Source organism: Telluria sp. AZSoR62 (genome assembly GCF_058111565.1).
This window is the reverse complement of record NZ_JBYTST010000002.1, coordinates 398,114-454,455: the sequence shown is the minus strand read 5'-3', so window position 1 is coordinate 454,455 and position 56,342 is coordinate 398,114. Positions and strand designations below refer to the sequence as shown.

Below are 56,342 nucleotides of genomic sequence, written 5' to 3'. Positions count from 1 at the left end.
GTGGTCTTCGACGAAGGTCGAGATGAAGTAGTAGCCATGGTCGTAGCCGGTGTGGCGGCGCAGTTCGAGCGGCTGGCCGGTACGGGCGCAAGCCTCTTCGAAAGCTTCCGGATACAGCTGCTCGGCGAGGAATTTGTCGCCCAGGCCCTGGTCGACCAGGATGCCGCCCGGGAAGGGCGCCGCCTGCATATCGGCCATCAGCTCGGTCGCGTCGTACTGGCGCCAGAGGCGTTCGTCGGCGCCGAGATAGCCGGTAAAGGCTTTCTTGCCCCAGGGGCAGCGCATCGGCGCGGCGATCGGCGCAAAGGCCGACACCGAATGGAACAGGGCGGGATTGCGCAGCGCCAGCGTCAAGGCCCCGTGTCCGCCCATCGAATGGCCGAAGATGCCGACCCGCGCCGGATCCGCCGGCAGGTTCGCCACGACCTGCGCGCGCAGCTCCAGGATGTGGCTGTACATGCGGTAGTGGCGCGACCAGGGTTCCTGCACCGCATCGACGTAGAAGCCCGCGCCCGCGCCGAAGTCCCAGCTGTCGGTTTCGCCCGGCACGCCGGCGCCGCGCGGGCTGGTGTCGGGGGCGACCAGGACCAGGCCTTCCTGCGCCGCCACGCGCTGGGCGCCGGCCTTGGTCATGAAGGTCTCTTCGGTGCAGGTCAGGCCCGCGAGATAGAAGAGCACCGGCAGGCGCTTGCCCTCGGCGCCGGGCGGCAAATACAACGAAAAACGCATCGGGAGGCCGATGGCTTCGGACTCGAAGGAATAAAAGCGCTGGAGGCCGCCGAAGCAGGCGTGTTCGTTCAGGAGCGTGAGCATGGATTCGACTGGAATGGGCAATAGTGCCAGTATGCCTTCCGGCGTGCCGGCTTGCCAGTCAGACGAATCCGAGCGCGCCCAGCAGGGCGCCGGCAGCGAGCATCCACAGCAGGTGCAGGCGGGTGCGCCAGATCACCAGGCAGCTGGCGGCGGCCAGCAGCCAGAGCGGCCAGGCGCCCCCGTCGCGCCCGGCCGTGGCCAGCAGCCAGCTGGTGGCCAGCAGCATCGCGATCACCAAGGGCGCCATGCCCTGCTTGAAGGCGCGCACCGCGCGTAGCTCGCGGTTGCGGTGGCCCCATTGCGAGACCTGGTAGGTAAAGATGGTCGAAGGCAGCATGATGCCGAGCATGGTCAGCGCCACGCCGGCAAAGGCAGCAGGCAGGCTGCCGGTATTCAGGCCCACGTGCCAGCCCATCAGGGCCACGAACAGCACGTTGGGACCGGGCGCGGCCTGGGCGAGGGCGATCGAATCGGAGAACTGCGCCTGGCTCAGCCAGCCCTTGTCCTCGACCAGGTAGCGGTGCATGTCGGAGGTGGTCGAGATCGCGCCGCCGAGCGACATGAGGGAGAGCATCAGGTAGTGGGCGAACAGGCTGAGCCAGTCGTTCCAGCCCAGCACGAGCTGCGGGGCCAGCCCGGCGCCCAGTTGCGCAGCGCTCATGGCCGCAGCCTGTGCCAGGCCAGCACGCAGCCCAGGCCGCCCAGCCCCGGCAACACCCAGACGAGCGGCACCCGCAGCCAGGCCAGCAGCACGAAGCCGGCCGCCGTCATGGCGATGCACCAGGGCAGCGGCAGCGGGTTGTTCGCCAGTGCGCCGCCGAGCTTGAGGCCGACGGCGGCGATCATGCCGGCCGACACCGCCGCCATGCCGCGCAGCGCGCCCGCCACCGCGGGCAGCTCGGCATAGCGCGCGTGCAGCGCCGCCAGCAGCAGCACCACCACCAGCGGCAGCGCGATCATGCCGGCAATCGCCGTCAGGGCGCCGGCCAGGCCGAACCAGCGCGCGCCGATCATCATCGCGATGTTGACCACGTTCGGCCCGGGCATGATCTGGGCGACCGCCCAGTCTTCGATGAATTCTTCGTGCGTCAGCCAGCGCTTGCGCTCGACGATCTCGCGCTGCACGACCGGCAGCACGCCGCCGAAGCCTTGCAGCGCCAGCAGCGTGAACGACACGAACAGGTCGCCCAGCGAACGGGGGCGCGGCCGCTGCTGCGCCGGGTCGCCGGCGGCGGGGTCGAGAAGGGGAACGGTCATCCCGGTATTATCGCCGGGCGCCGCCGCGGCTGTCCACGCGCGGCCGGTTCAGCCTCCGCCGATGCCGCGCATGACCTTGCCGCTGCCGCCGCAGTTGGAGCAGGGCTTGCCGTCGGAAAGCTTGCCGCTGCCGGCGCAGGCTTCGCAGACGTCTTCGCCGGCGCCGGGCGTGCCGGGTTCGGCTTCGTCGCCGGGATTCAGGTCGGGGTCGGGATGCGTGCTCATGGGATCCTCGTGGAATGGTGGTTGGCGCGGCCATTGTAGGCGGCGGGTGGAAGCGGTGGCGCAACGCTGGGCTTGAATCAGGGGTCAAGCACAAAAATGAATAAGAGTGTTTGATTCAGATCTGATATTGACATTGTCCCGGCTTCGACCATACTCCGTGCAGCACACCTTCTTCAGCCAGAAAGGGCAGGCGCACGATGAACGCATACCGCAACCCACCCCTCACCGACGACGGGGCCGCCGGCGCCGTCGAAGCCCCTCATGGCCAGGGACGCACCAGCGAAGCCAGGCACGACCTGCGCCAGCGCGACATCGTGGACGACGCCTTGTGCCTGATGCACGCGGTCGGCACCCTGTCCGCACTCGAATACCTCAAATCGCATGCCGTCGAAGGACGCGTGATCGCCCGCGTACTGCTCGACCCGTCCAGGCGGCGCGGCCAGCCGGGACTTGCGGCCGCCTGAGCCGCACGGTGCGTGCCCCCGAGCGGGGCAGTCGCGGGTCAGCCAGACCCGGCTTATTCACATAACTTTCCGAAAATTATTTTTAGCCTGCGGCGTCTTGCACGTGCGGCATGTGCACGTAAGCCCTTGATTTCAGGGGCTATGGGGGATGCCTTCCCAATAGGCAAATTGTTGAAAGCCGCATCCTTGGCCGCTATCGGCGTGTCAAGCCCCCGCTTTTCCACATAGTTATTCACAGACTTTGTGGATATCCGGAAAACATTTGAAGAATCCGGCACTTAAGCGGGGTTCTGCATGTCTTGCATGACAGTCGTAGCGGGGCCCGGGTATTTCAGCGCTGCACTTGGCCAGCATTTCCGCTTGCGCATAAGAACTGGATAAATGTACAGTATGTCATTTCCACCTTGCCTGCCCGTATGTCCGCCGTCCTCGACCAGCCTGCCACCACCGGCGATCCCTTCGCCAGCCTCAATGCCGAGCAGCGCGCAGCGGTCGAGCACGACATCGGCGCCGACATCGTGCGTCCGCTGCTGGTCGTAGCCGGCGCCGGTTCCGGCAAGACCAATACGCTGGCGCACCGCGTCGCGCGGCTGATCCAGGCCGGCGCCGATCCCCAGCGCATCCTGCTGCTGACCTTCTCGCGCCGGGCCGCAGGCGAGATGGGCCAGCGCGCCAGCGGCGTGCTGCAACGCCTGCTGCGTAGCGGCGCCGCAGGCTATCACGCCGCATCCCAGGTCACGCTGCCATGGGCCGGCACCTTCCATGCGATCGGCGCGCGCCTGCTGCGCGACTATTCCGGCCGCATCGGCCTGGATGAGTCCTTCACCATCCACGACCGCGGCGACTCGGAAGACCTGATGGGACTGGTGCGCCACGAGATCGGCCTGACCCAGACCGAAAAACGCTTTCCGCTCAAGGGCACCTGCCTGTCGATCTATTCGCGCGTGGTGAACAGCCGCGAGCCCCTGGACAAGGTGCTGCAATCGACCTTCCCCTGGTGCAGCGAGTGGGAAGGCCAGCTCAAGACCCTGTTCGGCGCCTACGTCGACGCCAAGCAGGAGCAGAACGTGCTCGACTACGACGACCTGCTGCTGTTCTGGTCCGAGATGGCGGGCGACCCGGAACTGGGGCCCGAGCTGGGCGCCCTGTTCGACCACGTGCTGGTCGACGAATACCAGGACACCAACCGGCTGCAGGCCTCGATCATCACCGGCATGAAGCCCGGAGGCGAGGGCGTGATGGTGGTGGGCGACGACGCCCAGTCGATCTACGCCTTCCGCGGCGCCACGGTGCGCAACATCCTGGACTTCCCGAAGGAGTTCACGCGCCCGGCCGAAGTCATCACGCTGGAGCGCAACTACCGCTCGACCCAGCCCATCCTGGAGGCCTCGAACGCCATGATCGGCGGCGCCCTGGAGCGCCACGCCAAGACCCTGTGGACCGACAAGGTTTCCAGCATCAAGCCGCAGCTGGTCCTGATCCCGGACGAAGCCGAGCAGGCGCGCTGGGTCTGCAACCGCATCCTGGAGCACCGCGAGGCCGGCATCGCGCTCACGAGCCAGGCGGTGCTGTTCCGCGCCGCGAGCCATAGCGCCGCGCTGGAACTGGAGCTGATGCGCCGGAACATCCCCTTCGTGAAATTCGGCGGCCTGAAATTCCTGGAAGCGGCCCACATCAAGGACGTGCTGGCGGTGCTGCGCTTTGCCCAGAACCCGAACGGGCGCATGGCGGGCTTCCGGGTAGCCCAGCTCATTCCCGGCATCGGGCCGGCCACGGCCACCCGTTTGCTCGACGCGGTCGCCGAAGCGGCCGACCCGGTCACGGCCATCGAAGCGTTCGCGCCGCCCGCGAAAAGCGCGGCCGATTGGGAAGCCTTCAGCGCCCTGTACCGGCGCCTGCGCACCCCCGGGCTGCGCTGGCCGGCCGACATCGAGCTGGTCAAGGCCTGGTACCTGCCGCACCTGGAGCGCATGCACGACGACGCCCAGGTGCGCGCCGCCGACGTCGAGCAGCTGGCCCTGCTTGCAGGCGGTCACGCCACGCGCGAGAGCTTCCTGGCCGAGATCACGCTCGACCCGCCCGAGGCCACCAGCGACCGCGCCGGCCCGCCGCTGCTGGACGAAGACTATGTGATCCTGTCGACCATCCACTCCAGCAAGGGACAGGAATGGAAATCGGTGCATGTGCTGAACGTGGTGGACGGCTGCATACCGTCGGACATGAGCACCGGGAACCAGGACGATATCGAGGAAGAGCGCCGCCTGCTGTACGTGGCGATGACGCGTGCGAAGGAACACTTGCAGCTGGTGGTGCCGAACCGCTTCTTCATCAAGCAGCAGGCGCAGATGGGCGACCGCCACGTCTATGCGGCGCGCACCCGCTTCATCACGCCGGCCATGCTCAAGCACTTCGACGAGCACACCTGGCTTAGCGCCGATACCCAGCAAGTGCGCAAACCGGTACCGGAAACGGTGCGGATGATGGTGCGGGACCGCGCCAGGAACAGCTGGAAGTGAGACGGCCCGCCAGGCGCGAAAATACGCGCAGAAGAGCACCTGTTAGCGACCGAACTGCGCATGCGATCCCTAGTTATCCCCTGTTAGCAATTTTTGTAGGAATTTGCCCTATAAACCGATACTGCACGAAAGAGGTGCAGAGCTAAGTCATTGATTCGATGAGATTTTCATTTTGCCTTCAGAACGGGCATTTTGTTGAAACCCGCACGGATACTGGACTTGCGGCTTGTCAAGTGGGCCTTGTCCACATAGTTATCCACACATCTTGTGGATATTGGAAAATACTCAACTAAATCAGGGATTTAGTTTGAGCTATTGATCTGCGTCAAAATCGTGGAAGTGGAAACAGGGCAGGTCGATACTGTCGGGCTGGGCGACCTGCTGTTCAAGCGGCGTGCCCGGTGGCGGCCTTGAGGCGCTCGAGTTCGGCCAGGAAGCGTTCGGCCGCCAGGCCGGGCGCCCACGGCTCCCAGGGCGTGCACGTGTAATACGCCGCCAGTGGATCCTGTTCCAGCACATGCGCACGGATCTTGAGCGTGCGCCGCACTTCCTCGCGCGTCCAGCCGGTCACGTGCACGGCTTCGGTGGCGGCAGCTAGGCGGTCCGCCTGCTTGTGCAGCTTGTGGTCCTTCTCGGTCCAGGGCGGCAAGCCGTAGCGCACGAACACCACCTGTTCCAGCCGGCGGGTCAGGGCGCGGAAGCCCTCGCCAAGGAAGGGTTTGATCACCGACACCGCATCGAAGCCGAGCAGGCCTTCCTCGGCATCGTGCAGCAGCTCGCGCAGTTCTTCCAGCGGGGTCGGGCGCGGGGCCAGGGCGCGGCGCAGCAGCATCACGGCGATCGAGTGCTGGGCCACCGACAGCGGCAGCGGCCAGGCCGAATGCCCGCCCCAGCGGTAGGTGCGCGCCAGGCCCAGCGCCAGGTCGGCGTCGTCCCAGTCGAAGGGCGTGGGGTTGAGCAGGTCCAGCCGTTTGCCGGACGGCATGCGCACCCAGGCGCGCACATCCTCCACCATTGCATTGTCCTGTGTCGTGGTCGAACCCCGATTCTACACATCTGCCCGCCGCTCACGGATGGCGCGGGCGTCCCTTGCCATGCCTGCGGCTGGAGGATTGCTGTGGCAATTTCGCACATGGCGCCCGGATTCTGCGGATAATTGATAAAAGCAAAGACTGCTTGCCGCTGGGCTTCTACACTGTACCGGTTGGGGGCGGGCACTCCGCGCACAGGAGGCGACGTGGACAAGGGCGACAGGAACGAACTCACGCAGCTGGACTGCGACCTGCTGGTCGTGGGCGGCGGCATCAACGGCGCGGGCATCGCGCGCGACGCGGCCGGGCGCGGCCTGAAGGTGATCCTGTGCGACAAGGACGACCTCGGTGCCCATACCTCGTCCTCGTCCAGCAAGCTGATCCACGGCGGCCTGCGCTACCTCGAGCACCGCGAGTTCGGCCTGGTGCGCAAGGCCCTGGCCGAGCGCGAGCTGCTGTTGCGTAGCGCGCCGCACATCATGCATCCGCTGCGCTTCGTCATGCCCCACGACACCGGCCAGCGCCCGGCTTGGCTGATCCGCGCCGGCCTGTTCCTCTACGACCGCCTGGCGCCGCGCGAATTCCTGCCCGGGTCGAGAGCGGTCGACCTGGCCGGCCACCGCGCCGGCGGTCCGCTCAAACCCGCCTTCACGCGCGGCTTCGTCTACTCCGACGGCTGGGTCGACGATGCGCGGCTGGTCGTGCTCAATGCGCTCGACGCCCGCGAACGCGGCGCGACCGTGCTGACCCACACCCGCGCGACAAGCTTCGAGCGCCACCCGGGGCACTGGATGGCCAGCCTGGTGCACGGCGAATTCACTCGCCGGGTCAAGGCGCGCTGCCTGGTCAACGCCGCCGGGCCCTGGGCCGCGCGCATCGCCCAGGTCGCTTCCGGCGCCGCGCCCAAGCGCCGCCTGCGCCTGGTCAAGGGCAGCCACATCGTGGTCCCGCGCCTGTTCGACCATACCTATGCCTATATCTTCCAGCATCCGGACGGGCGCATCGTCTTCGCCATGCCCTACGAGGGCGCCTTCACCCTGATCGGCACCACCGACGTCGAGTTCCAGGGCGACCCGGACGACGTCGCCATTTCCGCCCCGGAAACCGGCTACCTGTGCGAGCTGGCCAACCGCTATTTCCGGCGCCAGGTCTGGCCCTCGGACGTGGTGTGGAGTTATTCGGGCGTGCGCCCGCTGCTCGAGGATGAAGCGGCCAGCGCCGCCGCCGCCACGCGCGACTACCTGCTGTCGCATGACACGGCCGGCGCGCCGCTGCTGTCTGTCATGGGCGGCAAGATCACCACCTACCGCAAGCTGGCCGAGCAGGCGGTCGACTGGATCGCGCCGACCCTCGGTAACGCCAGGCCGGGGTGGACCGCGACTGCGCTGCTGCCCGGCGGCGACCTGTACGGCAGCACGCCCGACAGCCGCGGCGTGCTCGAATTCGACCGCTGGGTCGCCGCCCTGCAGCGCCGCCACGACTGGCTGCCGCCGGCGCTGGCCTCGCGCTGGGCGCGCGCCTACGGCACCCGGGTCGAGGCCTTGCTGGCCGGCGCCGCCTGCCTGCCAGATCTCGGCGAAGAAGTCGCGCCCGGCCTGTACGCCGCCGAGCTGCGCTACCTGGTGACGCAGGAATGGGCAAGCTGCGCCGACGACATCCTGTGGCGGCGCAGCAAGCTCGGCCTGCACCTGCCGCCCGGCTGCGCCGACAGCATCGATGCCTGGATCGCGGGGCAGCGGCTGGCTGCCGGGCCGGTGGTGCTGGCCGAACCGGCCTGAGTTTCCGGCTACCGGGCGAGTTGCGAAAACCGCTATGATGGCCGCCTGTGCCATCTACTCCCAGGGAATTCCATGCGCCTCTACACCAGCCCCCGCGCGCCCAATCCGCGCCGCGTCACCCTGTTCATGGCGGCCAAGGGCATCGACGGCATCGAGCTGGTCGACGTCGACCTCAATGGCGGCGCGCAGCGCACGGAAGAATTCCTGGCCCTGAACCCGCTGGCGCGGGTGCCGGTGCTGGTGCTGGACGACGGCCGCGCGCTGAGCGAAACGCGCGCGATCTGCACTTATCTCGAGGGGCTGTATCCGGAGCCGAACCTGATGGGGACCGATGCGATCGAGCGCGCCTTCATCGAGATGGCGGACCGGCGCATGGAGCTGCATCTGATGCTGGAGATCGCGCTGTGCGTGCGCCATACGCATCCGGGGCTGGCGGTACTGGAGCAGCCGCAGTTTCCCGAGTTCGGCGCGGCGCAAGGGCAGAAGATGCGGGCGACGGCGCGCTGGCTCGATGGAGAACTGGGCAAGCAGCCGTTCGTGGCGGGGGATCGCTTCACGATTGCCGACATCACGGCGTTTTGCGCGCTGGAGTTCGCGCGGGGCCTGTTGCGGTTCAAGCCCGGCGCGGAGGGAATGGCGAATTTGCAGGCGTGGCGGGACAGGATGGTGGAGCGGTTTCCGGGGTAGTACCACCCTACGGCGTCAACGAATCCGCTTGTACCACCCACCACCCTCGACCAGCGGCAGGTAATCCCCTGCGATCGCATCCGTCTGCACCAGCGGCCGGTCCATCCCCAGCACGCCGAACAGCGACAGGCTGTCGTGGAACAGGCGCAGCACGCGCTGGCGCAGCACCGGCCCGAAGTCGGGCAGGGCGCGGCGGCAGATGATGGCATGGAACTCGTTGAACGAGGCGTCGGTCACAAGGCTGTATTGCGCCCAGGTGATGCGCTCGCGCAGGCGGCCGAGCAGGCGCGCCTGGCCACCGGATACCTCGAAATAATCCGCAAGACGCCCCGTGCCCCCGCTTTCCTCGTAGTCGCGCTGGGCGGCCTCGAGCTGCGCGGCCGGGATCGTGGCGTCGCGCACCTCGGCCAGCATCTCGTCGCTGGCAAGGGTGGCGAACACCTCGGTGCGGGCGTACAGCTTTTCCTCGGCCAGCAGGATCGCCAGGGTCCAGGCCTCGCACACGCCGCCCGGCTCGGCCAGCCATACCTTGGGCAGGGCGGTCGGGCGCAGGCTGTCGCCCAGCGCCATGCGCAGCCGGCGAATCTCGAGCGGCTGGTCGAACAGCGCCACGGGCGGCACCGCCAGCGCGCGCACCACGTCCATCGCCACGCCGGCCTGGTGCAGCACGCCTTCCTGCAGGCGCGAGATGGTCGCCAGCCCGCGGCGCTGCAGCAGGACCAGCAGCTTCTCGCGCAGCTTGGCGCGCCCATAGCCACGGAAATCGGCACCGAAGCGCTGGTACAAGGCTTCCAGCAGCAGCTCGATCTCGAGTTCCTCGGTGGCCTGGGCGGCGGCGAATCCGCTCCAGGCGCTCAGCTCGCCCATCAGTGCAACCAGACCCGCATCATCGACAGCAGCTGCGCCACATCGACCGGCTTGGTGATGTAGTCGGAAGCGCCGGCGGCGATGCACTTGTCGCGGTCACCCTTCATGGCCTTGGCGGTCAGCGTGATGATCGGCAGCGAACGGAATTTCGGGATGCGGCGGATGGCCCGCATCGTGTCGTAGCCGTCCATCTCCGGCATCATGATGTCCATCAGGACGATCTCGATGGTCGGATCCTTTTCCAGCACCTCGATGCCGTCGCGGCCGTTCTCGGCGAACAGCACCTGCATCTGCTGGCGCTCCAGCAGCGTGGACAGGGCGAAGATGTTGCGCAGGTCATCGTCGACGATCAGCACCTTGCGACCGGCCAGGCCGCCGTCGAGCGCGTGGATCTCTTCCAGCATGCGGCGCTGGTTCTCCGGCAGGCTGGCCTGCGAACGGTGCAGGAACAGTGCGGTTTCATCCAGCAGGCGTTCCGGGGACCTGGCGTCCTTCATGACGATGGTCTTGGCATAGCGCTTGAGCTTCGTGACTTCCTTGCGCGAGAGTTCCTTGGCCGTGTAGATCACCACCGGCAGGTCGCGCAGGCGTTCGTTGGCGCCGATGCGGTCGAGCAGGTCGAAGCCCGAGATGTCCGGCAGGGTCAGGTCCAGCACCATGCAGTCGAAGTGCGAGCTCTCCAGCGCTTCCAGCGCCGAGGCGCCGGTGTCCACGGTGATCATGTGGATGTCGGTGTTGCCGATCAGGGCCACGATCGACTCGCGCTGGGCCATGTCGTCCTCGACCACCAGCAGCGAGCGCTTGCCGCCCATCAGGAACTTCTGGATGCGCTTGAATTCTTCCTGCAGCGATTCACGGCTGACCGGCTTGTTCAGGTAGGAGATGGCGCCCTGGCGCAGCGCGCGCTCGCGCTCGCGCAGCGAGGACATCACGTGCACCGGGATGTGGCGGGTGCTCGGGTCGCGCTTGAGGCGGTCGAGCACCGTGAAGCCATCGATGTCCGGCAGGTCGATGTCCAGCAAAATCGCCGACGGCAGGTAGTCGCGCGCGAGCGACAGCGCCGAGTCGCCGCGCTGGGTGACGATGCCCTTGAAGTTCTTTTCGCGGGCGAAGTCGAGCAGCACCTTGGCGAAGCGCTCGTCGTCTTCCACGATCAGCACCGACGGGTCGCCCGGGGTCACCAGGCCGCGGTCGTCCAGCACCGAGGAGTATTCCACGACGGTGGCGTCCACGACCGACTCCACGGTCGCCACCTCCGCCTGCTGTTGCATGGATGGCTGGTAAGCCACTTGCTGCGGCGGCGGCGCCAGGCGGGCCGGCTGCGGCTGGCGCGCCTGCTCGTAGTTCACGAAGCCGGCGCGGTTGTACGGCAGGTAGAGGGTGAAGGTGGAACCGACGTTGACGATCGACTCCACGCGGATCTCGCCGCCAAGCAGTCGCGCCAGTTCGCGCGAAATCGACAGGCCAAGGCCGGTGCCGCCGTACTTGCGGGCGGTCGAGCCGTCGGCCTGCTGGAAGGCTTCGAAGATCAGCTGCAGCTTGTCGGACGGGATGCCCACGCCGGTGTCGCGCACCGAGAAGGCCAGCACGGCGTCGGCATGCACCAGGTTCGGGTGGTCGGCGGTCCAGCCGCTGTTGACCAGGCTGATGGTCAGTTCCACCTGGCCGTGGCTGGTGAACTTGAACGCGTTCGACAACAGGTTCTTCAGGACCTGCTGCAATCGCGTGGTGTCGGTCATCACGGCGGTCGGCAGGTTGTCCGCCAGGTCGACCTGGAAGCCGAGGTGCTTGGCTTCGGCCATGTGGCGGAAGGTGCGGTCCACGTAGTTGCGCAGGTTCAGGAAGCGGTATTCCGACACGTCCAGCGTGACGGTACCGGATTCGATCTTGGACAGGTCGAGAATGTCGTTAATCAGCGTCAGCAAGTCGGAACCCGAGCCGTGGATGGTCTTTGCAAACTCCACCTGGCGGCCGGACAGGTTGCCGTCCGGGTTATCCGACAACTGCTGCGCCAGGATCAGGAGCGAGTTCAGCGGCGTACGCAATTCGTGCGACATATTCGCCAGGAACTCGGACTTGTACTTGGACGACAGCGCCAGCTGGGTCGCCTTTTCTTCCAGCGCTAATTTTGCCTGCTCCACCTCGCGGTTCTTGCGTTCCACCTCGATGTTTTGCTCGGACAGCAAGCGGGCCTTTTCCGCCAGTTCCTGGTTGGTCTGCTGCAGCTCCTGCGCCAGCGACTGCGACTGGGTCAAGAGCGACTCGGTACGGCTGTTCGCCTCGATGGTGTTCAGCACGACGCCGATCGATTCCATCAGCTGGTCGAGGAAGGACAGGTGGGTTTCGGTGAAGCGGTCCAGCGAGGCGATCTCGATGACGGCCTTGACCTGCTGCTCGAACAGGATCGGCAGCACCACGATGTTGTTCGGCGGCGCCGCGCCCAGGCCCGAGGACACCACGATGTAGTCGCGCGGCACGTCGGTCAGCCAGATGCGGGTCTTCTCCAGCGCGCACTGGCCTACCAGGCCTTCGCCCGGCAGGAAGGAGGTCGGCAGCTTGCGGCTCGAACGGTAGCCGTAGGAAGCGATCATGCGCAGGCGTGCATCGGTCTCCTGCGAGTCCATCATGTAGAACACGCCGTGGTGGGCCGAGACCAGCGGCGCCAGCTCGGACAGGATCAGCTTGGTCACCGCCTGCAAGTCGCGCTGGCCCTGCAGGAGTCGCGTGAAGCGCGCCAGGTTGGTCTTGAGCCAATCCTGCTGCGCGTTTTTCTGCGTCGTCTCTTTCAGGTTACGGATCATCTCGTTGATGTTGTCCTTCAGGTAGGACACCTCGCCGCGCGCTTCCACCTGGATGGAACGCGACAAGTCACCACGGGTCACCGCAGTTGCGACTTCACCAATTGCGCGCATCTGGTTGGTCAGGTTTGCCGCCAGCTGGTTGACGTTCTCGGTCAAGTCTTTCCAGGTACCTGCCACACCCGACACGTTTGCCTGGCCGCCCAGCTTGCCTTCGGTACCCACCTCACGCGCCACGCGCGTCACCTCGGATGCGAACGAGGACAACTGGTCGACCATGACGTTGATCGTGTCTTTCAGTTCGAGAATCTCGCCCTTCACGTCCACGGTAATTTTCTTGGACAAGTCGCCGCGCGCCACCGCGGTCGTCACCGCCGCGATGTTACGCACCTGGCCCGTCAGGTTCGACGCCATGAAGTTCACGTTGTCGGTCAAGTCCTTCCAGGTGCCGCCCACGCCCGGCACGTAGGCCTGGCCGCCCAGCTTGCCCTCGGTACCCACCTCACGGGCGACTCGGGTCACCTCGGATGCGAACGAGGACAACTGGTCGACCATGACGTTAATCGTGTTCTTCAGCTCGAGAATCTCGCCCTTCACGTCCACGGTAATCTTCTTGGACAGGTCGCCGTTCGCCACGGCGGTGGTCACTTCCGCGATGTTACGCACCTGGCCGGTCAGGTTACCCGCCATGAAGTTCACGTTGTCGGTCAAGTCTTTCCAGGTACCCGCGACACCCGGCACGTTCGCCTGGCCGCCCAGGCGGCCTTCGGTACCGACTTCACGCGCCACGCGCGTGACCTCGGATGCGAAGGAGTTCAGCTGGTCGACCATGACGTTGATGGTGTTCTTCAGCTCGAGAATCTCGCCCTTGACGTCCACCGTGATCTTCTTGGACAAGTCGCCGTTTGCCACGGCGGTGGTCACGTCCGCGATGTTACGCACCTGGCCGGTCAGGTTACCCGCCATCGAGTTCACCGAGTCGGTCAAGTCTTTCCAGGTGCCGCCCACGCCCTTCACCTGCGCCTGGCCGCCCAGCTTGCCCTCGGTACCGACTTCGCGCGCCACGCGCGTCACTTCGGATGCGAACGAGGACAACTGGTCGACCATGACGTTAATGGTGTTCTTCAGCTCGAGAATCTCGCCCTTCACGTCCACGGTAATCTTCTTGGACAAGTCGCCGTTCGCCACCGCGGTGGTCACGGCCGCGATGTTACGCACCTGGCCCGTCAGGTTCGACGCCATGAAGTTCACGTTGTCGGTCAAGTCCTTCCAGGTACCGCCCACGCCCGGCACGTAGGCCTGGCCGCCCAGCTTGCCCTCGGTACCCACTTCGCGCGCCACGCGCGTGACTTCGGATGCGAAGGAGCGCAGCTGGTCCACCATGACGTTGATGGTGTCCTTCAGCTGCAGGATCTCGCCGCGCACGTCCACCGTAATCTTTTTCGACAAGTCGCCGTTCGCCACCGCGGTAGTCACTTCCGCGATGTTACGCACCTGGGACGTCAGGTTACCCGCCATCGAGTTGACCGAGTCGGTCAAGTCTTTCCAGGTACCCGCCACGCCCTTCACCTGCGCCTGGCCGCCCAATTTACCTTCGGTACCCACCTCGCGCGCCACGCGCGTGACTTCCGAGGAGAAGGAGGAGAGCTGTTCCACCATGGTGTTCGCGGTCATCGCCGCGCGCAGGTACTGGCCCTTGAGCGGGTGGCCGTCGACTTCCAGCGCCATGGTCTGGGACAGGTCGCCCTTCGCCACGGCGCCGATGACGCGCGCCATTTCGGTGGTCGGGCGCACAAGGTCGTCGATGAGGGTGTTGACCGAGCTGATGATGGTGCTCCAGCCGCCCACCACGCCCGGCAGGTCGGCGCGCTGGGTCAGGTGGCCTTCGCGGCCCACCACGCGCGACACGTCGGTCACCGTCTCGACCATCTTCTGCTTGGTCTCGATGATGTCGTTGAGCGTGTCGGCGATCTTGCCGGAGACGCCGGTCCAGTCCGAAGGCATGCGCACCGAGAAATCGCCTTTTTTCAGCGCCATCAGGGTGGCCAGCAACAGCTTGACGTCCAACTGTTCGCCCATGTCGGTCATGATGTTCATCGACTAAATCCTTGTTTCGCTAAGTTCGGTAAAAGAGAGGCGTCGAGGCGTGGGCCTGCGACTGTTACATATGAATTGCAGAGAAGATACTCTTGTGTCGATCCAAGTCAAGTGCATCAGCTATTTTTAGCTAGCTAATCTTGCAACAGGGAAAATTTCGGATGGCAATCCGGCGGAGCGTAGCGTAGCTGGCTGAGGTGCAGCGCACGATTGAGCGGGAATCGTTGTATTGCTACGACATTTATAACGGTATAAGTACGTGGTTGTTAAATTTGGTGAGTGTTGATCCTACCGGACTGAACTAGGATGCTGGATACGTTGTCCCGACATTGACCCATGATTGACACTGCACTACTCATCGAGCTGCTGGAAGCGCCGGACGACCAGGTATGGAGCGAGCGGCTCTTCGCGCTGGCGCGCGCCCAGGGCTTCGATCAGGTCTTGTATGGTGTCGTGCCGTCGCGACACGTGCGCTTCGAGAATGCTTTTCTTTGCAGTAATTACTCGTCTGAGTGGCGGGAGCGCTACGACAGCAATGGCTTCGCCTATGTCGACCCGACCGTGGGCCATTGCCTGTCGAGCACCCTGCCGCTGGTCTGGGCGCCGACCACCTTCGGCAGCGGCGCACCCGGGGCGCTCTATGAGGAAGCCAGCGCCCACGGCATCCGCAGCGGCGTCACCCTGCCGGTGCACGGGCCGCAGGGCGAGGTCGGCATCATCAGCTTCGCTTCCGACGCGCGTCCCGACGCACCCTTCGTGCGCTCGGTGGCCGAAGCCCTGCCGGCGCTGTCCCTGATCCGCGACTATGCCTTTGCCTCGTCGGCGCGCTTTCGCGAGGCCAAGGCCGAACCCGGGCTGCCGCGCCTGACCAGGCGCGAGCTCGAGGTGCTGCAGTGGGTCATGGCGGGCAAGTCATCCTGGGAAGTCGCCCGCATCACCGGCTGCTCCGAGGCCACCGTCAATTTTCACCTGGCGAATGTGCGCCAAAAATTCGGCGTCAACACCCGCCAGCAGGCGGTGGTCAAGGCCATCTCCTGCGGCCTGCTTACGCCTGAAGATCACCATCGCTGAGCCGGCCGTTGACGTACAGGCGCAGCAGGATGGCCACCGGGGCCGGCACGGCCAGGCCGGTCTCGAAACGGCTGCCGCTGGACTGGGTCACGCCGAACCGGCTCCAGAACCGCTCCTGGCTTTCGCGCTTGGCGATCCGCAGGCGCCGCAATTCATGCGGCGCCGACTGCCTCGTGCCTGACACTTGCGCAGCCTGCTGCGCTTCCAGTTCCGCCGCCAGTGCTTCGCACATCAACTCGTTTCCCATGTCGTCTCCTTTCCGTCGGTGTCTATGCAAAATGCAAGTATTCCACTCGCACGGGAAACATCCACCTAGCAGTGTTGCTAGTTCCACTTGTGCCCGCTTTGCATGAACCTTGTATGCGCAATGCATAAGGTTCAATCAACCATAAACAGGGGCTCATCATGACAATGCAGATCAAGATTGCTACACGCCGCGAATTCAAGTCGAAGGACTTGTGGGAGATGCACACGCTGCGCGCCAAGGTGTTCAGCGGGCGGCTGGGCTGGGAAGTGCCGGTGCTGTCCGGCATGGAGATCGACGGCTACGACGCGCTCGAGCCGGGCTACATGCTGATGCGCGAACCGGGCGGGGTGCTGCGCGGCTGCTGGCGCCTGCTGCCGACCGAAGGCCCGTACATGCTCAAGGATTCCTTCCCGCAGCTGCTCGAGGGCCGCGCCGCGCCTTGCGACCCGCATGTCTGGGAGCTGTCGCGCTTTGCGATCGAGACCGACGCGGCCAGCCGCTACGGGTTCTCGGAAATGACCCTGGAATCGTTCGAGGCCATCATCCGCTACGGCATCGAGAACGACCTGACCCACTACGTGACGGTGACGACCACGGCGATGGAACGCTTGACGCGCCGCGCCGGCGTGGTCGCCAGCCGCATCGGCGCGCCGCAGGTGATCGGCATCGAGACCGCGGTGGCCTTGACGATCGACGTGCAGGCGACCTGGGATGCGCTGTTCGCCAAGCGCATGGCGTCCTAAGGCACGCGGCGCAGCTTGAGCGCGAGGTAGGTCCAGGTCAGCGCCCACATGCGCGCAGTCTGCGCATTGTCGGCCGCGCCGGCATGGCCGCCCTCGGTGTTTTCCCAGTACAGCACGTCCTGGCCCAGCTCCAGCATGCGCGCGGCCATCTTGCGCGCATGGCCGGGGTGGACCCGGTCGTCGCGGGTCGAGCTGGTCAGCAGCACAGGTGGATAAGCGGTGCCGGGCTGCAGTCGGTGGTAGGGCGAGTAGCGGGCGATCCATTCCCATTCGGCGGGAATGTCCGGGTCGCCGTATTCGCCCATCCAGGAGGCGCCGGCCAGCAGCTGGTGGTAGCGCCGCATGTCCAGCAGCGGCACCTGGCAGACCACGGCGCCGAACAGGTGGGGGCGCTGGGTGAGGGCGGCGCCCACCAGCAGGCCGCCATTGCTGCCGCCCATGATGCCCAGCTTCGCGGGACTGGTGATGCGGCGCGCGACCAGGTCCTCGGCCACGGCGATAAAGTCGTCGAAGGCGCGCTGGCGGTGCTGCTTGAGCGCAGCCTGGTGCCAGCGCGGCCCGAACTCGCCGCCGCCGCGGATATTGGCCAGCACGTAGACGCCGCCCGTTTCCAGCCAGGCGGCGCCGCTGATGGCGCCATACGAGGGCTTGAGCGAGACCTCGAAGCCGCCATAGCCGTACAGGACGGTTGGATTGGCGCCGTCGAGCACCGTATCGGCGCGCATGACGGCGAAATACGGCACCCGGGTGCCGTCGGGCGAGCGCGCCTCGAACTGGCTGACGGCCAGGCCCGCGGCATCGAAGAAAGCCGGCATGGATTTGAGCGGCGCCTGCGAGGCCAGGCTGTGCTGTTTGCCCGCTTCGATCAGGTAAAGGGTGGTCGGCTCGGTGAAGCCGGTCACGGCCAGGAAGTAGAGGTTCGAATCGAATTCGTCATAGGCCCAGGCGTCGAGCGAACCGATCGCGGGCGGCTCCAGGTCACGCCTGCGCCACCGGCCATCGACCAGCTGCAGTTCGACGATGCGGTTCTTGACCTTGTCGAGCACGGTCAGGAGCAGGGCGTCGCGGGTGGCCGTGACGCCGTCGAGCGAGGTAGTGGGCGTGGGAGCGAACAGCACCTCGAACGCTGGCGCGCCATCGAGGAAGGCATCGAAGCCGGCGGCCAGCAAGGCGCCCTGGGGGTAGAGGCGGCCATCGACTTCCCAGTCCGAGCGCAGTTCGATGACGATCTGGCTGCGCACGGCATAGGCCTTGGCGTCGTCGGGCTTCGGGATCTTGCGCAAGCGCCCATCCTGGAGCAGGAACAGTTCGCTGCTGTAGAAGCCGATCTGGCGCTGCACGAAGTCGCGCTCGTAGCCGGGCGTGCGGTCGCGCCAGCCCGAGGCCGACATGTCGTCGGGCTGGGCCTCGAATACCGTGCTGGCCGCGGCGAGGGGTTCGCCGCGCCGCCACTGCTTGACGATGCGCGGGTAGCCGGACTCGGTCATCGAGCCGGGGCCGAAGTCGGTGGCGACGAACAGCAGGTCGCGGTCGATCCAGGCCACGTCGCTCTTCGCTTCGGGCAGCACGAAGCCGTCCTCCACGAAGCATTTGGCGACCGGGTCGAATTCGCGCAGCACGCGCGCGTCGCCCCCGCCGCGCGAGAGGGACACCATGCAGCGCTGCGCGCCCGGCTCGAGCCAGGTGGCGCCGCCCCAGACCCAATTCTCGTTTTCCAGGACGGCCAGCGCGTCCAGGTCGAGCACGGTTTCCCAGGCGGGTTCGGGCTGGCGGTATTGCTCCAGCGTGGTGCGGCGCCAGATGCCGCGCGCATGATGGGCGTCGCGCCAGAAGTTGTAGAGCAGGCCGCCGTGGCAGCCGGCATACGGGATCTTCCCGGTCGAGTCGAGGATCGCCTTCAAGCGGGTGCGCAGGGCGGCATACCCGGGCTGGGCTTCCAGCGCGGCTTCGGTGAGGGCATTGCGCTGGGCGACCCAGGCGCGGGCCGGCCCGCCGTCGATGTCTTCCAGCCAGCGGTAGGGGTCGATGGGATCATGCAGCATGGGCGTCGCAGTCTTGTTAATATGGATGAGCAGGAGCAGCCCCGGGGCGCGGTGGAATTGCGTGAATATGTCAGGGGCATGGCCACTTTATACTAGACCCCGCCATATCGAGCGCCCGCAGGCGCGCACTGGAGAACATGCCCGCCCCATCGACCCGCAATTTCACTTCCAGCCCGCGCCGGACCACCCTCGCCGCCACCTGGGCGGCCGGGGTCGCGCTCTCGCTTGCGGTCGGCATGCTGCTGCACCAGGTCGCGGCCAGCGCGGTCGAGGACGACGCGCGGCGCCGGTTCGATAGCGTCGCCCAACTGGCGCGCGAGCGCGTCTCGGCCGCCATCGCCTCGTATGCGCGGGTGGTGCGCGGGCTCACCGCCCTGCACACGGCCGGCGACGAGCCGCTGACCCGACTGCGCTTTCACCGCTACGTCGCCACGCTCGACCTGCCGCGCGAATTCCCGGCGCTCGAAGCGGTCTCCTTCATCGCCCACGTGCCCGACGCCCAGCGCCAGGCCTTCCTCGACGGCGTGCGCACCGACCGCAGCGTGGACCCGGCGGGCAGCCCCGGCTTCGACATCAGCCCGCCAGGCCGGCGCCCGCATTACGAAGTGATCACCTGGGTCGAGCCGCCCAACTTGCCGGTGACCCGGCTCGGGGTCGACATCGCCGCCAACCCGAAGGTGGCCGCGGCGGTGGCGCGGGCGCGCGACAGCGGCCGCATCAGCGCCAGCGGGCATCCGGTGCGCCTCGATCATCCGACCCCGCGCATCGTGCTGGGCATGCGCGAGCCGCTGTACCTGGGCGGCGCGCTGCCGGCCACGGTCGAGGAGCGGCGCGCGCGCTATTTCGGCAGCATCGGCATCGCCTTCTCGGTCGACAAGCTGCTGCGCAAGGCGCTCGGCCCGGAGGCCGGACGGCCGATCCAGCTCAGCGTATATAGCGAGGCCGGGCCGCGCCAGGCCGGGCCGCGCCAGGCCAATGCCGCGCTGGCCCTGCTGCCTGGCGACCGCCTGGTCAGCGGGCCGGAGGTGCGCGGCAAGGCCACGCCGGACAGCCGGTTCACGACCCTGCTCGAGATCGACTACGTCGGCACCCGCTGGAAGGCCTGGTTCTCGGCCGAGCGCGACGCGATGGTCGACGGCCACCAGCGCTACCTGCCGCTGCTGGCGCTGGCCTCGGGCTTCGTCGGCACGCTGCTGGCTTTCGCCCTGTTCCTGAACCTGTACCGTTCGCGCCGCGCCGCGCTCGACCAGCGCCTCCTGCTCGATTCGGTGCTGGACAACCTGGACGCCTTCGTCTACCTGAAGGATGGCGAGCGTCGCTTCCATTACGTGAACGCGAAGGCCGCCGCAATGGCTGGGCTGCCCGCCAGCGAGGTGATCGGCAGGCGCGACCTGGACCTGCTGCCGGCGGCGCGCGCCGACGAGATGTGGGAGCGCGACCGCGCGGTGCTCGACAGCGGGCAGCGCAGCGCCAGCCAGGTCGGGCAGGCCCTGCCCGACGGCAGCATCCGCCAGCTGTGGAGCGTGCGGGTGCCGCTGCAGCCCGAAGGCGCGGCGCCGGCGGTGCTGTGCATTTCGACCGACGTCACCGCCCTGCACGAACTCAAGGCGCGCGCCGATGCGGCCAACCAGGCCAAGAGCGACTTCCTGTCGAACATGAGCCACGAGATCCGCACCCCGATGAACAGCATCATCGGCATGAGCCACCTGGCGCTGCAGTCCTGCGCCGACCCGCGCCTGCGCGGCTACCTCGACAAGATCCACCACTCCGGCAAGCACCTGCTGGGCATCATCAACGACATCCTCGATTTTTCCAAGATCGAGGCCGGCAAGCTCGAACTCGACACCGTCGGCTTCAGCCTCGACGCGGTGCTGCACAATGTCGAACAGCAGCTGGGCCAGGCCGCCGCCGCCAAGGGCATCGATTTCGAGATCGCGATCGCGCCCGAACTCAAGCGCCCCCTGCGCGGCGACCCGCTGCGCCTGGAGCAGGTGCTGCTCAATTTTGCCGGCAATGCCGTCAAGTTTTCCGAGCGCGGGCGCATCGCGCTGCGCGCCTTCCAGCTGCGCGCCTTCGGGCAGCAACTGCTGGTGCGCTTCGAGGTGCAGGACCGGGGCATCGGCATCGCACCCGACAAGCTGGCCGGCCTGTTCACGCCTTTCCACCAGGCCGACCCCTCGGCCACCCGGCGCCACGGCGGCACCGGCCTGGGCCTGGTGATCAGCAAGCAGCTCGCCGAACTGATGGGCGGCGAAGTCGGCGCCGAGAGCACGCCGGGGCAGGGCAGCACCTTCTGGTTCACGGCCAGCCTGGCGCTGGACGACGCCGCGGCCGGCCCGGCCGGCGACCCGGCGGCTAGCGCGCCGGCCGCGCGCCTGGACGGCTGCGCGGTGCTGCTGGTCGAGGACAATCCCTTCAACCAGCAGGTCGGCAGCGAGCTGCTGGCCCGCGCCGGCGCCGAGGTGGTGCTGGCCGACAACGGCCAGGCGGCGCTGTCGGCGATGGCGCGCCAGCGCTTCGACTGCGTGCTGATGGACGTGCAGATGCCGGTGATGGACGGGCTGGAAGCGACCCGCCGCATCCGCGCCGACCCGGCCCTGCAGGGCACCCTGGTGATCGCCATGACCGCCAACGCCGGGGTCGGCGACCGCGCGCGCTGCCTGGAAGCGGGCATGAACGAATTCCTCACCAAGCCGGTGATGCCCGAGCTGCTCGCGGCCACCATCGCGCGCTGCCTGGGGCGCAGCACCGTGCCGGCGCCGCCGGCCGCGCCGCGCGAGACGCCGGGCCCGGGGCAGCTGGACCTGGGACAGCTGGCCGATACCTTCGAGGGCGACCGCGACAAGATGCGCAAATACGCCTTCATGTTCATCTCGACCGCGCGCGACGCGCTGTCCGAGATCGACGTTGCCTTGTCGAAGGCCGATGCGGCCGGCGCCGCCGCGGTGGCGCACCGGGTCAAGTCCTCGGCCCGGGTGGTGGGGGCGGCGGCCTTTGCCAGCGTGTGCGAGGAACTGGAGAGCCAGGCCGGCCGCCCGGCCCAGGCACGCGCGCTGGCGGCGCGCCTGCGGGCCAAGCTGGTGCGCATCGAGCGCAACATCACGGCCCAGCTGGGCCTGCGGGCGCAAGACCGCCCCTGAGCGCCGCCTACGGGGCGGTGTCGGCGTTGCGCCTGCGGTATTCGGCCGCCTTGTGCCGATTGCCGCAGACCGCCATGCTGCACCAGCGGCGCCGGTGCGACTTGGTGCGGTCGTAGAACCACAGCACGCAGTCCGGATGCTCGCACTGGCGCACCAGGTCGAAATTGCCTTCGGCCAGCAAGGAGGCGACCGATTCGGCCAGCGTGCCCAGGGCCGTCGACGGCGAGGGCGGGGCGGTCTCGCGCGTCAGGCGCGGGCCAGCCGCATCCCAGTGCAGCACCGGCGCCGAGCGCAGCACGCTCAAATACCCGTTCAAACGCGCCGGATCGCCATGCCGGCCCAGCTTGCGCAGGCCCACCAGCTCGCGCGCCAGCGCCCGCAGCGCGCGCGCGCGCTCGAGCAGGGGGGGCTTGCCCGGTTCGACCAAGCCATCGCCCAGGGCGATCCCGCAGCGTTCCATCCACCTTGCCACGTCGTCGTCCGATCGCCAGAAGTCGTGCGGGGCGGCGCCGTCCATCGCTTCGGTATTGAGCAGGTCGAGCGCCAGGTGGTCGCCGACCAGTAGCGGCTCGGCCGGGAGGGGCGCGGCCCCCATGCTGGTATTGCCCATCAAAGTAACTCCTAAAATACTACTTGAGCGGTTACGAAAATTATGCGATAGTGGATCCACTAACCGCCAAATAGACTAATTGCCGGTTATTCATATTAGCCGATTCCCAAGGAGATGTCATGTCCGTCCTCGTCGCCCCATCCGCCGCTTCCACTTCCCACCAGGCGCCCGTGGTGCGCCACGCCTCGATCCGGGTCGGAGACGTGGATCTGTTCTACCGCGAAGCCGGTCCCGCCGACGCCCCTGCCGTGTTGCTGCTGCACGGCTTCGGCGCCTCGTCCTTCATGTTCCGCGACCTGATTCCTGCGCTGGCCGGCAGCTACCGGGTGCTGGCGCCCGACCTGCCGGGCTTCGGCATGACCACGGCCGGGCCGGATTTCCGCTACAGCTTCGACAGCCTGGCCGACGCGATCGAGGCCTTCACCGTGGCCAAGGGCCTGGCGCGCTTTGCGATGTATGTGTTCGACTACGGCGCGCCGGTCGGCTGGCGCCTGGCGCTGCGCCATCCTGAAAAAATCGCGGCCATCGTCAGCCAGAACGGCAACGCCTATGAAGAAGGCCTGAGCGCGGCCTGGGCGCCGGCGCGCGCGGCCTGGGCCGACCCGAGCCCCGCGAACCGTGACGCGCTGCGCGAGTTCAATACACTGGAGATGACCAGGTGGCAGTACCTGGAGGGCGTCGCCGATCCGTCGCAGGTCGCCCCGGACGGCTATGTGCTGGCGCACGCCGCGACGCAGCGCATCGGCGTCGACGCGCAGGTCGACCTGCTGGCCGACTACGGCAACAATGTCCGTCAATATCCGCAGGTGCAGGCCTTCTTCCGCGAGTACCAGCCGCCGACCCTGGCGATCTGGGGCAGGAACGATCCCTTCTTCCTGCCGGCCGGCGCGGACGGCTTCGCGCGCGACAATCCACGGGCGGAAGTGCGCATGCTCGACACCGGCCATTTCGCGCTCGAGACCCATGGCGCCGAGATCGCCGCCGGCATGCGCGGCTTCCTCGACCGGCACCTGGGCGGCGCCCGCTGACAAACGGGAGCATCCAATGTCCTACGGTTTCATGGAGATTGCCGCCACGCCCAGCGTGCGGGCGGTGCAGGAGCGGATGGGCGTGGCCAGGGACTGGGCCAGGCTCGCGGGCCGGGAATTCGACCGCTTCGGCGACGACGAAGCCGCCTTCATCGCCGAGCGCGACAGTTTTTACATGGCGACGGTGTCCGAGACCGGCTGGCCCTATGTGCAGCACCGCGGCGGCCCGCGCGGCTTCCTCAAGCTGGTCGATGCGCAGACCCTCGCATTTGCCGACTACCGCGGCAACCGCCAGTACATCAGCACCGGCAACCTCGCCACGAACGAGCGCGCCTGCCTGTTCCTGATGGATTATGTGCGGCGTGCGCGCCTGAAGGTGTATGTGCGGGTCGAGATCCTGGCGCCGGGGGACGAGCCCGCGCTGACGGCAGCGGTGCTGGACCCCGCCTACGGCGCAAGAATCGAGCGCATCTATCGCCTGCGCCTGGCGAGCTTCGACTGGAACTGCCCGCAGCACATCATGCCGCGCTTTACGCAAGACCAGGTTGAGACGGCAATTGAACCGTTGAAGGAGCGCCTGGCCCGGGTCGAGGACGAGAACCGCGCCCTGCGCGCGCGCCTGGCTGCCGGGTCCGGCTGAGGAGGGCAGGCCAGGGCGGCGCCCTTCCGCCCGGGCCCCAAACGCGGTATCCTTGCCACCTGAGCAGCCCAACCATACCGATGTCTTCCGCGATCACCCCCGGCTTGTTAATTTTGCACGGCAACCAGATGGAGCTGCTGCGCAGCGCCATGTTCGACTGGCTGCGCCGCCACCCGCTGGGGCCGCTCGAGCAGGAGACCATCCTGGTGCAGTCCAACGGGGTGGCCGAGTGGCTGAAGATCGCCATGGCCGAGAGCATGGGCGTGTGCGCCGCCACCCGCGTGGCGCTGCCGGCGCGCTTCCTGTGGGAAGCCTACCGCGGCATGCTGGGGCGCGAGCGCGTGCCCACCCGCGCGCCCTTTGACAAGGACCCGCTCACCTGGCGCCTGATGCGCCTCCTGCCCGGGCTGATGACTGACCCGAGCTATACCCCGCTGGCCCAATTCCTGGGCGACGGCTGCCCCGAGCGGCGCCTGCAGCTGGCCGAACGCCTGGCCGACCTGTATGACGCCTACCAGGTCTACCGCGCCGACTGGCTCGAGGATTGGGAAGCCGGGCGCGACCTGCTGCGCCGCGCCGCCGGCGAGCCGCTGCCCCTTGGCCCAGAGCAGAAATGGCAGGCCTGCCTGTGGCGCGAGATCCACGCCAGCCTGCCCCAGGAAGACCGCGTCACCGGACGCGCCGCCATCCACGCGCAATTCCTGGCCGCCAGCGAAGCGGGCCGCGCCCCGGCATCGAAGCTGCCGCGCCGCGTGATCCTGTTCGGCATGTCGACCCTGCCTTACCAGACCCTGCAGGCGATCGCCGCGCTGTCGCGCCACACCCAGGTACTGTTCGCGGTGCCCAACCCTTGCCGCTTCTATTGGGGCGACATCATCGAAGGGCGCGAACTGCTCAAGGCCGCGCGCCGCCGCCAGCAGCCGAGATCAAGCATCGACCTGGCCGAGGTGCCGGTGGAAGAACTGCACGCCCACACCCACCCGCTGCTGGCAAGCTGGGGACGCCAGGGGCGCGACTTCGTGCGCATGCTCGACGAGTTCGACAACGGCGAAGGGGCGCGCTACGAGAACATGCGGGTCGATCTGTTCGACGACGGCGAAGGCCACACCCTGCTGGGCCAGGTGCAGGCGGCGGTGCGCGATTTGCTGCCGCTGTCCGAGCATCCGCATGTGCCTCCTTTCGAGGACCGCTCGATCGAATTCCACATCACCCACAGCGTCCAGCGCGAGGTCGAGGTGCTGCACGACCAGCTGCTGTCCTGGTTCGCGCAGGATCCCACGCTGCGCCCGCGCGACATCGTGGTAATGATGCCCGACATCGACAGCTTCTCGGCCGCGATCCACGCCGTCTTCGACCAGCACCGCCGGCTGGACCCGCGCCACATCCCGTTCGAGATCGGCGACGTGCGCGACCGCAGCCACAATCCGCTGCTGGTGGCGCTGGAATGGCTGCTGCGCCTGCCGCAGCAGCGCTGCCGCCAGAGCGAGGTGCGCGACCTGCTCGATGTGCCGGCCGTGGCCGCGCGCTTCGGCCTGGACAGCGGCGACCTGCCGATATTGGGACGCTGGATCGAAGGCTCGGGCGTGCGCTGGGGCCTGGACCGCGAACACCGCGCCGGCCTGGGCCTGGGTTCGGCGGGCGAGCAGAATGCCTGGATCTTCGGCGTGCGCCGCATGCTGCTGGGCTATGCCAGCGGCGCGGGCGCGAGCTTCGGCGACATCGAGCCCTATGCCGAAGTGGGCGGCCTGGACGCGGCGCTGGCCGGCTCGCTGGCCCAGTTCATCGAGACCCTGCTGAGCTGGCGCGCGGCGCTGGTGCAGGCGCGCACCCCGAACGAATGGGGCGAGGCGGCGCGGGCGCTGCTGGCCGGCTTCTTCCATGCCGGGATCGAGGCCGACCGCCTGACCCTGGCCCAGCTGAACGACGCGCTGCAATGCTGGCTCGAGACCTGCGACAGCGCAGCTTTCGACGAACCGGTGCCGCTCGCCGTGATGCGCGAAGCCTGGCTGGCCGAACTCGACCAGCCGACCCTGAACCACCAGTTCGTCTCGGGCGGCGTGACCTTCTGCACCCTGATGCCGATGCGCGCCGTGCCGTTCCGCGTAGTCTGCCTGCTGGGCATGAACGACGGCGACTTCCCGCGCCGCACCCAGCAGGCCGATTTCGATTTGCTGGCATTGCCCGGCATGGCGCGCCCGGGCGACCGCTCGCGCCGCGACGACGACCGCTACCTGATGCTCGAAGCCCTGCTGTCGGCGCGGGACAAGCTCTATGTGAGCTGGGTTGGCCGCAATGTGCGCGACAACAGCGAGCAGCCGGCCTCGGTGCTGGTGGCGCAGTTGCGCGACTATCTGGTCAACGGCTGGGACCTCGATTTGGCCGAGCGCACCACGGAACATGCGCTGCAGCCTTTCAGCCGCCGCTATTTCGAGCGCGGCGGCCTGCTCACCTATGCCGGCGAATGGCGTTCGGCCCACGGCCTGGACGACGACGCGGCCCTGGCCGAGGCGCTGCCGCCCTACGAGCTCGAACCGGGATTCGTCCTGAAGCTGGGCGAGCTGGCCGCGTTTTTACGCCAGCCGGCGCGCTATTTCTTCCGCCGCCGCCTGGGAGTCGTGTTCGGCGAAGCGGCCGTGGTGGGCGAGGACGAGGAACCCTTCGCGCTCGACGCGCTGGAGCGTTATTTCCTCGAAGACCACCTGCTGGACGACAGCGGCCCGGCCGAAGCCCCGCACGAAGTGCGCGCCGCGCTGAACGCGCGCGCCGAACGCCTGGCGCGCGAAGGCGTACTGCCGATCGGCCTGATGGGCCGCCAGTGGCAGCAGGAGCTGGTCGACGGCCTGGTGCCGGTGCGCAGCGCCTGGCTGGCGCTGGGCGCGCGCTTCCCGCAGCTCGCGCCCAAGCGCGCGGTCAGCCTGGCGCTGGACAACGGCCTGGTGCTGGACGACTGGATCGACCGCCTGCGCACCGATGGCCAGAACACCGCCTGGCTGATGCAGGTGTCCTCGAAAGTGCTGGACCGCGAAGGGCGCCCGCGCGGCGATAAATTGATCGGCCCCTGGCTGCGCCAGCTGGCGGCCGCAGCGGCCGGCGCGCCGACCGCCGGCTATCTGGTCGCGCGCGACGCGGTGCTCACGATGGCGCCCCTCGACCCGGTCGAAGCCGCTGCGACCTTGCACGACCTGGCCGCGCTCTGGCGCACCAACCTCGACCGCCCCCTGGGCGTGGCCTGCAAGACCGCGCTGGCGCTGCTGCAGGAAGGCGACGCCAGGGTCACCTACGACGGCAGCTACGAGATCTCGGGCGAAGTCGATGAACTGTGCCTGGCCCGCCTGTGGCCGGATTTCGCGGCCCTGATCGCGGCCGGCGACTGGCCGCACGTGGCGCGCGACCTGTATGGCCCGCTGGCCGACTGGCTGGCAGCGGGCGTGCAGGCTGCGCCGCTGAACGGGGAGGCGCCATGAGCCAGCATCTCGACCCCTTGCGCTTCCCGCTGCACGGCTCGCGCCTGATCGAGGCCTCGGCAGGCACCGGCAAGACCTGGACCATCGCCGCGCTCTACCTGCGCCTGGTGCTCGGGCATGGCGGCGACGCCGCCTTCGTGCGCCCGCTGCTGCCGAGCGAGATCCTGGTGATGACGTTTACGCGCGCCGCCACCCGCGAGCTGGCCAACCGGGTGCGCGAGCGCCTGGTCGAGGCAGCCGCGTATTTCCGCGGCCAGCTGGACATCATCGATCCTTACTTGCGCGACCTGGCCGGCGCCTACCCGAGCGACGCCGAACGCAATGTCGCCGCCCACCGCCTGGTGCTGGCGGCCGAGACGATGGACGAGGCGGCGATCTTCACCATCGACGCCTGGTGCCAGCGCATGCTGCGCGAGCACGCCTTCGATTCCGGCAGCCTGTTCGACGAAGAACTGGTCACCGACGAGCGCGCGCTGTTCGAGGACGCAGCCCACGACTACTGGCGCCAGCACGTGTATCCGCTGGGCGCCAACCTGCTGGGCTCTGTGCTGGGCTGCTGGAAAGACGTCGATGCGCTGAAAGGCAGCGTGCGCGAGCTCATTGGCCGCACCCATTTGCTCGGCGACTGCGCGCCCGAGCCGCTGGGCAGCCTGGTGGCGCGCATCGAACGTGCGCTGCGCGCGGAACTGGTGCAGCTCAAGGAAGGCTGGGCCGCGCGCGCCGACGAGATGGAGCGCTGGATCGCGGGCCAGCGCGAGCGCCAGCCCAAGTGCTTCAACGGCAACAAGATGCGCGCCGAGTCGCTGGTCAAGTGGTTCGAGGCGCTGCGCGCCTGGGCCAACGACCCGGCCATGGTGCTGCCGGCACTGAACGACACGGCATGGCGCCGATTGTGCCCGGACGGCATCGTCGACGCCTTCAGCAAGGACTTCGTGGCCGAGGTGCCGGAATGCTTCGGCTTTACCGCGCCGTTGAAAGACGCATTGGAGGCGCTGGATCCGCTGTCGCATGCCTTGCTGCGCCACGCCGCCAGCCATATCGGCACGCGCATGCGCGAACTGAAGGCGCGCAACCGCCAGTTCGGCTTTGCCGACATGCTCGAGCGCCTCAAGGCCGCGCTCGAAGGGCCGAACGGCGAAGCACTGCGCATGCGCATCGTGCTGCAGTTCCCGGTGGCGATGGTCGACGAATTCCAGGATACCTCGCCCGACCAGTACCGCATCTTCGACCTGCTGTACCGGGTGGCCGCGAACGATGCGGTGCAAGGCCTGTTCCTGATCGGCGACCCGAAGCAGTCGATCTACGGTTTCCGCGGCGCCGACATCCACAGTTACCTGGCGGCGCGCCGCGCCACCGAAGGACGGCATTACCAGCTCGGCACCAATTACCGTTCCACGGGCGCGCTGGTGGAAGCGGTGAACCAGCTGTTCCGCCACGCCGAAGGAGAAAGCGGGCAGGGCGGCTATCCGGGCGGCGCCTTCCGCTTCCGGCGCGGCCAGGACAACCCGCTGCCGTTCGAGGCGGTCAAGGCCCAGGGCCACCGCGAGCGCCTGGTCGGCGCCGATGGCCCATCGCATGCCATGACCCTGTGCTGCGCCGGGCAGATGAACCAGGACGAATACCGCGAATTCTTCGCCCACCACTGCGCCGAACACATCGTCGGCCTGCTGGGCGACGAGCGCGTGGGCTTTTCCGACGGCAGCCGCTTCCGGCGCCTGGTGCCGGCCGACGTCGCCATCCTGGTGCGCGACCGGCGCGAAGCCGCGGCGGTGCGCCGGGCGCTGGTGCAGCGCAAGGTGGCCAGCGTCTACCTGTCCGACAAGGACTCGGTGGTCGAAAGCGAAGAAGCGGCCGACGTGCTGCGCTGGCTGCATGCGGTGGCCAATCCGCTGGACGGCGTGCTCGCGCGCGCGGCCTTTGCCACCCGCACCGCGGGCCTGGCGCTGGGCGAGCTGGCGCGCTTCTCGAACGACGAGATGGCCTGGGAAGAGCGGGTCGAGCAGCTCAAGGCCCTGCACGGCGCCTGGCAGCGCCAGGGCGTGCTGGCCATGCTGCGCCGCTTCGTGCACGAGCTGGGGCTGCCGGCGCGCCTGCTGCGCGAACCCGGCGGCGAGCGCCGCCTGACCAATTTGCTGCACCTGGCCGAACTGCTGCAGGAAGCCAGCACCCAGTTGGAGGGCGAGCAGGCCCTGATCCGCTGGCTGGCCGAACAGCTCGAAGGCGTGGGCGAGGGCGGGGACGAACGCGTGCTGCGCCTGGAAAGCGATGCCGAATTGGTCAAGGTGGTCACGGTCCACAAGTCCAAGGGCCTGGAGTACCCGCTGGTGTACTTGCCGTTCGCGGTCACCGCGCGCCGGACCGACCGCCGCAACCGCGCCTTCTTCGAGTTCGTCGGCGAGGACGGGGCGCGCCGGCTCGATTTGTCGATGGGCGACGAAGCGCTGGAGGCGGTCGACCGCGCGCGCCTGGAAGAAGACCTGCGCCTGCTCTACGTGGCCTTGACGCGCGCCCGTCACTTCCTGTGGCTGGGCGCGGCGCCGATCAGCGGCCGCAGCAAGAGCGAGAACCGCCTGCACGAATCGGCGCTGGGCTACCTGCTCGGGGGCGGCGACAAGATCGACGGCGAACTGCTGCGCGAGCGGCTGGAGCGCCTGCGCGGCGGCCTGGATGCCATCGTGCTGCACGACCTGGGCGAGCCGCAGGGCCGCACGCCCTTGGTGCGCGAGGACGTGCGCCCGGACCTCTTGGGGGCGCCGCGCTACGAGGCGCGCTTCGAGCGCGACTGGGCGATCGGGTCGTTTACCTCGCTGGTGCGCCACGCGGTCGCGACGCCCGTGCCCACGCCCATGCGCGCCCAGGAAGAGACCCTGCGCGAGGAAGACCCCTCGGCGCCGACCCCGCCGCGCATCGAGGACGCGCCCTGGCACCGCTTCCCGCGCGGTTCGGTGCCCGGCAACTTCATGCACGAGCAGCTGGAGTGGATGGCGCAGGAAGGCTTCGAGCAGGTCGACCAACCCGAGTTCATGCAGCGCCTGGCCCAGCGCATCGAGCGCGCCGGCTGGGGCCATCGCCTGGACGATGCATTGGCCTGGCTGCATGCGGTGGTGAGCACCCCGCTGCCGCCGGTGGGCGCGGCCTTGTGCGAACTTGCCGAGCCGGTGCCGGAGCTGGAATTCTGGTTCCCGAGCGACCGGCTGGACGTCGGCCAGCTCGACCGCCTGTGCCGCGCGCGCATCATGAAGGGCGTCGAGCGCCCGACGCTGCCCGAGCGCACCCTGCACGGGATGCTCAAGGGCTTCGCCGACCTCGTGTTCGAGCACGACGGCCGCTTCTGGGTGCTCGACTACAAGACCAATGCGCTGGGGCCGGGCGACGCGGCCTATACCCAGGCCGCGATGGAACTGGGCATGGCGGGCCACCGCTACGACATCCAGGCCACCATCTACATGCTGGCGCTGCACCGCCTGCTGCGCAGCCGGCTGGGCGAGGCCTACGAGCCGCGCCGGCAACTGGGCGGCGCCGTCTTCCTGTTCCTGCGCGGGATCGCCAATCCGGACACGCGCGGCTGCTGCGTGCTCGCGCCCGACCTGGAACTGCTCGACGGGCTCGAAGCCTTGCTGGACGAGGGAAATCATGGCCAAGCTTGAAGCCAACATCGACGCGCTGTGGCACGAACTGGCCCAGCTGGGCGAAACCGGGGAATTGCGCCGCCTGTCCTGCGCCTTTGCCCGCTTCGTCGCGTCGCTGGGCGCGGCGCCGCCGGCGCTGGTGCTGGCCTCGAGCGTGCTGTCCGAGCTCGAGGGCCACGGCCACAGCTGCCTGCTGCTGGCCGACCTGGCCGCCGGCCCGGCCGAGCTGCTGGGCTGGAGCGAGGAACAATGGAAGGACCTGGCGCGCCATGCCGGCCCGCTGCCGAAGAACGCGCAGGCCTGGGCCCAGCTGCTGGGCGGCTGCGAGCAGGTGTGGGAAATCGGCGCCTTCGATTACGACCAGCCGCTGGTGCTCGATGGCGAGCGGCTCTACCTGCGCCGCTACTGGCGCGACGAGATGCTGGTGGCCGACGCGGTGCGCAGCCGTGCCCGGTCAACGCGCGAGGTCGACGCGGCCGCGGTGCGCGGCTGGCTCGACCTGCTGTTCGCCTCCCAGCGCAAGACCGAGGCCGAGGGGCCGGACTGGCAGAAGCTGGCCTGCGCCATCGCGCTGCGCGGCTCGGTCGCCATCATCACGGGCGGCCCGGGCACGGGCAAGACCTATACCGTGGCGCGCCTGCTGGCGCTGCTGTTCGCCACCGCGCCGCAAGCCGCCAGCCAGCGCATCGCGCTCGCGGCCCCCACCGGCAAGGCCGCGGCGCGCCTGAAGCAGTCGATCGACAAGGCGCTGAACGAACTGGCCGAGAAGGTCGGCTCCACCCTGCCGCTGCGCGAGCTGACCCTGCGCATGGGCGCGGCGCGCACCCTGCACAGCCTGCTTGGCGCGCGGCCCGACACCCGCGCCTTTGCCCACCACCGCGGCAACCCGCTCGACGTCGACGTCCTGATCGTCGACGAAGCCTCGATGGTGCACCTGGAGATGATGGCCTCGCTGCTGGACGCGCTGCCGCCCACCGCGACCCTGATCCTGCTGGGCGACAAGGACCAGCTGGCCTCGGTCGAGGCGGGCGCCGTGCTGGGCGACCTGTGCCATAACGCCCAGGCCGGCGGCTATTCCCGGGCCACCCTCGACTATGTGCGCGCCGCCAGCGGGGAAGCCTTGCCGGAAGGGTTCGTCGGCGAGGGCGGCAGTCTGGCCCAGCAGACCGTGATGCTGCGCCACAGCCGCCGCTTCGGCGGACCGATCGGCCAGCTGGCGCTGGCGGTCAATGCCGGCGACGCGGTGAAAGCCGAAGCCGTGCTGCGTGCAGGGGAGGAGGGAGTGCGCTGGATCGAGAACGCCCAGCAGCAGCAGGTCTTGCTGCTGGCGCAGTCCGGCTATGGCCCCTACCTGGACGTGCTCAATACGGGCTTGACAGAGGCGTCGATCACCCGGCATGAAGATTGGGTGCGCCAGATCCTGCAGCGCTTCGAGTCCTTCCGCATCCTGTGCGCGGTGCGCGACGGCGAGTGGGGCGTGTCGGGCCTGAACGAGGCGATCACCGCGCGCCTGGCCCAGGCCGGCCTGCTGCGCCCGGGCGGCGAATGGTATGTGGGCCGTCCCGTGATGGTCACCCGCAATGACTACGGTACCGGCGTGTTCAACGGCGACATCGGCCTGACCCTGGCGGACCCGGCCCGCCCGGGCGCCCTGCGCGTGTATTTCCTCGAGGGCGAAAAGGTGCGCAGCGTGCTGGCGACCCGCCTGCGCAATGTCGAGACGGCATTCGCCATGACCGTGCACAAGTCTCAGGGCTCGGAATTCCGCCATACGGTGCTGGCGCTGCCGCGCGAGCGCGGCGCCATCCTCACGCGCGAGCTGGTCTACACCGGCATCACCCGCGCCAGCGAGCAGTTCACCCTGGTGTCCCCGCCCGGCGCCGTGCTGGCCGAGGCGGTCAGCCTGCGTACCCACCGCACCAGCGGCCTGCGCGGCATGATCGCCCACGCGCCGCGCTGAGCGCCGCGGCGCCAGGCCGGCGCCCTTGCTTGCGCTGCACCATTGATCCAACCCAAGCCCGGCGCGGCCCCTGCGCCGCTTTCCCGAACTCAGCCATAGCCTGGTGGTCATATTTCAATGGGAAGCCGGTGCGCGGCCCACGTCGATCAGGGAGCACGCATGCAGCCAGTCGATCAACAGACGCAACTACGCTTCACCTATCGCCCCCGCCAGGGCTTCCCGGCGGCGCGCTGCATCGACATCATCGACGACCCGCGCGACGACCCGGCGGCCGGCGCCTGGCGGCGCTGGTTCGCGCGCACCTTCGACGTCTGGTGGGCGACCGGGCTGGTGGCGCTGGTCGCCGGCATCGTCCTGTGCCGCACGTCGCCCCTGTTCCTGCGCTGGCTCGAGACCCCTTTCGGCTGGAAAGCCTTCGGCCTGGTGTGCATCCCTTTCGGCCTGCTGCTCGATGCGGCGCTGCAGGCGTCGGCCGGCAATACCCCGGGCAAGGCCATGCTCGGCCTGCGGGTGGTGCAGGCCGATGGGCGTCCCCTGGGCTTCGGCGAGCAGCTGGGACGCAACCTGTGCGTGTGGACCACGGGCCTGGGCTTTTGCCTGCCCGTGATCGGACTGGTCGCGATGGCGCGCCAGGGCCTGCGGCTGCGCAAGGGCATGCCCGCCAGCTACGACGGCCGCTATTACGTGGTGCGCGCCCGGCCCATCGGGTGGGCGCGCAAGGGGGGCTTCGGCCTGCTGTTTGCCATCCTGTTCGCAACCGTGGTGGTGCTCGATGCGGTGGACCGCCAGGACAGCCGCGAAATGGCGACCATCCTGGCCGCGCCGCGCTATGGCTGGATCAACCAGGAGACCGGGCGCATCGTCGCCATCGCCCCGCAATGGCGCTACGCGTCCCATATCGATGACGAGGGCAGGGTGGAATACCGGTTCACGCATCACAGCGGACGCGCGGTGGTGGTGCTGGCATCCGAGCAAAACGGCGAGGCTGCTTTTCCCGGCTATGTGCGCGGCTTGCGCGACCGGCTCAACGACCGCTTCGTGCTCCCTGGCGGCCATGTGGGGGATTTCCACGGCAGGCCGTCCTGGGCCAGCGCGGGCGAAGCCAGGGACGGGGCGGTGCGGGTAGAGCTGCGCGTGGTCCAGGCCAAGGGCAAGGCCTGGCGCCTGATGGTCATGCAGGCGCCGCCGGCCGCCTACACCGACGACCTGGTGCAGGAATTGACGGAAGAGCTCTGGTACACGGTGGCGCCGCCTTGACGCGGCGTCTTCGCAGCGCCAACGAACAAGGGGCCTTGCGGCCCCTTGTTCTTCCTGCGCCGGCCGCTTACTTGCGGCGCTTCGGCACGACCTTGACCTTGCTGCGCGCGACGCGCTTCTTGACGATCTTGATCTTGCCCGGGCCGGCGGTGGCCTTGATGCGGGCGCGGCTGGCGGTCGCCTTGATGCGGACACGGCCCGAGCCGGCCTTCATGCGCGGCGCGCGGTTCGAGGCTTTCGCGACCATCACGCGGCCGATCGGCTCGCCGGTAATGAAGCGGCGCACGTTCAGCGCATCGAGGATGCGGGCCGAGGAAGCGCCGGCGTTGAGCAGGACCATGGTCGCATTCTTGCCATTGGTCTTGATGTTCATGATCAGGCAGCGGCCGGCTTCCTGGATATAGCCGGTCTTGGACAGGCCGATGTCCCAGCCCTTGGCGCCGACCAGGCGGTTGGTGTTGCGGTATTCGACTTCGCGGCCGTTGATGTTGATCAGGTCCCGCGACTGGGTGGACATGTTGGCGATCTCGGGATAGCGCGCCGAAGCGGTCGCCATCTTGATCAGGTCGCCGGCGGTCGAGCGGTTGCGCGGCGACAGGCCGGTCGGCTCTTCGATCACGGTCGAGCTCATGCCCAGGCTGGCGATCTTGTTGCGCACGGCAAGCTTGAAGCCGGCAGTGCCGCCCGGATAGGTGCGGGCCAGGGCGGCAGCGGCGCGGTTGTCCGAGGACATCAGGGCCAGCTGCATCACGTCGCGGCGCGAGATCAGCGAGCCGACCGGCACGCGCGAGCTGCTGTGCTTGACCATGTCGACGTCGCTGCGGTCGATCTCGATCAGCTCGTCCATGTCGAGGCGTGCGTCGAGCACGACCATGGCAGTCATCAGCTTGGTGAGCGAGGCGATCGGCATGACGGCGCCGGCATTTTTCTCCAGCAAGATCTTGCCGGTGTCATCTTCTACCACGAGTACCGACTGCGAGCCGAACGGCACGGCGAAAGCCGCAGCCGAAAACGACAACAATACGGTAGCAAACAATTTTTTGAACATTGTCGGGTCTGGGTTAGGGTGCGTTGAGCGGGAGGCGCGGTAAATTTGCAGGAATGCAATAAACGCGCAGTCAACTTTCTAGCTGTAGGGCAACTACAGGAAGGTTGGACGATAGCATCAAGCCTTAGTGCATGTCTATGGCGCACAAGCAAAATTGGCCTTGCAAACCAGAATTTTCGCCTGGAACAACAATCCGTTTGGCAAAGCGGCCACAACAATTGCCATCCAGACCGCATATCGACTGTCCAGAACGACAAAGCCCTGCACGAGGCAGGGCTGGTACCGAAGGCTTATTTCGACTGGTAGATCTTGTCGAATTCGCCGCCATCGTCGAAGTGGCGCTTCTGGGCAGCGCGCCAGCCACCGAACAATTCATCCACGGTGAAGAGCTGGATCGGCTTGTAATTGGCGGCATATTTCTTCATGACGGCATCGGAGCGCACGCGCATGAAGTGCTTGGCGCCGATGTCCTGGCCCTGGGCCGAGTACAGGAAGTTCAGGTAGGCGGTCGCTTCCTTGCGCTGGTTGCGGCGGTCGACCACCTTGTCGACCACGGCCACCGGCGACTCGGCCAGGATCGAGACGGTCGGGTAGACCACCTCGAAGTTGTCGCCGAATTCGGCGCGCACCATGCTCACTTCGTTCTCGAAGGTCACCAGCACGTCGCCGATCTGGCGCTGGGTGAAGGTGGTGGTGGCGGCGCGTCCGCCGGCGTCCAGGATCGGCACGTTCTTGAAGATGCGGCCGACCAGCTCGCGCGCCTGGGCGTCGTTGCCGCCTTTTTTCAGCGCCGCGCCCCATGCCGCCAGGTAGGTATAGCGGCCATTGCCCGCGGTCTTCGGGTTCGGGATGATGACCTGCACGCCCGGACGGGCCAGGTCTTCCCAGTTGCGGATGTTCTTTGGATTGCCCTTGCGCACCAGGTAGATCATGGTGGAGTAATACGGGGCGGCATTGTTCGGGAACTTCCTGGCCCAGTCTTTCACCACCAGGCCGCGGTCGGCCAGCATGTCGATGTCGTTGGCCTGGTTCATGGTGACCACCGAGGCTTCGAGGCCGTCGGCCACGGCGCGCGCCTGCTTGCTCGAGCCGCCGTGCGACTGCTTGATGGTGACGGTCGTGCCGGTCTGCTTCTTGTATTCGGCGATGAAGGCCGGGTTGATGTCCTTGTACAGCTCGCGTGCGACGTCGTAGGAGACGTTCAGCAGCTCGGTCTCGGCGGCGGTGGCCGACAATGGCAGCGCGGCGGCGCCCAGCGACAGGGCAAGGATCAGGCGGCGCAGCGGGGAAGTAAATGGCATGTGGTTCTCGCTTGTAAACTTGGTGACAGAATGCATGATGGGGCGCATGGCCCGGATATGGAACAACAGATTTGTCATATGCTTAGTACTTGCGCGGGTAGGGGCGGACGTATGCATGCCGCCAGCATGGTTTCAAACTTTCGGTGTATAGTCGAGCCCTGCCGAGCGCCGCGGCGCGGCTGGTATCGTGTTGCTTGTTTTTCCATGTACTTAAAGTGATCTGATGTTTGATGTCCACGCGTATTGACATTCGCCAGGCGGTACCGGAAGACGCTACCGCCGCCTGCTCGCTGCTGCGTCGTTCCATCGAAGTCGGCTGCAAGGCCGACCACCAGGACCAGCCCGCCGTGCTGCAGGCCTGGCTCGGCAACAAAACCGCGGGCAACGTCGCCGCCTGGTTTGCCACTCCCACCAACCATGCCCTGGTCGCCGAAAACGGCGGCGCCCTGGTCGGCCTGTGCCTGCTGACCCAGGCCGGCAAGCTGTCGCTTTGCTATGTCTCCCCAGACGCACTGCGCTGCGGCGTCGGCCGTGCGCTCCTGGGCGCCGCCGAAGCCCAGGCCCGCGCCTGGAGCATCAAGAAACTCCACCTGCACAGCCCGGCCGGCGCCAGCGCTTTCTTCGAGCGCAACGGCTATGTCAATGCCGGCAAGGACAAGTCCTGCTTCGGGCTGGAATGCGACCTGTTGTGGAAGCAGCTCGATGCCGCCAGCGAAGCCGGCGCCGGCGCGGCCGCCAGCAAGCGGTTTTGCAACTGCAACGGCTAGTTGCAGGCCTGCACGCAACACTCGTCCGTACAAGTCTTCTGTGCAAGGAGCGCTTACGTTATAGTACGCGTCTTCAACCGATGAGTGCACCATGGCTTCACGTAGAGATTTCCTCCAGCACGGCGCCCGCTTGTGCGCCGCGGGTGCTGCCGGCGCCCTTGGCGTCCCGCTAGTCGCGGCAGCCCAGAACACCGACCTCCAGCCTCCACCCGACCTGTTCGACGCCCAGCTGCTCGACCTCGATTTCTGGGTCAAGCCGCGCACCCTGTCGCTGGTGCGCCCGCAAAGCGGCGAGCGCACCAAGGTGCTGTACTGGAAAGACGGCGAAGTCATCGACTCGGCCTACCAGGAACTGTGCCACATCCTGCGCGACGTGAACGGCCGCGAGGCCGCGCCGATCGATCCCAAGCTGTTCGAGATGCTGTGGGGCACCCAGGCCTTCATCGCCCGCTACGGCATGCAGCAGCCGCTCGAGATCCTGTCGGGCTACCGCACCGAAGCCTCGAACAAGCGCCTGATCGAAGAGGGCATCCCGGCCGCGCGCAAATCCCTGCACATGCTGGGCAAGGCAGCCGATATCCGCATCGCCAGCCTGAACGAGGAAGTGCTCGGCGGCCTGATCCGCAGTTTCCGCACCGGCGGCGTCGGCTACTACTACCGCTCCGGCCCGCGCGGCGGCTGGATCCACGCCGACACGGGCCTGAACCGCACCTGGAAGGGTTGACCCGCGTTCGCCCCGTCGGGGGCGGACCTGCCATCGAACTTGGGCTAATATGAATTGTCTTCGTCAGTACGGGACAGCTTAGCTTCGGTGCACTTTTTCCCCAAGGAGGCAGTGATGGCAACGATGAATACCCCCACGATGGACCGCCGCACGATGGGCGAACGGCGTACCTCCGAACGCGCCCACCAGCGCTCCGCGATGTCGGCGCTCGACTACCTGGCAATGGCCTTGCTCATCATCGGCGGCCTGAACTGGGCAATGGTCGGCCTGTTCGACGTCGACATGGTCGCAACCCTGTTCGGCCCGGACAGCCCGGCCACCCGGATCGTGTATGTCGTGGTCGGCCTGGCCGCGCTGTACTCGATCTATACCACTGCCAAGATGGCAGGCAGCAAGCGTCGATAGAGGATGCGGATCGGGCTGATTTCCGATACCCATGGCTTGCTACGCCCGGAAGCGCTGGCCTTCCTCGGGGGCAGCAAGCACATCATCCACGCCGGCGACATCACCGGCCCCGAAATCCTCGGGCCGCTGGAGGCGATCGCCCCCTTGAGCGTCGTGCGCGGCAATAACGACCGCAGCGCCTGGGGCCGGTCGCTTCCCCATAGCGACGTGCTGCGCATCGGGGCGGTCGCCATCTACGTGATCCATGACCTCAAGGAAATGACGATCGATCCGGCCCGCGAGGGCATGCGCGTGGTCGTGTCGGGACATTCGCACAAGCCCTCGCAGGTCGAGCGTGGCGGCGTGCTGTATGTGAACCCGGGCAGTGCGGGGCGGCGGCGCTTCAGCTTGCCTGTGTCGGTGGGGGAGTTGCTGGTCGAGGGCGACCAAGTCACGGTTCGCCTGGTTACCCTCGATACCGCTTGAACCACCGGGCCGGCGGCCCGGCAGCGCGCCTGCCTCTTACTTCATCGTATAGCTCTGCTGCGCGGTATCCACGGCGAAGTTACGCGCCGTATCCCAATACGTGAAGGTATAGCGCACCACGTCGCCGATCTTCAGCCCACCGGCGCTGAAGGTATTGGTCGTGCCATCGAGCCGCATGCGCACGTTCTGCTGGGCGCCGTTGTTGACCGTGTAGTGCACGTCGGCCCAGCTGCCGGTATTGGTGCTGAACTGCAGGGTGGTGCTTGACGTCTGCGTCACCCAGGTCGGGCCGGTGGGCGTGGTCGGCGGCGGGGTGGTCGTGGTGCCCGAATCCCAGACGATGTCGTCGATCGCGAACTGGAAGGTCGAGGCGGGCAGGCGCGCCGCGTCGCTCGAGATCATGAAGACGTCGAGCAAGGACTGGGGCGCCACCAGGGTGCCGAGCAGGCTTGACACCGGTACAGTGGCGGTGCCCCAGTTACCGTCGCGTACCAGCCCGTAGGTGGTTGTATTGGCAGGGAAATTCACCCAGTTCTGGTTGGTATAGGTGTCGCCCACGCCGATCCTGAAGGACACATTGGCCGGGATCTTGACGCGGAACTTCATGGTCCCGTTGCGGAAGTTGCTCAGGTCGCGCGCCTGGCGCGCCTGGATCCCGCCGCCGAACCACTGGTTGGGCGCCGTATAGTTCCAGGCGATGACATTGCTGCCTTCCGCCGGCGCGGTGTTGCCGGCGCCGGTCGATGCGGCGTTCCACAGGAAGATGTCGGAACTGGTGCCCGCCACCAGCTTGTTGTTGACCACCGTGTTATCGGTGAATACGCCGAACTTGCCGACTTCCGGCACGGTCTGGTTGCCGAGCTTGACCTGGCCTTTGCCGTCGAGCTGGTAGACCCGCACATAGTCCACGTACATGGTGCCCGGCAGCGGCGCCGTGACCTGGGCGGGCGTGGCCGCATCGGTGAAATTGCCGCCCACGGCCAGGTTCAGCAGCAGGTAGAAGGGCGCCTGCAAGGCGGTCGAATTGACCGGCAGCGGCGCGTCGTACAGGTTGCGTTCGACGCCATTGTCGATCGCCGTGAAGCGCATCTGGCTCTCGTCCCAGTACAGGCGGTAGGTAATGAAGCGGTTGGCCATGGACGTGGACGACACATACCAGTTCTTGGTCTGCCAGGCCGTGGAAGCGGCGCAGCTTTCGTTGCCGGGCACGCAAGCGGCCTGCTGGTAGGTGATGACGTTGGCGCCGACAAAGTTGTTGGCCGACGGCGAGCCGGCCGCGGTGCGGCTGGATGCCTTGTGGCCCATCTCCATGATGTCGATCTCGCCGTTGCGCGGCCAGGTCTGCGGGCTCACGCCCAGCATCCAGGCGGCGGGCCACAGGCCGGTGGCGATGTTCGGCGTGCTCATGCGCACTTCGACCATGCCGTACTGGACCTGCACCTTGCCCTTGGTGTCGACCTTGCCGGAGGTGAAGGTGTTGCCGCCCATGGCCTGGCTGCGCGCCTGGATCGCCAGCGCGCGGGTGCCGGATTCAAAGGGCACGTTGGCGATCGACAGGTTGGCCGGGCTGTAATACTGCAGCTCGGCGTTGCCGTAGCCGCACAGGTTGATCTGGCAGCCGTTGCCGTCGGAAGCGGTCCAGATGGCGGTGTTGAGGGAAGTGCCGTTGAATTCCTCGGACCAGATCAACTGGCCGATGGCGGGATTGGTGACACTGGCGGTGGCGTGCGCGCCGCAGGCAAGCAGCAGGCTCGCGGCCAGGGTCTGGAAAGGTTTCCACCTTAAGTGACGGATCTGGTTCGGATTATTCACTTCGACTCCTCTTCTAACTCCAAAGAAAAATGGAGACGCCAGGACGGCGTTCCATGGCTTGCCAACTCGGGCGTTGGTCTCGAATTCGGCGCTGGTGTAGAGGTGTATGGAAACGTTTCCATGCGTTGATGAGAAAATATATTCCGATTTCGAAACGGCGTCAAACGGAATTCTTGTGTGCTTTTCCGTCCACCGTTTCGGCTTGCGGAACGCCTGCGGAAGAGCTGCGCCAGCCATCGGCGGCTTGGGCTAGAGTAGGACGGCGATCCGGCGCGCTCGACGCCGGCGCATCGATCACGGAGGCGCACTTGTTTGGCCAGATAGAACACCAGGTCCAGACCTATGTAGAGTGGCTGCGTCTGTTCGTCGAGGCCCTGGGCGCCCTGGTGATCGGCGTCGGCGTCGTGGTGGTCGTGGTCGGGCTGGTGCGCCATGCGCTGGCCGAGCGCGGCGCCAGTTTCAGCCCGATCCGGCTGGCCTTTGCCCGCTACCTGACCCTGGCGCTGGAACTGCAGTTGGCCGCCGACATCCTCTCGACCTCGGTCGCGCCGACCTGGGACCGGATCGGCAAGCTGGCGGCGATCGCCGTCATCCGGACCGCGCTGAACTACTTTCTCAGCAAGGAAATCCAGATGGAGCGCGCGGCCGAATCCGCGCCGCGTGATTCAGCTGCTTCTGGAAAGGGAGGAGTCGAACCGGTCGCTTGAGCCAATGCAGATGTTGGCAGCTGCGCATCAACAAGGTGTTTCACGTATTTCAGCGCCATGGACCGGTTCAGGCCAGGCATGCTCGGCTATGTGCGAATGCGAACCGACCGTGTTCGCTCAGTCTGCCTTAATGGGATCAGCCACCAATAATACATCGCCATCCAGGCAAACAGGAGATTGATATGGACAGCCTCGACTCACAGACGTCGACCATGCTCGCCGTTGTTGTAGTTCTCGTTCTCGTTGCGCTGGTCGCTTGGTACGTTTTCCAAAAAAAGCAATCCGATCGATTGCAGCAACGCTTCGGGTCGGAATACGCCCGAACCGTGGACCAACTTGGAAGCCGCGCTAAAGCCGAATCGGAGCTCAAGGCGCGCGAAGCCCGGGTTAAAAAGCTGACCATCGTGCCCTTGTCCGCGTCCGACGCTTCCAGGTTCAGTCAGGCATGGGCGAATCTGCAGGCCGGTTTCATCGATAATCCACAAAGCGTTGTCGCCCAGGCCGACCAGCTGGTTCGCGAGCTGATGACAACACGTGGATACCCAGTGGCCGATTTCGAAGATCGTGCGGCCGACATTTCGGTCGACCACCCGGCGGTTGTAGCGAATTACCGTGCCGCCCAATTCATTGCCGCACGCGATGCCCGCGGGGAAGCGACCACGGAAGAGCTGCGCAACGCGGTGATGCATTACCGGGTTCTGTTCAATGAGCTGCTCGAGGTGAGGAACGATGCGCCGCCAGTTGCTCGCTGACGGGGTCCGCATTCCCGGTCGCGGTGTGCACACACGTAGCCATTGAACGATCCGCCTCAGACCCGCTCTTGGTCAAAAGCTGCTGCCAGGTATGCGGCAGCTTCCGATCCAGAGCGGTCAATTCACCTGATGTCGTTTAGTCGAGTTGAGACTGGGATCGAAGGCGAGATCCGGTCCAATAACTCAGCAGAGCAGGGCACCTTAGCGAAAAGTCGCGGCCTGTCACGAAGGGTAGCGACTTAGTCAAAGCGGACCAATACTGTCGCCTACCGAATTACTCGCTTGGAGCGCCGTAGGGTACAAGTTCATGACGTCACCCGAGATTTCGTGAAAGACCACGTATGGCCGATGCTGACTGTCGAAATCGCTGAGTCTACGGTGAGATTGCGCGCAAGACAACCCGCAGGGTAAGCGATCAGTCACCGCCGGTAGTCGTGCCAAACCTGTTTTTACTTCTAGGTCGCGCCTGTCCGCTGGCCACAGCGATGGATAGCCACCGGAAAGCCTTCCTCCCCCGTCAAAATCCCGTAAGATACGGCTCGAACCGCATTTACCCCCTGCCGCATGACTCTGCCACCCGATATCCCGCCGCCACGCTTTCGCCCCCGCCCCTGGATCCACCTCGAGACGCCGCAGGACGTCGAACTCTGGATCGACGAACACAACAGCGCGCTACAGGAACTGGTCCAGCCGCAGGAAACCGGCGTGGGCATCTGCTTCACGCTGGCCGTAGGCGGCAACGTCCATATGCAGACCACCGGCGACGCGATCGTGCTCGACCTCGACCAGGAAGCGGAGTGGATCGGGCCCCTGATCCAGGCCGCTACCGGCGCCGAGCCGCCGCGCGGCCGGGTCTGGATCCTGCCGGACGACCGGCTGGTGCAGCTGATCCTCGGCCTGTCGACGCTGGTGCTGAGCACCACGCTGGTGGTCGGCCATCCCTTCGGCGCACGCGGCCGCCGGATGGGCTACTGAGCCGGCCGGCCCGGCGTCGGCGCTTCCCGCCCGCGCGCGTTTCGGTTATAACGTCAGCTCGACTACGGACGGAGTAAACACTTGATGGGACAGCATTCGAACACCGTGGCGCGCCGCGCCGTCCTCGCACTGGCGCTGGCCGCAGGCCTGTCGGCCATGGTTCCCGCGCATGCGGCCGACCTGCTCGAGCAGGCGAAGGCGCGCGGCACGCTGCGCATCGCGATGGAGGGCACCTACCCGCCGTTCAACTTCAAGGATCCGAAGACAGGCCAGCTGGCAGGCTACGACGTCGACGTCGCGCGGCTGGTGGCGGGCAAGCTGGGCTTGAGGCCGGAATTCGTCAGCACCGAATGGGCCGCCATCCTCGCCGGACTGGCCGCCGGCAAGTACGACGTGATCGTCAGCCAGGTCGGCATCACCCCGAAGCGCGAACAAGCCTTCGATTTCTCGCGTCCCTATACCTATTCGAGCCCCCAGCTCATCGTGCGCAAGAACGACCGCGCCAACTACGCCAGCCTGGCCGACCTGAAGGGCAAGAAGCTCGGCGTGGGACAGGGCAGCGTGTTTGAGCAGCAGGCCAGGCAGGTTGCCGGCATCGAGGTCAAGAGCTATCCGGCGGCGCCGGAAAACCTGCAGGACCTGGCCTTCGGGCGCATCGATGCGGCGCTCAACGACAGCCTGATGGTGGCCTACCTGCTGAAGAATTCGCAGCTGCCGATCAAGGCCGGCGCACGCGTGGGCGCACCCGAGCGCATGGGCATCCCTTTCCGCAAGGGCAGCCCGCAGTTCAAGGCGGCGCTCGACAAGATCCTGCTCGACGCCGCCAACGACGGCACGCTCAAGGCCTTGTCGATCAAGTGGTTCGGCGCCGACGCCAGCCGTCCGCAGTGAGCCCGGCCTCGTTGAAGGGGCGTGCATGGACCTGATCGCGCTGCTGGCCGAGGCCGCGCCGGTGATGCTGCAGGGCGCCGGCTACACCCTGCTGTTCGCGGTCGCCTCGATGGTAGGCGGGCTGGCGCTGGGCTTTCCGGTAGCGCTGATGCGCATTTCGCCGCTGGCGCTGCTGCGCGTGCCGGCCAGCCTGTATGTCAGCGTGATGCGCGGCACCCCGCTGCTGGTGCAGATCTTCGTGATCTATTACGGCTTGCCCAGCATCGGCATCGAATTCACGCCGGTGACGGCAGGCGTGCTGGCGCTCTCGCTCAATGCCGGCGCCTACCTGTCCGAAAGCCTGCGCGGCGCAATCCGCGCGGTGAGCGAAGGGCAGTGGCGCGCCAGCTTCAGCCTTGGGCTGGGCTACTGGCAGACCCTGCACCACATCGTCCTGCCGCAGGCGCTGCGCATCGCGGTGCCGTCCATGAGCAATACCTTGATCAGCCTGATCAAGGATACCTCGCTGGTGTCGGTGATTACGATAACCGAGCTGATGCTCGCGACCAAGGAAGTCATTGCGACCACCTTCCAGCCGCTGCCGCTGTACATTGCCGCAGCCTGCATCTACTGGTGCCTGAGTTTGTTCTTCGAGGCAATCCAGCGCCGCGCCGAGCAGCGGCTGAACCGCGCCCACGTCGCTCGCTGAATCCTTGCGCTGGACGTGGAAGCGCACCGGGCGGGCGTAGAGCCTGCGACGGTGCGCGTTGTTGCTTCATTGTGAAGCGGCGCCGTGGCGCCCCGGTTTAACGGTTGCCGCGTTGCTTGTCGGCGCTATTGTCCTGGCTCCAGGCCTGGGAGGCATCCTGGGCGGATTCGCCCTGGCGCGAGCCGAGGTCGTCCAGTGCCGGCGTGCCGCCGGAAGCGTGCTGGCCGCCTGACTGCTGGCTGCCCTGTTGCTGCTTGCCGGACTGCTGACTGCCTTGCTGAGTCTTGCTGGACTGCTGACTACCTTGCTGCTGCTTGCCGGATTGCTGGTCGGCTTGCTGTTGGCCAGATTGCTGGCTGTCTTGCTGCTGTCCTGACTGCATGTTGCCCGACTGTCGTCCCGACTGCAGATTGCCCGACTGTTGCTGACCGGCCTGGTTCATGCCCAGATCGTCGATGTCGTTGTCGTGACGCGGACCTTTGACTCCATGTCCCTTGTTTTCACCCATGCTGAACTCCTTGCTTGCGTGGTCGAGGAGTTCATCATAGCCCTCCCAGCGTGGGCGGCAATCGGAATCCGGGAGGCTTTCCCGTAGGACTGCTCGCACAAACTCAGCAGTCAAATCAAGGGCTTACGGTGCTGCGGGGACGATTCCCAGGCCGCGCAGGAAGGCGTGCGCCGCGGCATACGCCGCCACGTGCTGCTCCGCCGTGAAGCCGCCATGCCCGCCGCCTTTGACGGTGTGCAGCGCGTTGTTCACGCCGGCCGCATCCAGCGCCTTCTTCAGCCGCAGGCCGTGCGCATAGGGCACCAGCGGATCGGCGTCGCCATGGATGGTGAACACTGCCGGTCCGCCCGCGCGCACATGGCTCAAGGGCGAGACCGCGCGCGCCACCGCGTCGCGCCCCGGCATGCTGCCGAACCAGGCCACCGCATACGAGCGCTGGTTCGGGCCCTGCAGCATGTCGGCGACGTCGGTGATGCCATACCAGTTGATGACGGCCGCCACCTTCGGCGCCGGGTTCTGGTAAGGGCCGCTCCAGGTCGGCTCGTTGGCCGCGCACTGGTGGGTCAGCGGCGAGTCCGAAGGAATCATCGCCGTGGCCAGCGCCAGGTGGCCACCGGCGGAGTCGCCGGTGGTGACGACCTTGGCCAGGTCGACGTTGTATTTCTTGGCATTGCGCCCGACCCACTGCAGCGCGCACAGCGTGTCTTCGACCGCAGCCGGCGCCAGCGCCACGTTGGCGAGGCGGTAGCTCACGTTCAGCACGGTGAAACCCATCTCGAGGTAGGGCAGCAGCGCGAACGCGGAACTCTCGCGCTTGCCCGCGACCCAGCCGCCGCCGTGAAAATGCAGCATGACGGGAGACGGCTGGTCGCTGCGTTTCATGGGCCGGTAGACGTCGAGCTTGAGCTCCTTGCCGCTGGCGGTCAGGTAGGTGACGTCCGGCTCGATCCAGAAACGGTGGTCGAGCAGGGCGGCGCTCTTCACGCCGCCATCGTTGGCCTGCGCCGCCAAGGGAAATGCCGGCGCGCAGGCCAGCATGCAGGCCAGCACGCCGGCGCGCTGCCGCAGCATCGAGGTCGGCATGGCCACCCTTACATGTTCGGGTAGTTCGGGCCGCCGCCGCCTTCCGGCGTCACCCACACGATGTTCTGGGTCGGGTCCTTGATGTCGCAGGTCTTGCAGTGCACGCAGTTCTGCGCGTTGATCTGCAGGCGGTCCTGGCCCGCGTCGGTTTTCACGTATTCGTACACGCCGGCCGGGCAGTAGCGCTGTTCCGGGCCCGCATACTTGGCCAGGTTGACGTCCACCGGGATGCTCGCGTTCTTCAGCGTCAGGTGAATGGGCTGGTCTTCGCCGTGGTTGGTGTTCGAGATGAACACCGAGGACAGGCGGTCGAACGTCAGCTTGCCATCCGGCTTGGGGTACACGATCGGCCGGAACTGCGAGGCCGGCTTGAGGTTCTCGTGGTCCGCGTGCTGGTGGTGCAGGGTCCAGGGCGCCTTGCCGCGGAACACCATCTGGTCGATGCCGACCATGATGGTGCCCAGGTACAGGCCCTTGGCCATCCACGGCTTGAAGTTGCGCGCCACGTGCAGCTCTTCGTGCAGCCACGATTTCTCGAACGCGGCCGGATAGGCCGACAGCTCGTCGTGCTGGCGGCCTTCGCCCAGCGCCGCGAACGCCGCGTCGGCAGCCAGCATGCCGGTCTTGATCGCGCCGTGGCTGCCCTTGATGCGGCTGGTGTTGAGGAAGCCGGCATCGCAGCCGATCAGGGCCCCGCCCGGGAACACGGTCTTCGGCAAGGATTGCAGACCCCCTGCCGTAATGGCGCGCGCGCCGTACGAGATGCGCTTGGCGCCCTCGAAATAGTGGCGGATCGCCGGATGCGTTTTATAGCGCTGGAATTCTTCGTAGGGCGACAGGTAAGGGTTCTCGTAGGCCAGGCCCACGACGAAGCCGACCGCGACCTGGTTGTTCTCCAGGTGGTAGAGGAAGGAGCCGCCGTAGGTGCTGTTATCGAGCGGCCAGCCGGCGGTGTGGATCACCAGGCCGGGCTTGTGCTTGGACGGGTCGATCTCCCACAGCTCCTTGATGCCGATACCGTAGGTTTGCGGATCGCGGCCCTTGTTCAGGTCGTACCTGGCCATCAGCTGCTTGCCGAGGTGGCCGCGCGAGCCTTCCGCGAACATCGTGTACTTGGCGTGCAGCTCCATGCCGAGCTGGAAGTCCGGACCCGGCTCGCCATCGCGCTTGACGCCCATGTTTCCGGTGGCGACACCCTTGACCGAGCCGTCCTCGTTGTACAGGATTTCGGCGGCAGGGAAGCCCGGGAAGACCTCGACGCCGAGCGCCTCGGCCTGGGTGCCGAGCCAGCGCACCACGTTGGCCAGCGAGATCACGTAGTTGCCGTGGTTGGTCAGCATCTTCGGCACCATGAAGCCGGGCGTCGCATACGACTTGGTCTCGGTCAGGAACAGCACCTGGTCTTCGGTCACCGGGGTATGCAGCGGCGCGCCTTTTTCCTTCCAGTCGGGGATCAGCTCGTTCAGGGCGATCGGGTCCATGACCGCGCCCGACAGGATGTGGGCGCCCAGCTCGCCGCCTTTCTCGAGCACGCAGACCGACACTTCCTGGCCTGTTTCCGCAGCCAGCTGCTTGAGCCGGATCGCGGCCGACAGGCCCGCAGGTCCGCCGCCGACGATGACCACGTCGTATTCCATCGCTTCGCGGGGGCCGTATTGTTCGAGGAGGTTGGTTGTCTCAGTCATGGTGCTCAGTTTTAGGGTTTGATCGGGCAGGGCAAATTTAAGCACGAGTGTGCGGCTTTTTGCCATTGTTTGCAACTTTGGCCGCCATTTTACGGACATTATTAGATGGGGCAATCTAATACTGATGATTTGTGTAAGATGATGGCTTCGCAAACAGAATGATTGACGGGAAGGGGACCGGCACGTGGGCATCGAAGTCAATTTTGAAGGAAAAATCGCCATGGTCACCGGCGCATCGAGCGGCCTCGGGGCGCGCTTCGCCAAGGCCCTGGCCGGCGCCGGCGCGCAGGTGGTGCTGGCTTCGCGCCGGGTCGAGCGGCTCAAGGAGCTGCGCGCCGAGATCGAGGCCGACGGCGGCGCCGCCCACGTGGTGCGGCTCGACGTCACCGACCTCGGCTCGATCAAGGCAGCCATCGCCCACGCCGAGACCGAAGCCGGCCCGATCGACATCCTGGTCAACAACTCCGGGGTGCAGAGCACCCAGCGCCTGCTCGACGTCACCGAAGACGACTACAACTACATCATGGACACCAACCTGCGCGGCGCGTTTTTCGTCGCGCAGCAGGCGGCCAAGCGCATGATCCAGCGCGCCAAGGGCGACCCGCGCAAGCAGCACCGCATCGTCAACATCGCCTCGGTGGCCGGCCTGCGCGTGCTGCCGCAGATCGGGGTCTACTGCATGAGCAAGGCAGGCGTGGTCCAGATGACCAAGGCCATGGCGGTCGAGTGGGGCAAGTACGGCATCAACGTCAACGCCATCTGCCCCGGCTACATCGCTACCGAAATGAACAAGGATTATTTCGGCACCGAGCAGGGGCGCAAACTCATCGACATGCTGCCCCGTAAGCGCCCAGGCAAGCCGGAAGACCTCGACGGCCTGCTCCTGCTGCTGGCAGCCGAAGAAGCCCATTTCATCAACGGCGCCATCATCACGGCCGACGACGGCATGACGGCGCAGTAAGCACTTTACGCATCAAGGCAGCAATGAACAAGCAGCTGGTTCACACCATGACCATGCCGATCCGCTGGGGCGACATGGACGCCATGGGCCACGTCAACAACACGGTCTATTTCCGCTATATCGAAACGGCCCGCATCGCCTGGCTCGAGCAGGTCGGGGCATTGCCCGACCCGACCAGCGAAGGGCCGGTCATCGTCAACGCCCACTGCAGCTTCCTCAAGCAGCTGACCTATCCGGGCGAGATCGAAGTCACGACCTGGGTCGGCCCGCCGGGCCGCTCGAGCTTCGAGGTGACGCACGAGATCCGTTTGCTCGGGCCGGACGGCCAGCCCGGCGCGCTGCATGCCGAGGGCGGGGCCAAGGTCGTCTGGGTTGAATTCAAGGCCGAGCAATCCAGGCCGCTGCCGCAGCGGCTGCGCGCCTTGCTGCCCGCGGCATGACGGCGCCGCAACGCATCGTGCGCTTCGACGAGGCGCGCCTGGCGATCGAGGACATCGTCGCCATCGCGCACGGCGACGCACGTCCAGTGTTATCGAGCGACGCGGCCTTCCGCGCCCGCATCGCGCGCGGCGCGGATTTCCTGGAGCGCCTGCTGCGCGAGGAGGGCGTCATCTATGGCGTGACCACGGGCTATGGCGACTCCTGCACCGTGCCGGTGCCCCTGGCGCTGGCTTCCGAGTTGCCGCGCCAGCTCTATACCTACCATGGCTGTGGACTGGGCGCCATGCTCGACCCGGCGCAGACCCGCGCCGTCATGGCGGCGCGCCTGGCCTCGCTGTGCAAGGGGTACTCGGGCGTGAGCGTGGGCCTGCTCGAGCAGATCGTGCGCCTGTTCGACGCCGGCCTGCTTCCGCTGATTCCGTCGGAAGGCTCGGTTGGCGCCAGCGGCGATCTGACACCGCTGTCCTACCTGGCTGCGGTTCTGTGCGGCGAGCGCGAGGTGATGAGGGATGGCGTCGTGGTGCCCGCAGCCGACGCGCTGCGCGATGCCGGGATCGTACCGCTGACGCTGCGTCCCAAGGAAGGGCTGGCCCTGATGAACGGTACTGCCGTCATGACGGGCCTGGCATGCTTGGCGCATGACCGCGCGGCGTATCTGGCGCGCCTGTCGACCCGCATTACCGCGATGGCCTCGTTCGCGCTCGATGGCAATGCAAGCCATTTCGACGAAGTGCTGTTTTCGGTGAAGCCGCATGCCGGCATGCAAGCCGTCGCAGCCTGGCTGCGCGAGGACCTGGCCCATGTAGAACTGGGCGAACGCAACGGCAAGCGCTTGCAGGACCGCTACTCCATCCGTTGCGCCCCGCATGTCATCGGCGTGCTGGCCGACGCCTTGCCGTTCTTCCGCTCTGCCATCGAGAATGAACTTAACAGCGCCAACGACAATCCGATCATCGATCCGGACAGCGAGCGCGTCCTGCATGGAGGGCACTTCTATGGAGGGCATATCGCGTTCGCGATGGATGGCATGAAGAACGCGGTGGCCAACCTCGCCGATCTCATGGACCGCCAGTTGGCCCTGCTGGTCGACACGCGCTACAGCGCTGGCCTGCCGCCCAACCTGTCGGGCATGGAGGGTGAGCGCGCCGCGATCTCGCATGGACTCAAGGCGCTGCAGATCAGTGTCTCGGCCTGGACCGCCGAAGCGCTCAAGCTCACCATGCCGGCGTCGGTATTTTCGCGCTCGACCGAATGCCACAACCAGGACAAGGTCAGCATGGGCACGATCGCGGCGCGCGATTGCCTGCGGGTGCTGGAGCTGACCGAGCAGGTGGCCGCGGCCTGCCTGCTCGGCGCCTGGCAGGGCATGTGGCTGCGCATGCGGATCGATCCCGCCCGATCCATGCCGGCGCCGCTGGCGGACATGGCTGCCCAGTTGGGAAGCGAGGTGGCGCCGGTGATCCATGACCGGCGACTCGATAACGACCTGGTGAAGCTCATCGATCGTATTCGGAACCAAACCCTGCGATTTACCGACCCGCACGCTGGACTGTGAATTAAGCGTTTCACTTTTTCAATCTTTGTTGTATGTGCGGCAATCGTTACTTTTGGTGAAAGTTTCCAGTAGCAAACACTGTATATTCCTCGATGCCCTTGTTCCAAGGGTCAACGCGACAGTCTCACCAAGGAATATATGGATCAAACAACAATATCGAGAGTGTGCATCGGCTTGACCGTGCTCGTTTCTCTGGCTGGCTGCGCAACGCAGACGGCGCCCGTCCAGGTCAAGCTTGCTCCCCAGTCAACTGTAGAGCAAAAACGTGCCCAGGCGGCTGCCACAAGCACGGCCGCAGCCATGCCGACCCTGAAGCGTAAAATCGCCATTGGCCGGGTGTCGAACGAAACCAGCTATGGGAAATCGCTGTTGCGCGACGACGCCGGCGACCCGGTCGGCAAACAGGTCTCCGACATGCTGGGCAAGGCCTTGACCGAGTCCGGCGCCTTCGTCGTCCTGGAGCGCAGCGATTTCGCAAAACTGCAGGAAGAAGCCGCCCGTACCGGCATCAAGCAGAATCTCGTCGGCGTCGATGCGCTGATCATGGGTTCGCTCACCGAGTTCGGGCGCAAGACCATCGGTGAATCTGGCTTCGTGTCGGCCACCAAGAAGCAGGTCGCTTTCGCCAAGGTCGATGTGCGCCTTGTCGACGCCGTCACTGGGCAGAGCTTCTTCGCCGTGTCGGGCGCGGGAGAATCGTCGACCGAGACCGGTTCGACCTTTGGTTTCGGTTCGCGCGCCTCGTATGACGGCACCCTGAACGACTCGTCAATTCGGCAGGCCATTTCCGAAGTGGTGAGCCGCCTGGTGACGGAGATGGAAAATCGCCCGTGGCAAACCTCGATTCTCGCTGTCGACCAGGGCAGGTATTTCATTTCGGGTGGCAAGTCGCAAGGACTGCGGCCGGGAATGGTGTTCTCCGTCCAGACGCTCGGGCAGAAGGTCAAGTCGCCTCAGACGGGGTTCGACATCGTCCTGCCTGGCAAGGAAGTAGCCCAGTTGCGCATCGACTCGCTGTTCGGCGATACGGAAATGAGCGAAGGTGCGGTCGGCAGCATTGCGAGCGGTTCGCTGCAAGGCCTGAAGGTCGAGCAACTGACGGTTCGCGCAAAGGAGAATATCTGATGACGATCCGTTCTGCCATGGTAGTGGTGCTGGCCCTGCTTGGCGCCGGCGCGCTGAGCGGCTGTGTCCAGATGCCGACCGAGAAACAGTCGGTTGTCGATCAGCGCCCGCAAATCTCGTTCCGGATCAGTCACGAGGGCCAACGCCCCGCGCGCGTGTTCGTCGATCGGCTCGACATGGGCATGGCCGGTGACTTTGTCGAGGGCAACGGTGCCCTACGCATATTGCCGGGCACGCATCTTATCGAGGTTCGTCTCGGCAGCCAGGTGCTGCTCAGCGAACGGGTCTACCTTGCCGACGGCGTCAACCGCGCATTCGGCCTTCAATGAGGATGAAAATGAAAACAATAATTGTCATGCTGGTGACGCTGGTCCTGAGCGGCTGTGCAAGCCGGCAGTCGCTGTACGATTGGGGCGGATACAGCGGCATGTTATACGAGACCTACAAGAAGCCCGACACCACCGCAGCCAACCTCCAGAAACTGCAAGAGCATGTCGTCCGGCTCGAAAAGGGCAACGCCAAGGTCGCGCCAGGGCTGTATGCGGATTTGGGCACGCTTTACCTGCAAGCGGGAGACCGCGAGCGCGCCATGGAAAACTACCGCAAGGAACGCGCGGCCTGGCCTGAGAGCACAGGGTTGATGGATGCAATGATCAAGAATCTTTCCAGCAGCAAGGCTGGGCGCGAGGCAAAAACATGAAACTCATCAGACTCATCACCGCCTTCGTCGCGGTATTGATCGTTACCGGTTGCGCAGCTCCGATGACGAAGACCGATCTCGGCGCTTTTCATGCGCTGAAACCACGTTCCATCCTGGTCGTACCGGCCGTCAATAAGTCGCTGGACGTCGATGCACCCAATTATCTGCTGACGACCTTGAGCTTGCCTTTGGCAGAGAAAGGGTTCTATGTGTTCCCGGTGCACACCGCGCGCACCGTGCTGGAGCAGGAAGGCTTCTATGATGGCGATTCTGTCCATCAGCAATCCCCCCAGGCGCTGGCGAAGCTGTTCGGTGCAGACGCGGTCCTGTATGTCACGATCAATCGTTGGGACGCGCAGTATGCGGTGTTTGCGGCGACGGTGACGGTCAATTTCGACTATCGCATGGTCGCGAAAGATGGTACTGAAATGTGGGCCGCAAACAAGCAGATGCAGTATTCGCCGCAGAACACCAATACCGGGCATCCGCTGGCGAATCTGATCGTGGCGGCAGTCAATGCGGCTGTTACCCGGGCGGCGCCAAACTACATGCCGCTTGCACATATGGCGAACGATCAGGTGTTCATCAACGGACCGTCGGCCATCCCGGACGGCCCGTACCGCATGCCAAAGTAATCGTCACGGTTCCGGCGTCTCGACAGCTGCGCCGGAACATCTTCAGCGCGCCCCGACCAGCTTGTGCACCAGCTCCGACGAGGTCGACGCCGCGAACTTGCGCATCAGGCTGGCCCGGTGCATCTCCACGGTGCGCGGACTCAGGTCGGTGTCGCGCGCGATCATCTTGCTGGTCTTGCCCTCGACCAGCAGCGCGGCGATCTCGCGCTCGCGCGGCGTCAGCTCGGCCGACACCGGGCGCTTCTCGCTCACGTCCTCGAACGTCCACACGCCCGCGCCCAGCGGCTGGGCCGGATCGAGCGCGCGCCCGGTGACGTGGCACCAGAACAGCTCTCCATCGGCGCGGCGCATGATGCGCTCATCCGAATAGCGCCCCTTGGCGTTCATGATCGGCGCGATGCGGTCGCCCGTGCGCAGGAACTCGTCCATCGTCGGATACAGCACGCTGAAGGACTGGCCGTGCAGCTTGCCCTCGCCGTAGCCGAACATCGCGCCCAGGGCCAGGTTGCTGGCCTGGATCACGCGGTCGCGCGAGACGCACATGCCGACCGGGGCTTGCTGGAAGATGGTCTCGTAATCGATGGCGGTGGCTGCGTTCATCTGGTGGGTTCGGTTGATCTGGATTGACTGGCGACGAATCGCGGACTGGCCCGTATTTCTACGGTATTGTCATTATCAGCAGCGTATTTTATGCTGAGACTCTACTCTGTAGTACAGAAGAGCTTTGCTGGCTTAACTATAAAAGGGACGGGTATGAACAAAGTGTATCCTGATGCGAAGTCGGCGCTGGCCGGCATCGTGGCAGATGGCCAGACCATCGCCGTGGGCGGCTTCGGCCTGTGCGGCATTCCGGAAGCGCTGATCGCAGCGCTGCGCGACACCGGCGCCAAGAACCTCACCGCGATTTCGAACAATGCAGGCGTGGACGGCTTCGGCCTGGGCCAGCTGCTGGAGACGCGCCAGATCAAGAAGATGATCTCGTCCTACGTCGGCGAGAACAAGGAATTCGCGCGCCAGTTCCTGGCCGGCGAACTCGAACTCGAATTCACCCCGCAAGGCACGCTGGCCGAGAAGCTGCGCTGCGGCGGCGCCGGCATCCCGGCCTTCTTCACCAAGACCGGCTACGGCACCATCGTCGCCGACGGCAAGGAGACCCGCGAGTTCGACGGCGAGCACTATGTGATGGAGCGTTCGCTGGTGCCGGACGTCTCGCTGGTCAAGGCTTGGCGCGCCGACAAGGCCGGCAACCTGGTGTACCGCAAGACCGCGCGCAACTTCAACCCGAACGTCGCCACCGCGGGCAAGGTCTGCATCGTGGAAGTCGAAGAGCTGGTCGAGATCGGCGAGATCGATCCGGACCAGGTGCACACCCCGGGCATCTTCGTGCACCGCATCGTCCACAACCCGACGCCGGAAAAGCGCATCGAGCAGCGCACCGTGCGCGCCGCGAATTAAGACTGACGGAGACAGAACATGGCATGGACTCGTGATGAAATGGCCGCGCGCGCGGCGAAGGAACTGCAGGACGGCTTCTATGTGAACCTGGGCATCGGCCTGCCGACCCTGGTGGCGAACTACGTCCCCAAGGATATCGAGGTCTCCCTGCAGTCGGAAAACGGCTTGCTGGGCATCGGCCCCTTCCCGACGGAAGCGGAGGTCGACGCCGACCTGATCAACGCCGGCAAGCAGACCGTGACGGCGCTGCCGGGCGCTGCCTACTTCAGCTCTGCCGATTCCTTCGGCATGATCCGCGGCGGCAAGATCAACCTGGCGATCCTGGGCGCGATGCAGGTGTCGCAGCAGGGCGACCTGGCCAACTGGATGATCCCGGGCAAGATGGTGAAAGGCATGGGCGGCGCGATGGACCTGGTGGCCGGCGTCAAGCGCGTGGTCGTGGTGATGGAGCACGTCGCCACCGCCAAGGATGGCTCGACCAGCCACAAGATCCTGCCGAAGTGCGACCTGCCGCTGACCGGCGTGGGCGTGGTCGACCGCATCATCACCGACCTTGGCGTGCTGGACGTCACCGACACGGGCTTGACGCTGGTGGAGCTGGCGCCGGGCGTGACCAAGGAACAGGTGCTGGCCGCCACCGGCTGCGAGCTGGACGTCTCGATGGTGTAAGCGCAAACGGGCGCCATTGGCGGCCTTCTTTACCGGAGCCCGGCATGCGATGCATGCCGGGCTTTGTCTTATTCGGCCGTCCAGACGTACTGAGCGGCGGTCCAGGCCTGTACGAGCTGGCCTTCCGGCGTCACCGGCGCCTTGAAGCGGCACTTGGCCAGTGCCGAGAGCGCTGCCTCGTCCAGGCTGCGATGGCCGCTCGACTTCAGGACCTTCGATTCGACGACCTTGCCGTCGGTGCCGATCAGGAAGTTCATCGTGACCGTGCCGGTATGCTTCTGGCGGGCGTCTTCTTCCGGATAGACCGGCCTGCTGCAACTGCTCGTGCCGATGAAGAGACGGGCGCCAGATGTGGTTTGGGCAAACGCCGGGCTGGCGATGGCCGCCAGTCCCATGGCGACTACGAAGGCCTTGCATAGGGGAGGGGCGATACGTGGCATAGGGCCTCCTGGTTTGATTGGCGCTACCGGTCGGCAGCGGACAGGCGTCCCTGTCCAGCTGCCTGGCGTAGCACAGGGCTGCAGGCTTAACCCAGCGTCCAGACGTACTGCACCTGGGTCCAGGCCTCGACCGGCTTGCCCCTGGTCGTCGCGGGCTTGAAGCTGCATTTTTCCAGCGCCGTGCGG

At 66.4% G+C, this 56,342-nt stretch carries 50 protein-coding genes (2 of these 50 running past the window's edge); 31 read left to right on the top strand and 19 right to left on the bottom strand.

Annotated features, from left to right (window positions below):
* The 4 genes in view from fghA to AC3XQU_RS05325 are tightly spaced (at most 58 nt apart) and all read right to left on the bottom strand, a layout consistent with a single transcriptional unit that may run on beyond the window.
* Positions 1-813 carry the 5' portion of an S-formylglutathione hydrolase gene (gene fghA, locus AC3XQU_RS05340; protein ID WP_489873101.1) on the bottom strand. 30 nt of this gene lie to the left of the window's left edge, so only the first 813 of its 843 coding nucleotides appear in the window; it begins with the start codon at positions 811-813; its stop codon lies beyond the left edge, outside the window.
* A 58-nt stretch (positions 814-871) separates the two neighbouring features.
* Positions 872-1,474 (bottom strand): chromate transporter, encoded by a 603-nt coding sequence (locus tag AC3XQU_RS05335; protein WP_489873100.1) that lies wholly within the window; start codon positions 1,472-1,474, stop codon positions 872-874.
* Positions 1,471-2,070 carry a chromate transporter gene (locus tag AC3XQU_RS05330; RefSeq protein ID WP_489873099.1) on the bottom strand — a complete coding sequence of 200 codons (600 nt, stop codon included), beginning with the start codon at positions 2,068-2,070 and terminating at the stop codon, positions 1,471-1,473. Before AC3XQU_RS05330 ends, AC3XQU_RS05335 begins: the two co-directional genes overlap by 4 nt.
* 48 nt (positions 2,071-2,118) lie before the next feature.
* Complete coding sequence (locus AC3XQU_RS05325; protein ID WP_171080816.1) at positions 2,119-2,295, bottom strand: hypothetical protein; 177 nt, start codon at positions 2,293-2,295, stop codon at positions 2,119-2,121.
* 197 nt (positions 2,296-2,492) lie between these two features.
* On the opposite strand from AC3XQU_RS05325, the gene AC3XQU_RS05320 reads away from it, so the two are divergent.
* Both AC3XQU_RS05320 and AC3XQU_RS05315 read left to right on the top strand, forming a co-directional pair.
* Positions 2,493-2,759 carry a hypothetical protein gene (locus AC3XQU_RS05320; protein WP_489873098.1) on the top strand — a complete coding sequence of 89 codons (267 nt, stop codon included), beginning with the start codon at positions 2,493-2,495 and terminating at the stop codon, positions 2,757-2,759.
* A gap of 416 nt (positions 2,760-3,175) precedes the next feature.
* Positions 3,176-5,275, top strand: a complete 2,100-nt coding sequence (locus AC3XQU_RS05315; RefSeq protein ID WP_489873097.1) for an ATP-dependent helicase — start codon at positions 3,176-3,178, stop codon at positions 5,273-5,275.
* Positions 5,276-5,660: 385 nt separating this feature from the next.
* On the opposite strand, the gene AC3XQU_RS05310 is transcribed toward AC3XQU_RS05315, so the two are convergent.
* The gene (locus AC3XQU_RS05310; RefSeq protein WP_489873096.1) at positions 5,661-6,290 is read right to left on the bottom strand and encodes a phosphohydrolase; all 630 of its coding nucleotides are present in this window, start codon (positions 6,288-6,290) and stop codon (positions 5,661-5,663) included.
* A 222-nt stretch (positions 6,291-6,512) separates the two neighbouring features.
* On the opposite strand from AC3XQU_RS05310, the gene glpD reads away from it, so the two are divergent.
* On the top strand, positions 6,513-8,084 hold the full coding sequence (gene glpD / locus AC3XQU_RS05305) for a glycerol-3-phosphate dehydrogenase (protein ID WP_489873095.1): 1,572 nt from the start codon (positions 6,513-6,515) through the stop codon (positions 8,082-8,084).
* A 72-nt stretch (positions 8,085-8,156) separates the two neighbouring features.
* The gene (locus tag AC3XQU_RS05300; RefSeq protein WP_489873094.1) at positions 8,157-8,771 is read left to right on the top strand and encodes a glutathione S-transferase family protein; all 615 of its coding nucleotides are present in this window, start codon (positions 8,157-8,159) and stop codon (positions 8,769-8,771) included.
* Positions 8,772-8,786: 15 nt separating this feature from the next.
* On the opposite strand, the gene AC3XQU_RS05295 is transcribed toward AC3XQU_RS05300, so the two are convergent.
* Positions 8,787-9,638, bottom strand: a complete 852-nt coding sequence (locus AC3XQU_RS05295; RefSeq protein ID WP_489873093.1) for a CheR family methyltransferase — start codon at positions 9,636-9,638, stop codon at positions 8,787-8,789.
* The gene (locus AC3XQU_RS05290; RefSeq protein WP_489873092.1) at positions 9,638-14,533 is read right to left on the bottom strand and encodes a HAMP domain-containing protein; all 4,896 of its coding nucleotides are present in this window, start codon (positions 14,531-14,533) and stop codon (positions 9,638-9,640) included. The genes AC3XQU_RS05295 and AC3XQU_RS05290 overlap by 1 nt, the downstream gene beginning before the upstream one ends.
* A gap of 336 nt (positions 14,534-14,869) precedes the next feature.
* On the opposite strand from AC3XQU_RS05290, the gene AC3XQU_RS05285 reads away from it, so the two are divergent.
* The gene (locus AC3XQU_RS05285) at positions 14,870-15,604 is read left to right on the top strand and encodes a helix-turn-helix transcriptional regulator (protein ID WP_489873091.1); all 735 of its coding nucleotides are present in this window, start codon (positions 14,870-14,872) and stop codon (positions 15,602-15,604) included.
* Here AC3XQU_RS05285 and AC3XQU_RS05280 read toward each other — a convergent pair.
* A complete protein-coding gene (locus AC3XQU_RS05280) occupies positions 15,579-15,851 on the bottom strand; it encodes a helix-turn-helix domain-containing protein (protein WP_489873090.1) in 273 nt (90 codons plus the stop codon). The two genes, AC3XQU_RS05285 and AC3XQU_RS05280, sit on opposite strands and share 26 nt — an antisense overlap.
* A 158-nt stretch (positions 15,852-16,009) precedes the next feature.
* Between AC3XQU_RS05280 and AC3XQU_RS05275 the strand changes: the two genes are divergently transcribed.
* Positions 16,010-16,594, top strand: coding sequence for an acyl-homoserine-lactone synthase (locus tag AC3XQU_RS05275; protein WP_489873089.1), 585 nt, complete (start codon positions 16,010-16,012; stop codon positions 16,592-16,594).
* Here the strand turns inward: AC3XQU_RS05275 and AC3XQU_RS05270 are convergent.
* Positions 16,591-18,636 carry a prolyl oligopeptidase family serine peptidase gene (locus tag AC3XQU_RS05270; RefSeq protein WP_489873088.1) on the bottom strand — a complete coding sequence of 682 codons (2,046 nt, stop codon included), beginning with the start codon at positions 18,634-18,636 and terminating at the stop codon, positions 16,591-16,593. The genes AC3XQU_RS05275 and AC3XQU_RS05270 overlap by 4 nt on opposite strands.
* Before the next feature lie 137 nt (positions 18,637-18,773).
* Here AC3XQU_RS05270 and AC3XQU_RS05265 point away from each other — a divergent pair, with 137 nt between their 5' ends.
* On the top strand, positions 18,774-21,776 hold the full coding sequence (locus AC3XQU_RS05265) for a CHASE domain-containing protein (protein WP_489873087.1): 3,003 nt from the start codon (positions 18,774-18,776) through the stop codon (positions 21,774-21,776).
* A gap of 7 nt (positions 21,777-21,783) precedes the next feature.
* On the opposite strand, the gene AC3XQU_RS05260 is transcribed toward AC3XQU_RS05265, so the two are convergent.
* Positions 21,784-22,386, bottom strand: a complete 603-nt coding sequence (locus tag AC3XQU_RS05260) for a CGNR zinc finger domain-containing protein (protein WP_489873086.1) — start codon at positions 22,384-22,386, stop codon at positions 21,784-21,786.
* Positions 22,387-22,505: 119 nt separating this feature from the next.
* Between AC3XQU_RS05260 and AC3XQU_RS05255 the strand changes: the two genes are divergently transcribed.
* The 6 genes from AC3XQU_RS05255 (at position 22,506) to AC3XQU_RS05230 (ending at position 34,364) form a co-directional block, all read left to right on the top strand.
* Complete coding sequence (locus AC3XQU_RS05255) at positions 22,506-23,414, top strand: alpha/beta fold hydrolase (RefSeq protein WP_489873085.1); 909 nt, start codon at positions 22,506-22,508, stop codon at positions 23,412-23,414.
* Between the two features lie 16 nt (positions 23,415-23,430).
* A complete protein-coding gene (locus AC3XQU_RS05250; protein ID WP_489873084.1) occupies positions 23,431-24,054 on the top strand; it encodes a pyridoxamine 5'-phosphate oxidase family protein in 624 nt (207 codons plus the stop codon).
* A gap of 80 nt (positions 24,055-24,134) precedes the next feature.
* Complete coding sequence (recC, locus tag AC3XQU_RS05245; RefSeq protein ID WP_489873083.1) at positions 24,135-27,518, top strand: exodeoxyribonuclease V subunit gamma; 3,384 nt, start codon at positions 24,135-24,137, stop codon at positions 27,516-27,518.
* Positions 27,515-31,165, top strand: coding sequence for an exodeoxyribonuclease V subunit beta (gene recB / locus AC3XQU_RS05240; RefSeq protein WP_489873082.1), 3,651 nt, complete (start codon positions 27,515-27,517; stop codon positions 31,163-31,165). The genes recC and recB overlap by 4 nt, the downstream gene beginning before the upstream one ends.
* Positions 31,152-33,107, top strand: coding sequence for an exodeoxyribonuclease V subunit alpha (recD, locus tag AC3XQU_RS05235; RefSeq protein WP_489873081.1), 1,956 nt, complete (start codon positions 31,152-31,154; stop codon positions 33,105-33,107). The genes recB and recD overlap by 14 nt, the downstream gene beginning before the upstream one ends.
* A gap of 159 nt (positions 33,108-33,266) precedes the next feature.
* The gene (locus AC3XQU_RS05230; RefSeq protein WP_489873080.1) at positions 33,267-34,364 is read left to right on the top strand and encodes an RDD family protein; all 1,098 of its coding nucleotides are present in this window, start codon (positions 33,267-33,269) and stop codon (positions 34,362-34,364) included.
* Positions 34,365-34,431: 67 nt separating this feature from the next.
* Here the strand turns inward: AC3XQU_RS05230 and AC3XQU_RS05225 are convergent, their stop codons facing one another.
* Together AC3XQU_RS05225 and AC3XQU_RS05220 are read right to left on the bottom strand one after the other, a co-directional pair.
* On the bottom strand, positions 34,432-35,301 hold the full coding sequence (locus AC3XQU_RS05225) for a serine hydrolase (RefSeq protein ID WP_489873079.1): 870 nt from the start codon (positions 35,299-35,301) through the stop codon (positions 34,432-34,434).
* A gap of 401 nt (positions 35,302-35,702) precedes the next feature.
* Positions 35,703-36,713, bottom strand: a complete 1,011-nt coding sequence (locus AC3XQU_RS05220; protein ID WP_489873078.1) for a sulfate ABC transporter substrate-binding protein — start codon at positions 36,711-36,713, stop codon at positions 35,703-35,705.
* 230 nt (positions 36,714-36,943) lie between these two features.
* Between AC3XQU_RS05220 and AC3XQU_RS05215 the strand changes: the two genes are divergently transcribed.
* The 4 genes from AC3XQU_RS05215 (at position 36,944) to AC3XQU_RS05200 (ending at position 39,074) form a co-directional block, all read left to right on the top strand.
* Positions 36,944-37,480: a GNAT family N-acetyltransferase gene (locus AC3XQU_RS05215; protein ID WP_489873077.1), complete on the top strand. Its 537-nt coding sequence runs from the start codon at positions 36,944-36,946 to the stop codon at positions 37,478-37,480.
* Positions 37,481-37,571: 91 nt separating this feature from the next.
* The gene (locus AC3XQU_RS05210) at positions 37,572-38,204 is read left to right on the top strand and encodes a YcbK family protein (protein ID WP_489873076.1); all 633 of its coding nucleotides are present in this window, start codon (positions 37,572-37,574) and stop codon (positions 38,202-38,204) included.
* 114 nt (positions 38,205-38,318) lie between these two features.
* On the top strand, positions 38,319-38,609 hold the full coding sequence (locus AC3XQU_RS05205; RefSeq protein WP_489873075.1) for a DUF378 domain-containing protein: 291 nt from the start codon (positions 38,319-38,321) through the stop codon (positions 38,607-38,609).
* A 3-nt stretch (positions 38,610-38,612) separates the two neighbouring features.
* Complete coding sequence (locus AC3XQU_RS05200) at positions 38,613-39,074, top strand: metallophosphoesterase family protein (protein ID WP_489873074.1); 462 nt, start codon at positions 38,613-38,615, stop codon at positions 39,072-39,074.
* 36 nt (positions 39,075-39,110) lie between these two features.
* Here the strand turns inward: AC3XQU_RS05200 and AC3XQU_RS05195 are convergent, their stop codons facing one another.
* Positions 39,111-40,886 (bottom strand): glycoside hydrolase family 16 protein, encoded by a 1,776-nt coding sequence (locus AC3XQU_RS05195; RefSeq protein ID WP_489873073.1) that lies wholly within the window; start codon positions 40,884-40,886, stop codon positions 39,111-39,113.
* 308 nt (positions 40,887-41,194) lie between these two features.
* On the opposite strand from AC3XQU_RS05195, the gene AC3XQU_RS05190 reads away from it, so the two are divergent.
* The 5 genes from AC3XQU_RS05190 (at position 41,195) to AC3XQU_RS05170 (ending at position 44,899) form a co-directional block, all read left to right on the top strand.
* The gene (locus AC3XQU_RS05190) at positions 41,195-41,593 is read left to right on the top strand and encodes a DUF1622 domain-containing protein (protein ID WP_489873072.1); all 399 of its coding nucleotides are present in this window, start codon (positions 41,195-41,197) and stop codon (positions 41,591-41,593) included.
* Between the two features lie 182 nt (positions 41,594-41,775).
* Positions 41,776-42,345, top strand: coding sequence for a hypothetical protein (locus tag AC3XQU_RS05185; RefSeq protein ID WP_489873071.1), 570 nt, complete (start codon positions 41,776-41,778; stop codon positions 42,343-42,345).
* A 564-nt stretch (positions 42,346-42,909) separates the two neighbouring features.
* A complete protein-coding gene (locus AC3XQU_RS05180) occupies positions 42,910-43,320 on the top strand; it encodes a hypothetical protein (RefSeq protein ID WP_489873070.1) in 411 nt (136 codons plus the stop codon).
* 84 nt (positions 43,321-43,404) lie between these two features.
* Positions 43,405-44,211, top strand: coding sequence for a transporter substrate-binding domain-containing protein (locus tag AC3XQU_RS05175; protein ID WP_489873205.1), 807 nt, complete (start codon positions 43,405-43,407; stop codon positions 44,209-44,211).
* A gap of 25 nt (positions 44,212-44,236) precedes the next feature.
* Positions 44,237-44,899 carry an amino acid ABC transporter permease gene (locus AC3XQU_RS05170; RefSeq protein WP_489873069.1) on the top strand — a complete coding sequence of 221 codons (663 nt, stop codon included), beginning with the start codon at positions 44,237-44,239 and terminating at the stop codon, positions 44,897-44,899.
* Between the two features lie 97 nt (positions 44,900-44,996).
* Here the strand turns inward: AC3XQU_RS05170 and AC3XQU_RS05165 are convergent, their stop codons facing one another.
* The 3 genes from AC3XQU_RS05165 to AC3XQU_RS05155 form a co-directional block, all read right to left on the bottom strand.
* Positions 44,997-45,407, bottom strand: coding sequence for a hypothetical protein (locus AC3XQU_RS05165; RefSeq protein ID WP_489873068.1), 411 nt, complete (start codon positions 45,405-45,407; stop codon positions 44,997-44,999).
* A gap of 123 nt (positions 45,408-45,530) precedes the next feature.
* Positions 45,531-46,490: an alpha/beta hydrolase fold domain-containing protein gene (locus tag AC3XQU_RS05160; protein WP_489873067.1), complete on the bottom strand. Its 960-nt coding sequence runs from the start codon at positions 46,488-46,490 to the stop codon at positions 45,531-45,533.
* 8 nt (positions 46,491-46,498) lie between these two features.
* Positions 46,499-48,175 carry an electron transfer flavoprotein-ubiquinone oxidoreductase gene (locus tag AC3XQU_RS05155; protein WP_489873066.1) on the bottom strand — a complete coding sequence of 559 codons (1,677 nt, stop codon included), beginning with the start codon at positions 48,173-48,175 and terminating at the stop codon, positions 46,499-46,501.
* Between the two features lie 184 nt (positions 48,176-48,359).
* Here AC3XQU_RS05155 and AC3XQU_RS05150 point away from each other — a divergent pair, with 184 nt between their 5' ends.
* The 7 genes from AC3XQU_RS05150 to AC3XQU_RS05120 all read left to right on the top strand — a co-directional run bounded on the left by AC3XQU_RS05150 (position 48,360) and on the right by AC3XQU_RS05120 (position 53,592).
* Entirely contained in the window at positions 48,360-49,136 is a 777-nt protein-coding gene (locus AC3XQU_RS05150; RefSeq protein WP_489873065.1) for an SDR family oxidoreductase, read from the top strand.
* Positions 49,137-49,159: 23 nt separating this feature from the next.
* Complete coding sequence (locus tag AC3XQU_RS05145; protein WP_489873064.1) at positions 49,160-49,576, top strand: acyl-CoA thioesterase; 417 nt, start codon at positions 49,160-49,162, stop codon at positions 49,574-49,576.
* Complete coding sequence (locus tag AC3XQU_RS05140) at positions 49,573-51,132, top strand: HAL/PAL/TAL family ammonia-lyase (protein ID WP_489873063.1); 1,560 nt, start codon at positions 49,573-49,575, stop codon at positions 51,130-51,132. The genes AC3XQU_RS05145 and AC3XQU_RS05140 overlap by 4 nt, the downstream gene beginning before the upstream one ends.
* Before the next feature lie 180 nt (positions 51,133-51,312).
* A complete protein-coding gene (locus AC3XQU_RS05135; RefSeq protein WP_489873204.1) occupies positions 51,313-52,257 on the top strand; it encodes a CsgG/HfaB family protein in 945 nt (314 codons plus the stop codon).
* Positions 52,257-52,586 (top strand): hypothetical protein, encoded by a 330-nt coding sequence (locus AC3XQU_RS05130; protein WP_489873062.1) that lies wholly within the window; start codon positions 52,257-52,259, stop codon positions 52,584-52,586. The genes AC3XQU_RS05135 and AC3XQU_RS05130 overlap by 1 nt, the downstream gene beginning before the upstream one ends.
* A gap of 8 nt (positions 52,587-52,594) precedes the next feature.
* Positions 52,595-52,957: a DUF4810 domain-containing protein gene (locus AC3XQU_RS05125; protein WP_489873061.1), complete on the top strand. Its 363-nt coding sequence runs from the start codon at positions 52,595-52,597 to the stop codon at positions 52,955-52,957.
* On the top strand, positions 52,954-53,592 hold the full coding sequence (locus AC3XQU_RS05120) for a DUF799 domain-containing protein (RefSeq protein ID WP_489873060.1): 639 nt from the start codon (positions 52,954-52,956) through the stop codon (positions 53,590-53,592). Before AC3XQU_RS05125 ends, AC3XQU_RS05120 begins: the two co-directional genes overlap by 4 nt.
* 42 nt (positions 53,593-53,634) lie before the next feature.
* Here AC3XQU_RS05120 and AC3XQU_RS05115 read toward each other — a convergent pair whose 3' ends face one another.
* Positions 53,635-54,192, bottom strand: coding sequence for a LuxR C-terminal-related transcriptional regulator (locus tag AC3XQU_RS05115; protein WP_489873059.1), 558 nt, complete (start codon positions 54,190-54,192; stop codon positions 53,635-53,637).
* Positions 54,193-54,345: 153 nt separating this feature from the next.
* Between AC3XQU_RS05115 and AC3XQU_RS05110 the strand changes: the two genes are divergently transcribed.
* Entirely contained in the window at positions 54,346-55,047 is a 702-nt protein-coding gene (locus AC3XQU_RS05110) for a CoA transferase subunit A (RefSeq protein WP_489873058.1), read from the top strand.
* An 18-nt stretch (positions 55,048-55,065) separates the two neighbouring features.
* Positions 55,066-55,716 carry a 3-oxoacid CoA-transferase subunit B gene (locus AC3XQU_RS05105; RefSeq protein WP_489873057.1) on the top strand — a complete coding sequence of 217 codons (651 nt, stop codon included), beginning with the start codon at positions 55,066-55,068 and terminating at the stop codon, positions 55,714-55,716.
* Positions 55,717-55,784: 68 nt separating this feature from the next.
* On the opposite strand, the gene AC3XQU_RS05100 is transcribed toward AC3XQU_RS05105, so the two are convergent.
* Both AC3XQU_RS05100 and AC3XQU_RS05095 read right to left on the bottom strand, forming a co-directional pair.
* Entirely contained in the window at positions 55,785-56,156 is a 372-nt protein-coding gene (locus AC3XQU_RS05100; protein WP_489873056.1) for an energy transducer TonB, read from the bottom strand.
* 86 nt (positions 56,157-56,242) lie between these two features.
* Positions 56,243-56,342 carry the 3' portion of a M56 family metallopeptidase gene (locus AC3XQU_RS05095; RefSeq protein ID WP_489873055.1) on the bottom strand. The gene runs 1,163 nt beyond the window's last position, so the window shows 100 of its 1,263 coding nt (coding positions 1,164-1,263); its start codon lies off the right edge, out of view — the gene reads right to left on this strand; it ends in the stop codon at positions 56,243-56,245.

Excerpts from the sequence above, each read along its gene's own strand:
- AC3XQU_RS05335 (WP_489873100.1), bottom strand. The coding sequence starts at position 1,474 with ATGAGCGCTGCGCAACTGGGCGCCGGGCTGGCCCCGCAGCTCGTGCTG.
- AC3XQU_RS05330 (WP_489873099.1), bottom strand. The coding sequence starts at position 2,070 with ATGACCGTTCCCCTTCTCGACCCCGCCGCCGGCGACCCGGCGCAGCAG.
- AC3XQU_RS05325 (WP_171080816.1), bottom strand. The coding sequence starts at position 2,295 with ATGAGCACGCATCCCGACCCCGACCTGAATCCCGGCGACGAAGCCGAA.
- AC3XQU_RS05320 (WP_489873098.1), top strand. The coding sequence starts at position 2,493 with ATGAACGCATACCGCAACCCACCCCTCACCGACGACGGGGCCGCCGGC.
- AC3XQU_RS05315 (WP_489873097.1), top strand. The coding sequence starts at position 3,176 with ATGTCCGCCGTCCTCGACCAGCCTGCCACCACCGGCGATCCCTTCGCC.
- AC3XQU_RS05310 (WP_489873096.1), bottom strand. The coding sequence starts at position 6,290 with ATGGTGGAGGATGTGCGCGCCTGGGTGCGCATGCCGTCCGGCAAACGG.
- AC3XQU_RS05300 (WP_489873094.1), top strand. The coding sequence starts at position 8,157 with ATGCGCCTCTACACCAGCCCCCGCGCGCCCAATCCGCGCCGCGTCACC.
- AC3XQU_RS05295 (WP_489873093.1), bottom strand. The coding sequence starts at position 9,638 with ATGGGCGAGCTGAGCGCCTGGAGCGGATTCGCCGCCGCCCAGGCCACC.
- AC3XQU_RS05290 (WP_489873092.1), bottom strand. The coding sequence starts at position 14,533 with ATGAACATCATGACCGACATGGGCGAACAGTTGGACGTCAAGCTGTTG.
- AC3XQU_RS05285 (WP_489873091.1), top strand. The coding sequence starts at position 14,870 with ATGATTGACACTGCACTACTCATCGAGCTGCTGGAAGCGCCGGACGAC.
- AC3XQU_RS05280 (WP_489873090.1), bottom strand. The coding sequence starts at position 15,851 with ATGGGAAACGAGTTGATGTGCGAAGCACTGGCGGCGGAACTGGAAGCG.
- AC3XQU_RS05275 (WP_489873089.1), top strand. The coding sequence starts at position 16,010 with ATGACAATGCAGATCAAGATTGCTACACGCCGCGAATTCAAGTCGAAG.
- AC3XQU_RS05270 (WP_489873088.1), bottom strand. The coding sequence starts at position 18,636 with ATGCTGCATGATCCCATCGACCCCTACCGCTGGCTGGAAGACATCGAC.
- AC3XQU_RS05265 (WP_489873087.1), top strand. The coding sequence starts at position 18,774 with ATGCCCGCCCCATCGACCCGCAATTTCACTTCCAGCCCGCGCCGGACC.
- AC3XQU_RS05260 (WP_489873086.1), bottom strand. The coding sequence starts at position 22,386 with ATGGGCAATACCAGCATGGGGGCCGCGCCCCTCCCGGCCGAGCCGCTA.
- AC3XQU_RS05255 (WP_489873085.1), top strand. The coding sequence starts at position 22,506 with ATGTCCGTCCTCGTCGCCCCATCCGCCGCTTCCACTTCCCACCAGGCG.
- AC3XQU_RS05250 (WP_489873084.1), top strand. The coding sequence starts at position 23,431 with ATGTCCTACGGTTTCATGGAGATTGCCGCCACGCCCAGCGTGCGGGCG.
- recC (WP_489873083.1), top strand. The coding sequence starts at position 24,135 with ATGTCTTCCGCGATCACCCCCGGCTTGTTAATTTTGCACGGCAACCAG.
- recB (WP_489873082.1), top strand. The coding sequence starts at position 27,515 with ATGAGCCAGCATCTCGACCCCTTGCGCTTCCCGCTGCACGGCTCGCGC.
- recD (WP_489873081.1), top strand. The coding sequence starts at position 31,152 with ATGGCCAAGCTTGAAGCCAACATCGACGCGCTGTGGCACGAACTGGCC.
- AC3XQU_RS05230 (WP_489873080.1), top strand. The coding sequence starts at position 33,267 with ATGCAGCCAGTCGATCAACAGACGCAACTACGCTTCACCTATCGCCCC.
- AC3XQU_RS05220 (WP_489873078.1), bottom strand. The coding sequence starts at position 36,713 with ATGCCATTTACTTCCCCGCTGCGCCGCCTGATCCTTGCCCTGTCGCTG.
- AC3XQU_RS05215 (WP_489873077.1), top strand. The coding sequence starts at position 36,944 with ATGTCCACGCGTATTGACATTCGCCAGGCGGTACCGGAAGACGCTACC.
- AC3XQU_RS05210 (WP_489873076.1), top strand. The coding sequence starts at position 37,572 with ATGGCTTCACGTAGAGATTTCCTCCAGCACGGCGCCCGCTTGTGCGCC.
- AC3XQU_RS05205 (WP_489873075.1), top strand. The coding sequence starts at position 38,319 with ATGGCAACGATGAATACCCCCACGATGGACCGCCGCACGATGGGCGAA.
- AC3XQU_RS05200 (WP_489873074.1), top strand. The coding sequence starts at position 38,613 with ATGCGGATCGGGCTGATTTCCGATACCCATGGCTTGCTACGCCCGGAA.
- AC3XQU_RS05185 (WP_489873071.1), top strand. The coding sequence starts at position 41,776 with ATGGACAGCCTCGACTCACAGACGTCGACCATGCTCGCCGTTGTTGTA.
- AC3XQU_RS05180 (WP_489873070.1), top strand. The coding sequence starts at position 42,910 with ATGACTCTGCCACCCGATATCCCGCCGCCACGCTTTCGCCCCCGCCCC.
- AC3XQU_RS05175 (WP_489873205.1), top strand. The coding sequence starts at position 43,405 with ATGGGACAGCATTCGAACACCGTGGCGCGCCGCGCCGTCCTCGCACTG.
- AC3XQU_RS05170 (WP_489873069.1), top strand. The coding sequence starts at position 44,237 with ATGGACCTGATCGCGCTGCTGGCCGAGGCCGCGCCGGTGATGCTGCAG.
- AC3XQU_RS05165 (WP_489873068.1), bottom strand. The coding sequence starts at position 45,407 with ATGGGTGAAAACAAGGGACATGGAGTCAAAGGTCCGCGTCACGACAAC.
- AC3XQU_RS05160 (WP_489873067.1), bottom strand. The coding sequence starts at position 46,490 with ATGCCGACCTCGATGCTGCGGCAGCGCGCCGGCGTGCTGGCCTGCATG.
- AC3XQU_RS05155 (WP_489873066.1), bottom strand. The coding sequence starts at position 48,175 with ATGACTGAGACAACCAACCTCCTCGAACAATACGGCCCCCGCGAAGCG.
- AC3XQU_RS05145 (WP_489873064.1), top strand. The coding sequence starts at position 49,160 with ATGAACAAGCAGCTGGTTCACACCATGACCATGCCGATCCGCTGGGGC.
- AC3XQU_RS05140 (WP_489873063.1), top strand. The coding sequence starts at position 49,573 with ATGACGGCGCCGCAACGCATCGTGCGCTTCGACGAGGCGCGCCTGGCG.
- AC3XQU_RS05130 (WP_489873062.1), top strand. The coding sequence starts at position 52,257 with ATGACGATCCGTTCTGCCATGGTAGTGGTGCTGGCCCTGCTTGGCGCC.
- AC3XQU_RS05125 (WP_489873061.1), top strand. The coding sequence starts at position 52,595 with ATGAAAACAATAATTGTCATGCTGGTGACGCTGGTCCTGAGCGGCTGT.
- AC3XQU_RS05120 (WP_489873060.1), top strand. The coding sequence starts at position 52,954 with ATGAAACTCATCAGACTCATCACCGCCTTCGTCGCGGTATTGATCGTT.
- AC3XQU_RS05115 (WP_489873059.1), bottom strand. The coding sequence starts at position 54,192 with ATGAACGCAGCCACCGCCATCGATTACGAGACCATCTTCCAGCAAGCC.
- AC3XQU_RS05110 (WP_489873058.1), top strand. The coding sequence starts at position 54,346 with ATGAACAAAGTGTATCCTGATGCGAAGTCGGCGCTGGCCGGCATCGTG.
- AC3XQU_RS05105 (WP_489873057.1), top strand. The coding sequence starts at position 55,066 with ATGGCATGGACTCGTGATGAAATGGCCGCGCGCGCGGCGAAGGAACTG.
- AC3XQU_RS05100 (WP_489873056.1), bottom strand. The coding sequence starts at position 56,156 with ATGCCACGTATCGCCCCTCCCCTATGCAAGGCCTTCGTAGTCGCCATG.